The following is a 56,991-nucleotide window of genomic DNA, read 5'->3' on the forward strand; positions in this document are numbered from 1 at the left end:
TAGCTGGCATGGGCCATGCCGCTCCACAGCGCAGCGAAGCCGGGGCTGACGGCATCCGCCATCGCCACCCGCGAATCGGGCGTCCAGCTTCCGGTCGCGCGGGCCGAGCGGACATCCGGAAAACGCTCCTTCGCGTAGATCACCACCTTCGCCCCGGCGCGCTGCGCGGTGATCGCGGCGGTGAGCCCGAGCGCGCCGGCGCCGATCACCGCGATCTCCCGCGGGCTGTCCGCCATCGCCTGGGCGACGGCGAGCTGCGCCGATCCCCAGCTCAGCGACCAGCCGCTGCCGCCATGGCCGTAATTATGGACGACCAGCTTGCGGCCGACCTGCTCCGTCTCGATCCGCGGCCCGGCCGCGCGGAACGGCCGCAGGCAGACGGTGATGCGGAAGATGCGATCGGGATTGGCGCGGATCGGCGTCACCGGCCCGATCGGATCGAACAGCGGCTGCGCCGCCTGCGCCATCAGCCCGCCAGGCCCGATCAGCCCCGCCGCGCCGAGCCCGGCCGCGCCCCGCAGGAGAAAATGACGTCTGTCCATGGCGATCCCGATCATCTGGTCGAAAGGCGCCCCCTTCCCCGATCGAGCATAGTCGCGCAGCACGGGCAAGGCCCGCCGGAACAAATATCCCTATTCCGGGTTCGTAAGGATAGCAACGATCTCAAGCACAAACCGGGGAGGACCCCATGCTGATCCACATCATTATCGTTCTGATTATTGTCGGCGTCCTGCTGTGGCTGATCAACAACTACATCCCGATGGACGGCAAGATCAAAAGCATCCTCAACGTGGTCGTGGTGATCGTGGTGATCCTGTGGCTGCTCCAGGCCCTCGGCCTGCTCAGCGGCGTCGGCCTCTGACCCTTTTCCCCGGCGCTCTCTCCGGTCCCCCCTTTCCCGGAGAGAGCCTCGGGGGGGGGGAATTTCTTTCCAGTGCTACCGTCGCCCCTCAAACCACGGCGGCCTTCAGGTCCTTCACGAACAGCGCATATTCCTCCTCCGCCCGGTCGCGGTCAGGCATGCGGAGCAGGAAGCTCGGATGGACGGTCGCGAGCGCCGCCGTGCCGTCTGGCAGGGTGAGCGCCTGGCCGCGCTGCGAGCTCAGGGTCAGCGCCTTGCCCATCAGCGAATGGATCGCGGTCGTGCCCAGCATGACGATCCGCTTCGGCGCGATGATCGCCCGTTCCTGATCGATCCACCAGCGGCAGGCCTTGATCTCCCCGGCATTGGGTTTCGAATGGATGCGTCGCTTCCCGCGCGGCTCGAATTTGAAATGCTTGACCGCGTTGGTGACATAGGCGCGCGAACGGTCCAGCCCGGCCTCCTCGAAGGCGCGGTCGAGCATGCGGCCCGCCGGCCCCACGAACGGCTTCCCTGCCAGATCCTCCTGGTCGCCCGGCTGTTCGCCGACAATCATGATGTCGGCGTCGACCGGCCCCTCGCCGAACACCGTCTGCGTCGCGCAGCGATAGAGGCCGCAGCGCGTGCAATGCGCCGCCTCGTCGCGCAGCGCCTCCCAGGCCTTGATCGCATTGCCGCCGGGCACGATCCTCTCCACCATTCGCGTCTCGCGGGCCTGCGCGCCCGCCACCAGTCGGGGGATCAACGCGGTTTCGGGCATATTGGCCCAATATTTTCGCGGCATCTCCTTCAGCATCGTGCCGACCTTCAACCGGGCGGGGTTGAAGATCGACGCATAATAGCCCTTCCACAACGCCTCGACCGGATCGCCCGCCGGCGCATCGGCACGAACCGCGCCCGGCCCCTCGCGCAGGGTTTCGCCGTCCCAGTGAATCGACAGGCCGGGGGTCAGGATCGACCAGCGCATCGTCGCGAAGCGGCGCTGGAAGAAGCCCGCATTGGCCCGGACGACGTGATGATCCGGCTCGAACCAGGCGACATAGGCACCGTCCAGCTCGCGAAAGCGGACAAAGGCGCGCATCTTGTGGATGTCGCGGCGCACTTCCCCGGCAAGGCTTTCGAGCCGCCGCCGCAGCGGATCGGCCTGATCGTCGATGACGGCCGGGTCGTCGCGCAGCCGGCAAAGCATCGCATAGAGCAGCGCAAAGCGTTCCGGATCGCGATGGAGGGCGACGTGGCCGGCCAGATCGAGGAAGCGCTTCGGCACGACAAAGGGTGGCCGCGCCACCGCCGGCAGCGGATCGCTCGTGCCGCCGAACAGGTCGTCGCCTTCCCCCTCTACCGCCCAGAGGAGCGCGTCGGGCGCGACGTCGGCCAGCGCCGCCGCCCGCGCGGCATCGCGCCAGCCGTCGACATCGTCGGGACGGGAGAGGATCACGCGATGCGTCACGACCCGGCCGTCATCCGAACAGTTCGAGCTGTCCCGCCACTCGCGCCTTCAGGTCGATACGATCGACCAGCGCAGTCGGCCTCCAGTCGCTCGTCACGATGAACGGGCGGAGCTTGGCGATCGACCGCGACAGCCGCCCGACATCGGCGAGCGACAGCCGTCGCCAGCGGCGCGAGGCGAGGATCGCGTCGACCGCCTTCACCCCCAGGCCGGGCACCCGCAGCAGCAGCTCGCGCGGCGCCCGGTTGACGTCGACCGGGAAATGCTCGCGCGCCTTCAGCGCCCAGGCCAGCTTGGGGTCGATGTCGAGCGGCAGCATTCCCTGTTCGTCGGTCGCCTCGGCCACCTCAGCGGGGCGATAGCCGTAGAAGCGCATCATCCAGTCGGACTGGTAGAGCCGGTGCTCGCGCAGCAGCGGCGGACGGCGGAGCGGCAGGATCGCCGAAGCGTCGGGAATCGGGCTGAACGCCGAATAATAGACGCGGCGCAGGCCGAACCGGTCGTAGAGCCCGCTCGCCGTCGCCATGATCGCGCGGTCGTTGGCGGCATCGGCGCCGACGATCATCTGGGTCGACTGGCCAGCGGGCGCGAAGCGCGGCGCCGATCGATAGCGGCGGCGCGCGTCGGCGCCCTCCTCGATCGCGTCCCGCATCCCCGCCATCGCATCGCGGATCGTCTCATCCGACTTCTCGGGCGCGAGCCGCCGGAGCCCGGCGGCGGTCGGCAGCTCGATGTTGATCGAGATGCGGTCGGCGTGGCGGCCGGCCGCCGCGATCAGCGCCGGATCGGCATCGGGGATCGTCTTGAGATGGATATAGCCGCGGAACTGATGATCCTCGCGCAGCGAGCGCGCGACCTCGACGATCTGCTCCATCGTATAGTCGGACGAGCGGATGATCCCTGAGGAGAGGAACAGCCCCTCGATATAGTTGCGCCGGTAGAAGGCCAGCGTCAGGTCGACCACCTCCCTGGCGGTGAACCGCGCGCGGCGGACGTTCGAGCTCTTCCGGTTGATGCAATAATGGCAGTCGAAGATACAGCTGTTGGTCAACAGGATCTTGAGCAGCGAGATGCAGCGGCCGTCGGGCGCATAGGCATGGCAGATGCCCATGCCTTCGGTCGATCCGATCCCCGCCGAGGCCCCGGCCGAGTCGCGCTTCGCCGTCCCCGACGACGCGCAGGAGGCGTCATATTTGGCCGCGTCGGCAAGGATCTCGAGCTTCTCGCGGACGTCGAGCTGGGCCATATGTTCTTTATATGTTCTTTGCTCCCTTCTGTCCAGCCTGGAAGGAAGCCTTGCCGCCGCCTCGCGCGGCGGAGCCGGCGTCTGGCCCCTCCCCTTGCGGGGAGGGGGAGAAGCGGTCAGCGGGTCGCCTGGACGGCGGCGCCCGGCGCGGCGCCGGCCGGCAGCAACGGCCGCTCGCCGTCGCCGACGATCGCGAAGGCCGACCAGTAATAGGGATGCGAGGTGTTGGCATCGTCCATCAGGCCGATCTGCGCCTGCCGCATCGCGCTCGCCATCGGCGTTCCCGGCGGTGCCGTGAACAGCCCGCTGATCAGCCGCTTGGTCGCGTTGAAGTCGTCGGGCACCGGCCAGTGGCTGGCGATGACGGTGCGGGCGCCGGCGCCGACGAAGGCGCGGACGAGGCCGTCGAGCGCGAAGTTGCCGCCAGTCGTGATGCCCGCCTCACGGGTCGCCGAGATCGTCGCCATGCCCGCCGTGTCGCAGGCCGACAGGATCACCACGTCGGCGTCGAGCTTGAGGTCGAAGATCTCCTTGAACGACAGCAGCCCATCCGAGGTGCCGCCGCCGAAGCTGGTCAGCAGCGCCGGGCGCGCCGGGCATTCCGGACGGGGCGCGGTGACGAGACCATGGGTCGCGAAGTGGATGATGCGATATTCGTTGAGATCGCCCATCCCCATGATCGTCGAATCGGAGAAAGCCGCGTCGGTGATCAGCCGCGACTTGTCGGCGCCGACGATCCCGCTGGCCAGATAGAGCTCGGACGCGGAGATCGGGTTGTTCCAGTTGCCAAGCGGCCAGGCGCAGGGATCGGCCATCGCCGGCGGCGCGACGAACAGCGGGTTGAGCGCCGGCCGGGCGTTCTCGCCGAGGCCGAGATAGGCCTTGATCGCCTTCGAACCGGCGACGTCGCGGCCGTCGACGAACGAGCGCGGGCTGACCACGGTCGAGATGTCGCGGTCACGGCCCAGCCAGTTGACCCCGCGGAAATCGAAGTCGTCGGCGTTCGGCTTCTTCAGCCGGCCGAGATAGGCGTCGACGCCCGCCTGGTCGATCGGCAGCAGGTTGGCAGGAAGCTGGAGCAGCGGGCCGTCGGGCTCGAAGATCAGGTTGGAGACCTTGTGCATCTCCGCGTCGACCGGACCCATCAGGGTGACATAGAGCTTGCGGGCGAGGACGACGTCGAACGGATAGGTCGCGACCTGCCCATTCTCGATCTTCACCACCGAATCGCGGATCTGCGCGACGACGTCGGCGAGCTGCTTGGCGGTCATGTCGAGCTTCCAGGCGCGGGCAACGCCCTGGGCGACGAACATCGCATAGGCGTCGTCGCCGACCAGCGTGACCTTGTAATAGCCGTCGCCGGGCCGGAGTGCCTTCTGCAGCTCCTCGACCGACATGGTCTGCGGCGACAGGACGCGGTAGCGCGGGAACTGGGCCAGCTTCGCCTGGAGCGCGGTCTGGTCACGCGAATAGCGGGCGAGGCGCGCCTGCGCCTCGGCCAGCGCGGGACGTTCGGCGGGGTTCGGCGTGGCCGTCATCCGCGCGATCTCGCCAGTGGCGCGGGCGATGTAGCGCGACAGCGTCACCGACTGGCGGAACAGGCTGGCCGCCTCGTCGTCGCCGCCCGAAAGCTCGCGGGCGAGCAACGCCTGGGTCTGGGCGATGCCGGGACGCAGCATCACCTGGCTTGCGCCGAACATCCGCGCCACCGCGGTCGGATCGGTCGCCGCACGCTCCGCCAAAAGGCGGAAATAGGGGCGCAGCAGGGTCCGGATCGACGCCATCGCGCCGGGCAGGCTCTCCGCCTCCGACACGACCTGGCCGTACATCGTCGCCGCCCGGTCGGTCTGGCCGTGGCGGCTGAGGAAGCCCGCGAAGCGCGCACGGGCGCCCAGCGAGACTGCCGAATTCGGGTGCTGGATTTCGACGACCTGGAGCGCGTCGGCATAAAGGCGCTCGGCCTCGCCGACATTGCCTTCCGCCTCGGCGATCAGCCCAAGCTCGGACTGGATGCTCGACCGCAGCCAGCCGGTGCTGTTCATCCGGCCTTCGCGGATCGCCTGCATCGCGTTGATCGCTTCGGCGAAGGCCGCCTTGGCCTTGGGATAATTGCCGTCGATCCGATAGGCTACGCCGCGCAGCTGAAGCGCCTGCGCATCGAGGATCTGCGCCTTCTCGAACGGCTGGAGCTGTCCGTCGAGCGCGCCGAGCTGGCGCAGCGCGGCGCCCTCCCGGTTGAGGTCGGCGGCGATCTCGTCGCTGATCTCGCCCTGGCCCAGCTTGGCATCGGCGACGGCGCTGCTCTCGATCTCGACGACCGGCTTGTTCAGTTCGGCGATCGCCTGCTGCACCTTGCTCTGGTTGAGATAATGCAGCGCATAGGAGTTGCGGAGGATTCGACCGATCACCGGATCGGCGAGCGCCGACGGGGTCGCGGCGCGCGCGAACAGCGCGTCGGCGGTGGTGAAGTTGCGCTGGTTCGATTCCTGAAGCGCCTGGTTGGCGAGATATTCGGGCAGATGCGACTCCGCACCCGTGCCCGACGCGTCGCGCTCGGCCAGCGCCTCGAAGAACTCGGCCGCCTCGGCGTAGGAGCCTTCGTTGTTGCGTGCATAGGCCTCGCTTAGCGCGCTGTCGCTGTCGAGCGCGCCCGCCTGGACACGCGCGAAGGCGGCGGGATCGCCGGCCGAGGTCGTCGCGACCTGCACCTCGCCCTTGACGATCGCATCGGCGACGATCGTGCGGAGACCGAGCTGGAGGGCGCTGTCATAGCCGCCCAGGCCATCGGCGACGTAGACCGTCCGCCCCTTGGCATAGGCATAGACCTTGTAGGCGAGCTGGTTCGCGTCGACGCAGTCGCGGACCTGGACGTTGCCGAGGCCCTCGACCGCGACGCTGGTCGCCGCCTGACAGGTCACCGGCGCCTCGGCGTGGGCGATCACCCGCGCGACCGCATCGTCGCCACCCTTGCGCAGCGCGAACAGCCGGCCGACCGGCGCCGCCGCGTCGCGGCACACGACCCGATAGCCACGGTCGAACATCGTCGACAGCACAGGGCTCGCCGAGCGGACCTGTGCGGTGCAGAGCACACCGCTCGACCCGATCCGGAAGCTGTTGCGCAGCGACAGGCTGGACGGGCCCGCTGCGGGCGCCGTCGCGGGAAGCCCGAGCGTCGCCGCCGCGAGCAGGCCGAGGCCCATGGAGAGACGGTTGATCCGCATCACTGCTTCCCTCCATTCGAGGATCTGTCGTCATCGCGCGAAGGCGGTGCGCTGCCTGGCGCCGGGGTCTGGCCGCCGCCCGAAGACTGGCCCGCGCCGCCGGCGTTGCCCGATGCGGCGTTGCCGCCGTCGTCGAAGATCTGGTTGCCGATGCTGCCGAAGGACGGCGTGGCATCGCCACCGCTCGGGGTCATGCCCGGCGCACCGACCGGCATGGCGCCGGGGGAGGCGCCGCCGGCACCGGCCGGCGACGGACCGTCGCCGCCGCTACCGCCCGTGTCGGTGAGGCCGTCGGCCCCCGGCCACAGGCTGCTGTTGCCCGAGCTGAGCACCGGCGTGTCGATCTGCGTGGCGTCCGAGCCGATGTTGCTCGTGTCGATCAGCAGGTTCGGGCCGCCGACGCTGCCGCCGCCCGAGGTCGAGCTGCCGGCGTCGTCGCTGCCGTCGCCGCCCTCGTCGTCGCCATCGCCCGCCGATCCGGTCGAATCGCCGGAAGCACCGGTCGAATCCGAGCCGGGTGCCGTGGCTCCCGTCTCCTCCGTGCTCTTGATGCTGCCGCCCGCGACGCGCGTGCCGGTCAGCGACGACTGAATGCTCGACGAGATATTCGTCGTCTCGGTCGTCACCGTCTCGTTCACCGCCGGCTCCTCGATGACCGGTGGCGGCGGCGACACCGGTGGTGGTGGCGGCGGCGGTGGCGGCGACACCGGCGGAGGTGGCGGCGGGGGCGGGGGTGGCGACACCGGCGGTGGCGGCGGTGGCGACACCGGCGGAGGCGGCGGCGGTGGAGGTGGCGACACCACCGGCGGCGGAGACACCGGCCGCGCGACCGGCTGGCAGGCCCCGCCATTGAGCGTGCAGTTGGCCAGGTCAGCATCAAACTGGCCGCCCGCATCGCGATAGAAGTTGACCGGATGGGTACCCTGTGCCGCCTCGGTGCTTATCGTGAAGGAGGCGGGAGACGTGCCGAGCGTGACGGTGCCGTTACCCGCCGAGACCTCGCTCACCGTGGTCGTGTTCAGGAACACGTTCTGGTAGGAGTTGGTCGGGGCTAATTGGCCGTCGGCGTGCACGGTCCCGTTGGAGATCGTCAGGTTGCCGCCGTTCGTGGCGATCAAGAAGTTGCCCGCGGTGGTCGGCCCACTCGGTGCTTCGGGGTTGCCGAAACCCGACACGTCGGCAACGAGCGTACCGATCGAGAGCAACTGCCCCCCGACCGTGGTCTGATAGCGATAGGTCGAGAGGATCGCGAAATTGCCGCCCTTGCCGGCGCCATCGGCCCCGACGGCACCCGAGGCGGTCATGCCCGAGCCGCCGCTGCCGCCCGCACCGCCCTGCGCATGGGCGATGAGCGTGGCCGAACCGATCGTGACCGGTGCGCCGCGCGAGAGGATGGCGAGGCTGCCCGCATCGGTGCCACCGCCGCCGATCCCCTGGCCGCCCGCGCCGCCGCCGCCGCCGGTGCCCGTGCTCGACGAACCGCCGGCGCCGCCGTAGCCGCCAATGCCCGCCGCATTCATGTTGAGGCTCTGGATATCGGCCGAGCCATTGTTCTCGGCAGTCTGCCCGCCGCTGAAGACGCCCGCCTGGATATTTCCGCCGATGCCGGTGCCGCCGGCGCCACCAGTGCCGCCATCGCCCTCGCTCGGCGAGGCGCCATCGGCACCGTCGCCGCCTATGCCGGTCGCGGAGAGCAAAGCGGAGGTCAGGGAGAGATGGCCGCGGCCAGCATAGGCGCCCATGATGACGACGCCGCCCTGGCCCAAGCCGCCGGCGCTGCCGACGCCGTCCGCGCCCGGGTCACCGCCATTGCCGCCCTGCCCCACCGCCGACATCTGCACCGAAGGCGCACTGATCGTCGCCGAAGCAGTGGAGCCGCCGAGATTGGTGGCGAGCAACTCGGCATAGCCGCCCGTGCCATTACCCGCCTGGCCGACGTTGCTGCCGTCGGAATGGGAACCGCCGCCGATGCCGTCCGCGGCCAGGATCAGGCCGCCCGGAGCGTTGATCGCACCGTTGCTCGCCCGTGCATAGACGCCGTAGAAGGGATCATAATCCTGCGTATCCAGGCCCGGCGGGCGTCCGCCCAGCCCGTTGCCGCCGGTCCGGCCGTCGCCGCCCGTGCCGCCTGCATTGGCGATCGCCTGACCGTTCAAGGTGAGCGTCGCGCCAAAGGCCTCGAAGCCGGCCACACCACCGGTACCGGTGCCGCCGACGCCGGAGCCGAGACCGTCCACTTCGCTGTTGCCACCGGTGCCGCCGGCGTCGAGGGTGATGCTGGTCTGCGCGCCACCCAGGGTGATCGCACCGCCATTGGCAAATATCTCCGCGGCACCGCCGGTGCCGTTGCCCCCCGCGCTTATACCCCGCCCGCCGGTGCCGGTGGCATCGACATAGATGCTGTCCGTGCCGGTGATCGAACCGCCCTGCGCTTCGATGATGGCCTTGCCGCCGACGGCGTTGCCACCCGCTCCGCTGCTCGACTGATCGCCACCGCGGGCATAGACCTGCGCACCGAGCGAGGCGAGCTGGATCGCAGCGGAACCGCTCGACCGCATCCGGAACAAGCCGCCCGTCGCGTTGCCGCCCTGGGAGCTGCCGTCGCTACCGATCTGCGCATAGGCCTCGGCGTTCAACGCGCCGTTGAAGGTGATGCCGCCGCTTCCGCCCGATGCCAGCACGTCGACAGCACCGGCATTGGCCGTGCCGCCGTCACCGCCCCTGCCATTGGCGATCAGGGTGACGTCCACCGGTGTCTGGGCATCGCCGAAGGTGATCGAGCCGCCGTTCGTCTGCAGCGCGACATAGGATTGCGGCGGGTTGGCGCCGCCCGGCAGCACCGACAGCGCCTTGCCGGCAGTACCCGTCTGGAACACATCACCCCCGATCGAGCTCGCATCGAGCGTGACCGGGCCGCCGTCCACGGTGATGCCGCTGCCGGCGTTGGCGGTGAGAAGGATGACGCCGCCGAGGCCGTCGCCGCCATTGCCCTCATAGGTCTGGCCGCCCCGGCCGATGGCGGTCAGGGACATCCCGTTGTCGGCAATGATCCCTGCCTCCCCATTGGCGGTGAGCGTGATGGTACCGCCGAAGCCGTCGCCGCCGTCGCCGGACGAGGCCGGCATGCCGCCCCGGCCGTCCGCCGAGGCCGTCAGGCCGCCATGGAAGGATATCTCGCCGAGCGTCCCGCTCGCGGTGATGGCGATCGTGCCGCCCGTGCCGCTGAACGTTTCGAACCCATCCCCGTTCGCCAGGAGGGTGACGTCGCTGCCGAAGTCGATTCCGCCTCCCCCGGCGAGCAGCGAGATATTGCCAGCCTGCGTCGGCCCGGTGAGGTTGAACGAGGCCGACGTGTCGATCGAGACGGTGCCGGTAAAGCTGATGTCGCTACCGGCGTCGATGGTGACCGGCGCGCCGTTGGTCTCGATCTGCACGTTGCCGGCGATGTCAAGCGGGACGCCCGCCTGGATCAGGGTGCCCGCAGTGAGCGACGGCAGGCCGGATACGCTGACCGAGCCGGTGCCCGCCCCCGCCGAACGGGCGCCGCCTGCGTTGAGCGATCCGAACGCTATGTCACGGCCAGCCGACAGGACGATGCCGCGCTCGGTGGCCTCGGCGCCGCCAGCGACCTGGAAGCCGATATTGCCGCCGAGCAGCATGCTGATCGCGTCGTTCTTCGGCACCGCGACGAAATAGATCGGATGGGCGAGGCCGTCGGGCGTGCTGATCACGCCTCGGCTGGTGCCGCTATGGGCGATTCCGCCCAGCATGTCGGCGCCGACCCCGACCTCGATGTTGAACAGGCCGCTCGTGTCGTCGATCGAAAGCTTCGCCTGCTCCGCCGAGATATAGGCGATGCCGCCCTTCGATTTGACGATGCCGCCCTGGTCGATCTTCGGCGCGAGGATGCCGAAATAATTGCCGGTCGAGATGTCGGCGCCCGACTGGATCGTGACCGCCGCGCCAGCGATGCTGGTCTGGGTGTCGACCGCGGTGACGTAGCCGTCGCCGTCGAGCGTCACGTTGCCGGCGGTGATGTTCGACGTCGTCAGGAGAAGACCGCCCACGTCGAACGAGGCAGTGGAACCGACGACGATTCCGTTGGGGCTGTAGAACCAGACATTGCCCTTCGCGGTGTCGGTGGTGATCGTGCCGTTCAGCGCGATCGAACGGCCGTCGGCATTGGGCTGGGGAACGATCCGGTTGAGGATCGTATATTCGCCGTTGGCCAGGCCGCTGCCGGCGACATAGTTGACCGTGTTGCCGGAGGGCAGGAAGTTGATCGCGTCGGCGACGGAGGCGGTGCCGCCGTTGGTGTCGTTCGGGACCCAGGTGATGAGCGCGGAGGGCGCGTTGACCGTCACCGTGTCGACGCTCGTCGCGAAGGTCCGGTCGATGGTATAGCCGGTACCCGAGCAGGTCGCGGTCAGGCAGCCGTCCGGGACGCCCAGGAAACCGTAGCTATTTGCCGCGAGGCTTTCCTTGACCGGCATGGCCAGGACGGTGGCGAGCACCGCCATCGAGCTCATCGTGCGCGGCATCGACCGCTGGCGGCGCCGCTCGGCGGCGAAGATGTCGGAAACGCTGCTACGCATGGTCAATTGCCCCACGGCCAGAGCTTGGTCACCAGAGATACGAGGAAACGCGGATCATGGTTGTGGGTCTGCAGACCCGCCGCCTTGAGCGGTACCGCGATCGTGCCCTCGATCCGGAAGCGGTTGTCGAGCACAGCACGGAAGCCGCCACCCGCCGACGCCAGGAAATCGGGATTGCGCGGGAGCGAGAAGGTGAAGGCATTGTGCCTGTTCCAGACCCAGGCGAGATCGGTGAAGACGAAGGGCTGCACCGCCAGGTGGGTCTTCTCGAGCGGCTGGAAGCGCGGCAGGCGCAGCTCGAAGCCGCTGCCCAGGCCGCTGTCGCCGATGATCGTGCCGGGATCGTAGCCGCGGCCGATCGAATAGTTGCCGGCCGAGAATTCCTCGAAGCTGAACAACGGATCGAAGGCATATTGGAAGCGCGGCAGCGCCGCGAACCAGAAGCCCTTGCCGAGATTATACTCGATCGCGGCCGATCCGCGGATCAGGCTGGAAGTCGGATCACCGTCGGTGCGCGCCGGGCGGACCAGCGGCAGCGGGAAGCGCGGGCGCGGCGAGGCGTCGAACAGGTCGAGCCCCTGGCGGAATTCGAGCGAGCCCGAGGCGCGCCAGGTCGGCGCGCGGCCCTCGGGCACGTCGCCCATGTCCATGTCGAGGCGGAGGAAGCCGACGCGCAGCCGGTCGCGGGTCAGGTCCTGGCCGGCAAACCGCACTGTCTGGTTGACGAAATCCATGCCGGCCGCGCCAACCAGGCTGAAGCGCTGCGTCCGCACCAGCGGATAGCGCAGCTCGCCGGTCGCGAACAGCGTCCGCGCGGTCAGGTCGAGGCCGGGGAAGCCCGGTATCCGGACATCGGGCTTCGACCAGGCATAGGTGAAGTTGCCGCCGACCGTCAGCCCCTCGCCGCCGAGCTTGGTCTCATAGCCGAGCTGGACGACCTGCTGCTCCTTGAAGTCGGCGGTGCTCGATACCGAGGCGGTCAGCCGATCGGCGCCGAGCAACCCATAGGCCTGCGCTTGTACCGCGCCGGTCCAGCGGCCCGAGCTGCGCGCCGAGAAATTCTGGAGGCTGGCGTTGATCTCGATCGGGGTGTGGACGACGCTGACCTCGCCGACCAGCTCGCCGGGGCCAGTGCCGGCCGGCTTGAGCACGAGGCGGACCTCATAGCCCGGCATGTCGCGCGCCAGCAGCAGGTAGCGCTCGGCGACGTAGCGGTTGAACACCTTCTCCTCGGTCAGGTGCGACAGGTAGGAGGCCAGCACCGTCTCCGCATTGCCGGCCTCGCCGCGCACGCGGACCTGGACGATCCTGGCGAACAGCACCTCGAAGCGGACGACCCCGTCCTCGATCTTCTGCACCGGCACCAGCACTGCGGCGAGATAGCCCTTGCGGCGCAGCGCGGTCGCGGCGGCGTCGCGGATCGCGCAGATCGTGCTGACCGGCCGGTCGGCGCCGAGCAGCGCGGCATAGGACTGGCGAAGCTCCTCCGGACTCACGCCCTGGAGGTTGTTGAACTGGACGTCGTTGATCGTGACCTTGAGATTCGCATAGGCCGGCGAATCGAGCGCACAGGGCGCGCGTTCGATGTCGCCTTCGATCTTGAGTCGCGAGGCGGGCGGCGGTTGCTGCCGGGTCCTGTCCTGCAGCTCGTCACGGCCGGGCGCGATCTGCTGCCCGGTTTCGGGCGCTACGATCTGCGCCAGTGCGATCTGCGATGACGATGCGGCGAGCAGGGCCGTGAGCACGGCCGTCGAGAAGAGCGAGCTACGCAAATATGCCCCCTGATACCCCTTAGCGACGATCCCCATCGTCTCCGCGCCTTCATATCCGGCTTTGACACCCGTGTCATCGCCCTATTGCAGGTCCATCAATAGCTTGGCGCTTGCCCGCAGGAGCGTGCGCTCCGTCACGGGGCCTTGCGATCGCGGGGCTTCGACCCTAAAGCGCACGGCGCGACAGGTTCCCGGAAACGGGATCAAAGGGAATTCGGAAACGGGATCGTCCCGCAGGCCGAAGCTGCCCCCGCAACTGTGATCGGCGAGCGATCGTCCATCCCGCGTCACTGGATGCCCCGGCATCCGGGAAGGCCGGACGAGACGCGACGACCCGAGAGCCAGGAGACCTGCCCGTCGCGGTCGTTCCATCATGCGGGCGGGGTGCACCACATGATCGAGGCGAAAACCTCGCGTGACGACGCCGACTGGGGTCGTGCGCGGGGAGCGTTTCCGAAGCCGCGCGTCCGGCCCCGATGGATTGATCCATGGGAGGACTAGAATGCGGACTTTCACGACATCGCTGATCACGGCGCTTGCGATTTTCCCGGGCACGCTGTTGCCGGCCGCGGCCCAGGCGGAGGAGGCCGATGCCGACAGCATCGTCGTCACCGCCACCCGCACCGAGACGAAGCTGTCCGAGGTCGGCAAGTCGATCTCGGTGATCGACGCCGCGACGATCGAGCAGCGCCAGACGGTGCCGCTCGCCGATCTGCTGCGGACGCTGCCCGGCGTGACCATCCAGCGCAACGGCGGCCTCGGCACCGTCACCAGCGTGTTCATCCGCGGCGCCCAGTCGGACCAGACGGTGGCGCTGATCGACGGCGTCAAGCTCAACGATCCGTCGGCGCCGGGCGGCGGCTTCAACTTCGCCGACCTGCTGACCGACAATCTCGAACGGATCGAGGTGCTGCGCGGGCCGCAGTCGGTGCTGTGGGGCAGCCAGGCGATCGGCGGCGTGATCAACCTGATCACCCGCGAGCCGACCGACCGGTTCGAGGTGCGGGCGACCGGCGAATATGGCCGCTACGAGACAGGCCGCCTGTCGGGTGCGGTCAGCGGCAAGGTCGGACCGACCGCGATCAGCGCGGGCGCGGGCTATCTGACCACCGACGGCATCTCGGTCGCCGACAGCGGCACGGAGAAGGACGGCTACCATCTGTTCGGCGCGCATCTCAAGACGACGACCGAGCTGACCGAGCAGCTCTCGCTCGACCTGCGCGGCTTCTATACCAAGAGCAAGGTCGACCTGGATGGTTTCCCGGCCCCCAGCTTCACCCTGGGCGACACCGACGAATATCAGCGCCAGCAGCAGATCGTCGGCTATGCCGGGCTGAACGCGAACCTGTTCGACGGCCGCTTCCGCAACCGGTTCGCCGCCGCCATCACCCGGATCGATCGCGACAGCTACGACCCGGCCGCGGTCCCGGCGAAGAATTTCGACGCGCGCGGGCGCAACCTGCGCTTCGAATATCAGGGCGTGGCCGAGCTGGGCATCGTCCGGGCGACTTTCGGCGCCGAGCATCAGGAGGAGAAGCTTCGCACGATCAGCGCCTATTTCGGCCCGCCGGTGACGGCGCGCGCCAAGGCCAACATCGACAGCGCCTATCTCGACCTCCATGCCAGGCCGATCGAAGGCCTGAACCTCGGTGCGGGGGTTCGCTACGACGATCACAGCCAGTTCGGCGACGCGACGACGCTCAGTGCCGACCTCGCCTATACGCCGAACGCGGGGTCGACCATATTCCGGGCCAGCTATGGCGAAGGCTTCAAGGCGCCGTCGCTCTACCAGCTCTATGGCGACTACGGCTTCCGGGACCTGCGCCCCGAAAAGGCCAAGGGCTGGGACGCAGGCATCGCCCAGAAGCTGATCGGCGACGCGGTCGAGCTGCGCGCGACCTGGTTCCAGCGCAACACCACCAACCTGATCGACTTCGACCTGGGCACCTTCACCTACGCCAATATCGCGCGGGCGCGGGCGCGAGGCGTCGAGGCGGAGCTGCGCATCGCGCCGACCAGCGAGCTGCTGTTCGCCGCGAACTACAGCTTCACCAACGCCCGCAACCGTGAGCGGACCGACCCCAATTTCGGCCGCCAGCTCGCCCGTCGGCCGCGACAGACGGTCAACGTGACCGGCGACTATCGCTGGCCGTTCGGGCTGACCACGGGCGCCACGATCACCCATGTCTCGCGCAGCTTCGACGATCCCGCCAACAGCAAGCGGCTCGGCGACTATGTGCTGGTCGACCTGCGCGCGGCGCTGCCGCTGACCGACGCGATCGAGCTCTACGGCCGGGTCGAGAATCTGTTCAACGAACGCTACCAGACCGCGGTCGGCTACGGCCAGCTCGGCCGGGCGGGGACCGCCGGGATCCGCTTCCGTTACTGATCCGCGCCCGTCATCCCGGCCTCGGCCGGGATGACGGGCCGAATGGACGCCTCAGCCGGCGGCGGGCGGCCAGCCGGCGATCGCGGCGGTCCGGATCGCCGCGAGGATCGACGGCGCGTCGATCGCCGCCAGCGCGCGGGCCCGATGGATCTGCACCGCGCGCGGATCGAGGTCGAGCATCCGGGCGATGTCCTGGTTCGTCTCGCCTCGGACGAGCCGTGCCAGCACCTGCGCCTCGTTCCGCGTGAGCCGGGCGAGCCGCGCCTTCGCCTCGGCCACCAGCGCGGGCGGCTCACTGCCCTGTTCGAGCAGGTGGAAAGCCCGGTCGATCGCGTCGAGCAGCGCCCGCATCTCATAGGGCTTGTGGAGGAAGTCGACCGCACCCCAGCGAAACGCCTCGATCGCGGCGGCGAGGTCGCTGAAACCGGTGACGACGATCATCCGGAACCGGTCCTTCCGCTCCGCCAGGGCACGGATCAGCTTCGACCCGCCGACCTCGTCGAGCTGAAGGTCGAGCACCACGCACCCCGGCTCGATCCTATCGATCGCGGCGAGACACGTCTCCCCATCCGCATATTCGCGGCATTCGAACGGGCCATGCGCCTGCACGAGACTGACGATCGAGGCGCGCACGATCGCCTCGTCATCGACGATATGGATGATCCGCCGTGCGGTCATCGCATGTCCGCGCCCCCGCGCACCATATTGCCTATCCCAAAAGCCCTGCGTTTATAGATACTTACCCTAAGAGAACGATCGATCAACAAAAAACCCGCATAAATTTGTTTCGTTTCCGTAATTTTATACGACTTTCGTCGCAACAAAGCACCGCTTCAACAGACCTTGCGAAGTGGTGTGGGCTCGGGATGTCGTATATGGCGGCAACCGAAGCCCCCCTGCGGACATTCATCCGGGTCATCCGGGGCTTTTCGACTGATTATTGTTATAATCGATAAGCGTATCGACAGTTCACGTAATTTTTTTACAAGAGCTAACATGGATCAGTGTATAGGAGATTTGATCGATACCACCAGGATAGCAGCCATTACTGTCCCGCGCGTCGCTGCGGACCGCGGACGGAAGCGGCGGCGCCATGGCTATAATCCATCGCCAGGGGCCGCTTCCCCGGTTTTTTACCTAAGGCCCGATCGCCGGGACGGCACCCTGCCGCTACGGCAATCGCGCCTGTCGGCGACGGATCATCCTTTCGTCGAAGCAGGCCGGGCGCAACAGGCTGTTAACGGCTTTCCGCTACCAGATGGGCACGGGGCGCGACGTCCCGAACGACGGGAAGACGGGCGTGCCCAAGACGATCCTCACCGTGGATGATTCATCTTTCATCCGCAAATTGCTGCGCATGGCCCTGTCGGGGCAGGGCTTCCTCGTGGCCGAGGCGGAGGACGGCGTCGCCGCGCTCGAATGGCTCGACGCCCACGACCGGCCCGACGTGATGATCACCGACATCAACATGCCGCGCCTCGACGGTTTCGGCCTGGTCGCGGCGGTACGTGCCCAGGATCGTCACCACGGCATGCCGATCCTCGTCCTGTCGACCGAAAGCTCCGCCGACAAGCAGGATCGCGCCCGCACCGCCGGCGCCGACGGCTGGCTCGTCAAACCCTTCGATCCGGCACAGCTCGCCAGTGCGATCGAAAGCGTCTCGCCGTGAGGAAGCTGCCGGCATGATTCCCGCCCGTACCAAGGCCCGCGTCCTCGTCGTCGATGATTCCCTCACCATGCGGGCCTTCTTCGGCTCGATCTTCGACCGTGCGCCGGGTGTCGAGGTGGTCGGCACCGCCGCCAGCGCCGAGGAAGCGCGACGGATGATCGTCCAGCTCCGCCCCAACGTCATGACCCTCGATATCGAGATGCCGGGAACGAACGGCCTCGACTATCTGGAGGAGGTGATGCGCGATCGGCCGATGCCGGTGATCATGCTGTCCTCGCTCACCCAGAAGGGAGCCGAAGCCTCGTTCCAGGCGCTGGAGCGGGGCGCGCTCGACTGTTTCCCCAAGCCGACGTCGGAGAATCGCGAAGAATTCACGCGGCGGCTGAGCGCGCTGGTCGTCGCCGCAGCGAACGGCTCGGCGCGATCGGCGCGTTACGCCAAGGACCATCCCGCGCGCGCCGGGGGATCGCACCATCACCACCAGCACCCGCCGGCCTTCGACTGGAACGGCAGGATCGCGGTGATGAGCGCCTCGACCGGCGGGGTCGACGCGCTGCTCCAACTGCTGCCCGGCCTGCCCGCCGACGGCCCGCCCATCGTCATCTCGCTGCGGATCGAGCCCGAATTGGTCGCGCCGCTGATGCAGCGGCTCAAGGCGCATTGCCACGCCCGGGTGGTGCTCGCCGAGGACGGTCGGCCGCTGCGCCAAGGCGAGGTCCAGATCGCCTGCGATCCCGGCACCCATGCGGTGATCGACCGCTGGCCCGATCCCGCGATCAAGCTGCTGCGGACCGATCCCGTCAACGGCGCGCGTCCCTCGGCCAGCCTGTTGTTCGCGACCGCCGCCCGCACCGCCGGGGCGAATGCGATCGGCGCGATCCTCACCGGGATCGGTACCGACGGCGTCGCCGGCATGAAGGTCCTCCACGCCAGCGGTGCGCTCACCATCTCGCAGGACTCGCCGAGCTGCCTCGTCGATCAGGCGCCCGCCGCCGCCCGCGCGGCGGGGGCGATCGCGCTCGACCTGCCGATCGAGGCTATCGTCCCCGCGATCCTCGACGGCTGCCGCGCCGCCGACGGCGTCCTGGCCTGAACGCGGGCAGCGCCGATGACCCCGGTCAGCCGATCCGACCTGCTGGCTCTGCTCGCCGACGAGCTCGATGCGGCGCATGCGCAGCTGGAGGCGCTCGGCCTGGCCCTGACCGACGACGTCGCGCTCGCGCATCGGCATCTCGTCGAGCTCCAGGCACTCGACCATGCCGGCCAACGCTGTGCCTCGGTCGCCACCATCCTGCGCGCCGAGGACCTCCATGCCGCGGCCCGCGACGCATCGCTCGACAGCATTGCCGGCCGGGCCGGCGGGGTCTAATCCTCCGCGGCGAACAGCGCGATCAGCTCGGGCGCGATCCGGTCGATGTCGTGGCGGGCGGCGACGCGCTTGCGGGCCTCGCGTCCCATCCGCGCCAGTACCGTCCGGCCGGCGTCCATCGCGGCGGCGATCGCCGCCGCGAGGCCGGCGCCGTCCCCCGGCTCGACCAGCCAGCCGCAGCGCTCGTCGACCAGTTCGGGGATGCCGGCGATGCGGGTTGCGATCACCGGCCGGCCAAGCGCGAACGCCTCCATGATCACGATCGGCAGCCCCTCGGCATGGCTCGGAAGCAGCAACGCGCGGGTCTCCCCGATCCGGCGGCGGACCTCGGCATTGCTGCGCCAGCCGAGCAGCTTGACCCGCCCGCCGGTGCCGGTCCTCCTGATCTCCTGCTCAATAGCGGCCCGGCTCTCGCCATCGCCGATCAGCGCCACCGACAGTTCGGGATGATCGGCGGCAGCGGCGGCGATGGCCGCCGGAATCTCGACCTGCGCCTTTTGCGGGCAGAGCCGGCCGACCGACAGCAGCCGCGCACTCATGGAAGGCGGCGGCGGCGCGGCCGGATAGGCGCGCAGGTCGACGCCGCACGGGATCACCCGGATCCGGCCCCACAGGCTTTCGGGCAGGTGCGCGCGCAGCCGATCGCGGCAATAGTCGCTGATCGCGACCACCGCCTGTGCATGGAGCGCCTTCTCGGTGAGGCTGTTCACGGCGAACCGGTCCAGCTCGTCAGGCCCGTGGACGGTGAAGCTGTAGCGAGGCCCGCCCAGCCGCCGGCACAGCATCGCAACCGCCGCCGCATTGGTCGAGAAATGGGCATGGACATGGGTGATGCCGAGCGCGTCGCAGCGCCGCTTCAGCCGGATCGCCTGGGCCAGATAGGCGGCATGGCGGATCGTTCCCCCGCCGGCAGCGCGTCGCAGCGCGGCCGCCGCCTCCAGCATCTCCGCGAAGCGGCGCGGATGACGGAGCGCCTGCACCGCGAGCCCCCCGGCCAGCCGGCCGGCCTGGCCGGTCAGCAGATATTCGGTCCGCCCGCGCTCCGCCATGTCCTGCGGATCGACCAGCCGTTCCGACCAGTGTCGCACCGCGAAGCGCTTGACCGGCACTCCGGCCCGCTCGATCGCGGCGATCTCGCGCCGGATGAAGGTGGTGCTGGTCATCGGATAGCTGTTGAGCAGATAGGCGAGCTTCATAGGCGGCGTGCCTGCTCGACGAGGCGGGCCACCTCGACCGTCCGCGCATGGCTGATCACCGGGCTCTCGATCGCCCCGGCGCGGTGGAGCGCGACGAAATGCTCGATCTCATGGGCATAGGGGCTGGCGCCGAACGGATGCCAGCGCGCCGAACCCCGGCTACCGAGATCGCCCAGCCGCCGCACCAGCGGGTTCTGCCGGGCATGGCGCCACAGCGGCGAAGGTGCCGCCCGGCCGGGGCCGGTGAAGCGCAGCCGCTGCGCGGTCAGCAGCGGCGGCTGCACCTCGACCGCACCCCCGTCGCCGACAATCCGCAGGCTGTTGTCGAGCCGCTCGACGAAGGAGACGGCAAGGTCGGAGACTCCGCCGCCCGCATGGTCGAGCGTCAGGCGCGCGGCGACATCGATCCCGGCGGCGTCGCGATCGACCGAGCAACGCATCCCCCGCACGGGGCCGAGGGCGATCAGTGCAAGCATCAGCGGATATACCGCCCGGTCGGCGAGCACCCCCCCGTCCGCCTCGAACAGCCGGGGGTGATCGGCGCGGCGGACGCGATAGCCGAAGCTCGCCTCGACGCGGGCGGGCGCACCGATCCGGCCCGACCGCACCGCGGCCAGCGCCGCCGCCACCGCGGGCAGGAACGGCGTGGCGACCGCCTCCATGTAGAGCAACCCGGTCCGGCGCGATTCCGCCACCACCGCCTCCGCCTCGGCGACGCCCATCGTCGCGGGCTTCTCGCACAGCACCGCCTTGCCGTCGGCGAGCGCGGCGAGCGAGCGGGCGGCATGGTCGCGATTGCGCCCGGCGATATAGACAGCGTCGGCCTTATCCTCGCCGACATCGCCAACCAGCGCGCGCATCGTCGCCGCCATCCGGCCGCGTCCGATCACGGCGAAGCGCAGCGACGGCATCACTCGTCCCAGTCCATCGGCGCGATCGGGGCGAAGGCCGTGCGCGGACGATGGTCGCCGCCCGCCTGCATCGCCAGCGCGACCTCCGTCAGGTGGAGCGCGAAATCGCCGGCCAGGCGCGGTTCGCGCCCCTCGGCGACCGCCCGCGCCATCTCGGCGACACCGAGCGCGAAATTCATCGCGGCCGTGCCGCGCCGTCCGGCCATCGGGTGACGGCCGCCGCGGGGCCGGGCCGTCGTCGCGAAGGGGCTGTCGATCAGCCGACGGCGGAGGACGTGGCGGCGCCGGATGCGCACCCGGGCGTCGTTCGCCCAGGCCTCGTCGATCTCGAGCACGCCGTCGTCGCCGAACACGCGCAGCCGGTGATCGTGGCGCGCGATGATCGAGCAGGTGAGCCGCGCCGTCATCGCGTCGAAGGAGAGCGTCGCCGAGGCATAGTCGGGGGCGGCGTGATCGGCACCGGTCTGCCCGGGGTCGAGCAACCGCGCCGCCCCGCCCACGACCCGTCGCACCGGCCCGAACATCGCCATCAGCCAGGACAGATAATAACCGGCATGTTCGAGCGTGCAGCCGGTGCGGAACTCGTCGCTCGCCGGCCAGGGCGCGCCGCTGGCCGATCGCCAGCGCGCGTGCGGCGCGGCCGGCAGGAAGCCGTCGTCGAGCTCCGCATAAACCAGCCGCGGTGTGCCGATCCGTCCCTCGCGCAGCGCTGCCCAGGCGGTCTGCGCAGCGCGCCCCAGCAGGCTGCACGGCGCCGAGGCGAGGTGGAGTCCCTTCTCGCGCGCCAGCGCGGCGAGCGCCTCGGCCTCGCCGAAGTCGAGCGCGAGCGGCTTTTCGCTCCAGACATGGCAGCCGGATTCGAGCGCCGCGCGGGTGACGTCGGCATGGGCATGGGGATTGGTGAGGTTCAGGACGATCGCGGGCCGTCGAGCGACCAGGTCGGCGAAGCCGGCCGCCGGATCGACCGCCCAATGCCGCGCGAAGGCGGCGAGGCGGACGGGATCGACGTCCCAGACGCCAACGATCTCGAGCCCGGGGAAGGTGCGCAGCGAAGGCATGTAGAGATCGGCGACATAGCCCGCCCCCACGATCGCGATTCGGCTCGCCGGCCGATGGTCCCCCGCCGCCATGGCGCGAGCCTAGGAGCCAAAACCGATCATCGCAACGCTCAGCGGCGGGGTATCGAAGCTCGTTCGCATATCAATGGCCTATCAATGCCCAGGTCATGTCACCGGGGGTGTCACGGTTGCTTCATCGGCCGCGATCATGCTCGCGCTTGTGTCGGATTTTACACAGTCGAGGATTGGCGATATGATCGGCGCCATGGAATCGGATCGCATAGAGAAGCTCACCGAAGCGCAGCGCGTGTGCCTGCGCATGGTTCTCATGCATCTTTCCTCCAAGGACATCGCCCGCGAACTGGGGATCTCGCCCCACACCGTCGACCAGCGGTTGCGCATGGCGATCCAGGCGCTGGGCGTCGCGAACCGCTTCGAAGCGGCGCGAATCCTGGCGAAATACGAGACCCCGAACGCATATCAATCAGCCGTATATCAATCGTCGCATGTTGCTCCACAGCCCGTCCATGCCACTGTCGGGTTGTCCGACATTCATGGGGTTCGGCAGGAGGACAGCGGCTATCACGGCAGTGCGGTTCGGGAAGAGCAGATCGCGTTCCGGACTCCCGCATTCGCTACAGGCGGCTTCGTCAACCTGCCCATCCCCACGCCGGGGAGGGAGCGTAATGACCTAAGCATCGTGCAGCGTCTGGGGTGGATCGTCTCGATCGCCATTGCCTCGGCGCTCGCATTCGGCGGACTTCTCGCCGGCCTCGACGCGCTGAAGCGCCTTTTCCAGGCCTAAGCGCACCCGAACACCGTTCATCGTCGAAACAGGGACGTGCGGCCTGCGGACAGGCCGTGCGAAGGGAGCAGCACATGTTCAATCGCCAGACCATTCTCAAGCGCCGCGAAGTTGCGCAGGGCGTCGCCGACCGGCTGATGGCCGCCGAGCATGCGATCGATCTCGCCATCGCGAAGACCGCCGAGCTCACCGGCTTCATCCCGGCCGCCCGCGCCGAGGCCGACCTGGCCTGCGAAGTCGCCCAGGAAGCGCTGGAATATGCGGCGGAGAGCTTCTCCACGCTGGTCAAGGCGCGCGCCAAGATCATCGCCAGCCACCGCGAACTGGCCGCCACCAAGGACGAGATCGGCCTCAAGACCTATGGCCTGGGCGGCCTGGTCGGCAAGCCGTTCAACTCGGAAGTCCGCCACCTCACCGAGGTTGCAGCCGCCTGAGGCTCGCCCCGCTGGAAGCGGGGCGTCGCAACCATGCTTGACCGGGGAATGTCCTTATGATTCGGTCGCCGCATGCTGCTCGCCCTGCTCTTCCAGCTCTTCTACCTGTTCGCGCTCGTCGCCGTCACCTCCTATGCGGGATGGCGCGGCGGCTGGCCCGAAAGGGTCGGAGCGGCGATCATGGTCGTCGGCTCGATCCTCACCGTCGTGGCCGCCAACTCCTTCTATCCGGGGTGGCGCTCGCCCGAAGCGGGGATCATCATCGTCGACCTGCTCGTGCTCGCGGCCTTCGGCAATCTTGCCCTCTCCAGTGATCGATATTGGCCGATATGGGTAACATCCTTCCATTTGATCGCGGTGACCATTCACCTGGCCAGTCTCGCCGATCGCTCGGTGGCGGCCTTGGCCTACGCGAACGCGCAGGAATTCTGGGCCTATCCCATGCTGGCGGGCATAGCGGTCGGAACGTGGAACTTCCGCCGGAGGCAGGCCTCGATCCCCAGGGCGAATGTCGCGAGATACTAGAGTCGCTGCTCCAGCCGCTCGCCCTCGCCCATAGCGGCGCGATCATCGACGAGCTGCTCGACGAATTCGGCAGCCTGCCCGCGATCCTCGCGGCCGAGCCCACCCTGCTTCACGACTGCCTGCCCGAGGACGGCCAGGTCGTCGACTTCCTGGTCGCGATGCGGGTGGCGATGCTCCATTCGCTGCGCACCCGGCTCGGCCAGAGCCCGATCCTGTCCAGCTCCGAGGCGCTGACCAACTATCTGTTCGCCGCAATGGCGTACAACACGGTCGAGCATCTCCGGGTGCTGTTCCTCAATTCGACCAACCGGCTGCTGCGCGACGAGGTGATGGCGCGCGGCACGGTGAACCAGGCGCCGCTCTATCCGCGCGAGATATTGAAGCGGGCGCTGGAGGTCGGCGCGACCGCGCTGATCGTGGTCCACAACCATCCGTCGGGAGATCCGACCCCCTGCCAGGCCGACGTGAAGGCAACCGCGCATCTCGTCGCGGCAGCCCGCACGCTGGACATCGCGGTGCACGACCATCTGATCGTGGCGCGTACCGGGTGGCGCAGCCTTCGGGCCGAGGGGTTGATCTAGGGCATGTCCCAGCCGTTGGAGAAGAAGAGTAGTAGCGTCATGGAGACCAGTATGATCCGGGACTTCGCGCGAAGGGTGATCGACGATTTCGGCGATCAGACCGACAGCTATGTCGCCAGCCGCATCGGCGTGCTGATCCGCGACGGGGACAGCTACGGCGTCGGCCTGTGGAAGGCGGTCGCCACCGAGATCGAACGGATCCGGCTGCCCGAAGCGAACGTACCGCGCAGCCGCCACTGACCAGGATTCGGCGCAAGCCGAGCACAGGTGCCCGGCCGGCTGTCCTCCCCCCGATCCGGCCGGCCGGGGACACACAGGGAGGACTTCCAGCCCCCACAGGGCGGCGGACCGGCAAGGGGCTTGCGGTCCGCCGCCCGACTTTTTTAGGGGCGATGCGGGGCATATCAACGATTGATATGCCCTCGTCTCCGCCGTTATTTCCGGGACAGCAGGGCCGGGGCGGCTCTGTTCGCCGCGAGCGGCTCAGCTCTCGTCGCCCATCCGCAGCGCGGCGATGAAGGCTTCCTGCGGGATGTTGACGTTGCCGTATTCGCGCATCCGCTTCTTGCCCTCCTTCTGCTTCTCGAGGAGCTTGCGTTTGCGGGTGGCGTCGCCGCCATAGCATTTGGCGGTCACGTCCTTGCGCATCGCGGCGATCGTCTCGCGCGCGATCACCTTGCCGCCGATCGCGGCCTGCACCGGGATCTTGAACAGGTGGCGGGGGATCAGGTCCTTGAGCCGCTCGCACATGTGCCGGCCGCGCGCTTCGGCGGCGCCGCGGTGGACGATCATGCTGAGCGCGTCGACCGGCTCGCCGTTGACCATGATGCTCATCTTGACGAGGTCGCCCTCGCGATAGCCGATCTGGTGATAGTCGAAACTGGCATAGCCCCGGCTGATAGACTTGAGCCGGTCGTAGAAGTCGAACACCACCTCGTTGAGCGGCAGCTCATAGGTGATCTGCGCGCGGCCGCCGACATAGGTCAGATTCTTCTGGATACCGCGCCGGTCCTGGCACAGCTTGAGCAGCGAGCCGAGATATTCGTCGGGGACGTAGATGGTCGCCTCGATCCACGGCTCCTCGATCATGTCGATCCGGTTGGGATCGGGCATGTCGGCCGGGTTGTGCAGCTCGATGACCTTGGCGTCCTCGGTCTTCGAATGGCTGAGGTGGAGGCGATAGACCACCGACGGCGCGGTGGTGATCAGGTCGAGGTCATATTCGCGGGTCAGCCGCTCCTGGATGATCTCGAGGTGGAGCAGGCCCAGGAAGCCGCAGCGGAAGCCGAAGCCCAGCGCCGCCGAGGACTCGGCTTCGAAGCTGAACGAGGCGTCGTTGAGGCGCAGCTTGTAGAGGCTTTCGCGCAGCTTCTCGAAATCGGCGGCGTCGACGGGGAACAGGCCGCAGAACACCACCGGCTGGACTTCCTTGAAGCCCGGCAGCGGCGCGGCGGTCGGCTTCTTGGCATCGGTGATGGTGTCGCCGACGGCGGTCTGGCTGACCTCCTTGATCTGCGCGGTGATGAAGCCGATCTCGCCGGGCCCCATCTCACCGAGCTGCTCGATCTTCGGCCGGAAGCAGCCGACCCGGTCGACCAGGTGGACCGTGTCCGCCTGCATGAACTTGATCTGCTGGCCCTTGCGGATCGTGCCTTCGACGACCCGGATCAAGATGACGACGCCGAGATAGGGATCGTACCAGCTATCGACGAGCATCGCCTTGAGCGGCGCGGCCGGATCGCCCTTGGGCGCCGGGATGCGGGCGACGATCGCTTCCAATATCTCGTCGATGCCGATGCCGGCCTTGGCACTGGCGAGGACGGCATCGTCGGCGGGCAAGCCGATGATGTCCTCGATCTCCGCCTTGACCTTGTCGGGCTCGGCGGCGGGCAGGTCGATCTTGTTGATGACGGGCACGATCTCATGGTCGTGTTCGATCGACTGGTAGACATTGGCCAGGGTCTGCGCCTCGACCCCCTGCGCCGCGTCGACGACGAGCAGCGCGCCCTCGCACGCCGCGAGGCTGCGCGACACCTCATAGGCGAAGTCGACATGGCCCGGCGTGTCCATCAGGTTGAGGACATAGTCCTTGCCGTCCTTGGCCTTGTAATCGAGGCGCACGGTCTGCGCCTTGATGGTGATGCCGCGCTCCTTCTCGATGTCCATGTTGTCGAGCACCTGCGCCGACATCTCACGGTCGGTCAGGCCGCCGGTGCGCTGGATCAGGCGATCGGCGAGGGTCGACTTGCCATGGTCGATATGGGCGATGATCGAAAAGTTGCGGATGCGGTCGAGCGGAACGGTCACGAAAATCTCGCATAAGGCGGAGCGGTTGGCGGGCGCCATAGCAATGCGCGCGCCCGGAAGCAAAAGCGCGATGGATCATCGGCCCTTTGCCGTGGCGTTCATCCCCGAATTCAGGAATCGTAAGGGCGGGCCGGACCGTTGAGTCGCGTATTGGGGGCGACGTGGTTTCGGCCCGGAGAGAGAACGGGGGTTCATCGTCATGCAATACGTCCTTCCGGCGGCGCTTCTTGCTGCCCTGCTTTCGGCGCAACCGGCCTTCGCGGCCGACGCGCCCGTCACCCTGTCCAAGTGCGACAAGCCGATCGGCAGCATCGCCGTCGTCGACGGCGAGACGCAGGGCTGGACCAAATATGGCCTCAGCAGCCCGCGCGACCTGATCGCTGCGATGGCGGTGCAGAGCAATTGCTTCACCCTCCAGAACAGCACGGGCGGGCAGCCGGTCGACTTCCTGGTCAACGCCATCGCCGGCGACAAGGAAGAGGTCGACCAGGGCACCAGCCTGGCGCAGACCGCGCTGACCGAGGGGCTGGTCCGTTCGGGCATGGCCGGCAAGATGGCAGGCAGCATCCCGTTCGGTGGCCAGGCGCTCAGCATGTTCGGCGGCTTCGGCGGCAAGAAGAAGACCGTCGCCGCGGGCCTGCGGGTGATCAGCCCGGCCAACGGCCAGACCATCGTCACCGGCAGCGGCACCCAGACCAAGACCCAGGTCTCGATCGGCGGGCTCGGCGGCATCGGCGGCAACCCCTGGGCCGACGCGGCCCGCGCCCAGATGACGTCGATGGGCTATGGCGACTATGCCAATGGCGGCTATTCGACGTCGAAGGACGGCCAGATGCTGACCAGCGCCTTCGTCATCGCGTTCAACAACGTCGTTGCGCAGCAGGCGGCGCTCGCCGCGGTCAGGCCCGCCGCCGTCGCGGCTGCCACCCCGGCCGCGACCAAGCCCGGCTTCACCACCGCGGTCGACACTAAGCTGTTCGCCCAGCCGGCCGCCGGCGAGGCGGTCCGCGCGCTGCGCGCCGGCACCGCGCTCACCCCGACCGGTGTGCGCGAGGGCCTCTTCGTCGAGGTCAGCGACGCCTATGGCACCAAGGGCTGGGTGTCGGTCGAAGACCTGAAATAACTGGGGGAGCGCCGCCGGGCTCGCCAAGGCCCGGCGGCGCGGCCGCGCACCACGCGGCATCGTTGCGCGGCCCATCCGGAGCATTGAGCTTTTTATCCGCCCCGCTCATCCTGAGTAGGGACTGAACGACGGTGAAGGCCCGTCTTGAAAGTGATCGGAACCGGTTGCGGCAGATCAAACGCTCGATGCTCTAGAAATATGTATTTCTGTTGCATCTTTATCCGCGCAAGGATAGATGCATAGCAGATACATGGTTTTGGAGTCGCGTCATGCCGGGGTTGCGGATCGACGATCACGGGCTCGGCCGTCTGGTCGATGCCTTCTATGCCCGCATCCGCGCCGATGACGAGCTCGGCCCGATCTTCAACGACGCGGTCGAGGACTGGGCCGAGCATCTCGCCAAGCTGACCGACTTCTGGTCGTCGGTGATGCTGACCAGCGGCCGCTACAAGGGGCAGCCCGTCCCCGCCCATGCCCGCCATCGCAGCCGGATCACGCCGGCGCTGTTCGACCGCTGGCTGGCGATCTGGACCCGGACCACCGACGAGCTGATGGAGCCGGAGGCCGCCGCCGCGCTCCAGGACAGGGCCCGGCGCATCGCCGAGAGCCTGCAGCTCGCCCTGTTCTTCCGCCTCGGTCCGCCGCAGCAGCAGCCGCAAAGGCCCAGCCCCGGCATCGCCGGCGGAGCCGCGCAATGACCGCGCCGGCGCCCTATCGCTCGACCCCGACGTTCGACAACGCCACGCTGCCGATGGCGCTGCAGCGCCGCCATTCGACCAAGGCGGGCGTGTGGGGCGCCGTCCGGGTGATCGAGGGCCGGCTGCTCCTGACTTACCTCGACCCCGAATCGGAGGTCGTCCTCGACAGCGGGCACGCCGCCGTGCTGCGGCCCGAGCAGCCCCATTTCGTCACGCCGCAGGGCCACATGAGGATGCAGGTCGACTTCTACGACCAACCGCCGGGCTAGGGGCGCCCCTCTTTCCGTTCGACCACAAGGAGACGTTGATGTCCAAGACACTCAGCGAGCGCACCATCGCGCTCGTCAAAGCCACCGTGCCGGCACTCGAGGCCCATGGGCTCGATATCGTGCGCGAAATGTATGCGCGCATGTTCCGGAACCCCGAGATCCGCGACCTGTTCAACCAGTCGCACCATGGTGACGGCGGGTCGCAGCCGCGCGCGCTGACCGGCGCGATCCTCGCTTATGCCAGCAACATCGAGAATCTGGCCGCGCTCGCCCCGGCGGTCGAACGCATCGCCCAGAAACATGTCGGCCTGCAGATCCTGCCCGACCATTATCCACACGTCGCCGACGCCTTGCTCGGCGCGATCAAGGCGGTGCTCGGCGACGCGGCGACCGACGAGATTCTCGCCGCCTGGGGTGAGGCCTATTGGTTCCTCGCCGACATCCTGATCGCCCGCGAGCAGCGCGTCTATGGCGAGCAGAGGGCGGCGGACGGCGGCTGGAACGGCTGGCGCGACTTCCGGATCGAGCAGGTCGTCCGGGAGAGCAGCGTGATCAACTCCTTCGTGCTGCGGCCGGTCGACGGCCAGGCGGTGATGGCCCACAAGCCCGGCCAGTATCTGACCTTCTGGCTGGAGATTCCCGGCCATCCGCCGGTCAAGCGTAACTATTCCATCTCGGGCGCCGCCAACGGGGAGACCTATCGCATCTCGGTCAAGCGCGAGCCGCAGGGCCTCGCCTCGGGCTGGCTGCACGACCATGCCCAGGCCGGCACCATCCTCAAGGTCGCCCCGCCGGCCGGCGAGTTCTTCCTTCCCGACCATCCCGAGCGGCCGGTGGTGCTGCTGTCGGGCGGGGTCGGGCTGACACCGATGGTCGCGATGCTGGAGACGATCGCGGCGCGGCACCCGGCGCTTCCCACGCAGTATATCCACGGCACCCACGACCGCGAGACCCATGCGATGCGCAGCCATGTCCGCGCGCTGGCGGCACAGGGCAGCGCAATCCGCGTCGTCGACTTCCACCAGACGCCGCTGCCCGGCGAGACGGCGGGCGTCGACTACGATCATGCCGGGATCATCACCGACGACTGGCTGATCGCCAACACCCCGACGGGGGAGGCCGATTATTATATTTGCGGCCCGCGCCCGTTCCTGCGCGCGGCGGTGTCGGCGCTGTCGCTCGCGGGCGTCGCATCGGACCGCATCCACTATGAGTTCTTCGGCCCAGCCGACGAACTCCTGGCCGCCTGAGGCGCGGACGATGGACGGCATCGTCGCCCGCGTCGTGCACGTCGTCGCGGTCCTGTTCTGGATCGGCGGGGTGGCGTTCGTGACGCTAGTGGCGATGCCGTCGGTCCGCAGCCGCCACGCCCCGGCCGAGCGGCTGGCGGCCTTCCATGTGCTGGAGGACCGCTTCGCCGCGCAGGCCCGCCTATGGGTCCTGCTCGCCGGGGCGAGCGGGCTGTGGATGGTCTGGCGCGGCGCGATGTGGGACCGGTTCCGCGATCCGCACTTCTGGTGGATGCACGCGATGGTCGCGCTGTGGGCGCTGTTCGCAGCAATGCTGTTTGTCATCGAGCCGCTGGTCCTCCAGCGGCGGCTGGCGGCGTCGGCCGATCCGGCCCGCGACTTCACCCGGATGGAGCGGATGCACCGGCTGCTGCTGGCGGCGGCGGTGGCGACCGTGGCCGGCGCCGTGGCGGGGAGCCACGGATTCTACTGACGGTCGCCACGCCCGTCCGGCGGCAAAACTTTTGCTATCAGCAACCAAAAACATTCGTTTGCCGCTCCGCCCCAAATATCACAGCCTTCTCCGTGCAGGCCAGACGACCGCGGCCTGCCCCTGGGACCTTCTCGCCTGGGGCGGAGGGGCACCGTGCTTCCGCCGATGCACGGGACCCCCTCCATAAGGTCGAGCTGGGAGAGGATGCCTCATGAGGAGGCTGTCGCCGGAAGCACCGTCGCCGCACGTCCCATTCGCATGGCACCGTGCGTTGACCACGGTGTTGTTCGCCGCGGCCGCCCTCGCCTTCTACTGTCTCAGCGAGCATCGGATCCTGAGCGAGGAGCAGTTGATGCTGCTGCTGTTCATCGCGCTTCCGGTCGGCGCCTTCACGTTGTCCGGCATGGGTCAGGACAGTTCCGACACGGCGATCGACGGCCGGAGGGGGGACGCCGCCAACCGCGGCTGACGCTCCACCGACTCGTCTCCGCCGACGGCGGGCCCTTCGCGCCAAGGGCGAATTATTTCAGTGCAAAATTCTTGCGCTTCACCATCAATATTTTGATCTTCGGTTCGGCCGCCGCCCTCGCCTATGAGCGCGCCCCAGCCAAGGGAGGCAAGGGCGACGACCACCGCCGGTCGTGACGATCCCTCCCTTGTCATGGTTGCCGGATATGACGTCGATGCCTGTGGGCCGGATACGCCCACGATTTCCCTCGCTGCTGCTTCCGGACCTCCAGATCGATTCCCAGAAGCTGCTCTTCTCGCTGAGCAGCTTCATCGCCGCGGCGATCACCCTCGCCATCGCCTTCTCGGCCAGCCTGCCGCGCCCCTGGTGGGCGCTTCTCACCGTCTACGTCACCGCCCAGCCGATGGCGGGCGCCTTCCGCCCCAAGGCGCTCTACCGGCTCGGCGGGATCGCGACCGGCGCGGCGGTCACCATCCTGCTCGTCCCCAATTTGCAGAATTCGCCCGAGCTGCTGGTGCTGTGCCTCGCCGCCTGGACCGGCTTCTGCATCTACCTCGCGGTGCTCGACCGCACCCCGCGCGCCTTCCTGTTCCAGATGGCGGCGTTCAGCACGGCGGTGATCAGCTTCCCCTATCTCGACGATCCGGCCAACATCTTCGAGACCACCATCGCGCGGGTGCAGGAGATGACGGTCGCGATCCTGTGCGTCACCGCGGTCCACGCGCTGCTCCAGCCGTGGAGCGCTACGCCGGTGATCCGCGCGCGGGTCCGCTCCTTCCTCGCCCATGCGCGCCGCTGGACGGCCGAGGCGCTCGGCAGCCACCACACCCGGCTCGAGAACGAGCATCGCCGCATGCTGGCGGCCGACGTCACCGAGCTGGGGATGATCGCGATCCACCTGCCGTTCGACCAGCGCTGGGCGCCCGCGACCAAGCGGCGGGTGACCGCGCTCCAGCAGCAGCTCGCCAACATCCTGCCGCTGGCGTCGGCCGCGGCGAACCGGCTCGACCGGCTGCGCGACGGCGGCGGGCTGCCCGCCGATCTGGAGGCGCTGCTCGACGACGTCTCCGACTGGCTGGTCGACGAGGACAGTCCGCTCCATCAGGTCGGCGCGCTCGTCCGGCGTTGCGAGGCGATGGCCGAGGCCGCCGAGGCTCACGCCGACTGGACCTCGCTGCTGACCGCGAGCGCCTGCGTCCGCATCGCCGAATTCCTTGCCGCGCTCGCCGCGAGCCGGCGGCTGGCGACGCGGATAGGATCGCCCGGCCGCCCCAACCTCAAGCCGTCGTCGGCCGAGCCGTTCGCGCTGGCGCGCGACCATGGCGTAGCCGCGCTGGCGGGGCTGGCGACGGCGACCGCGATCGCGCTCTACTGCGCGGTCTGGATCCTGCTGGCCTGGCCCAACGGATCGGCGACCGCCGCCTTCGCCGCGCTGATCACCTGCTCCTTCGCGGCGCAGGACGATCCGGCGCCGGTGATCGGCCGCTACCTGCTCGCGACGCTCAAGACCTTCCCGCTCGCCGCGCTCTACCTGTTCATCATCCTGCCGCGCGTCGACGGCTATGAGATGCTCGTCATCACCCTCGCGCCGACGCTGCTGTGGATGGGCTATGTCCAGGCCGATCCGGCGCGATCGCCGCAGGCGCTGCCGATGTTCTCCTGCTTCATCGTCGCGATGGGTTTCCTCGCCCGCTTCCAGGCCGACTTCGCGCTGTTCATCAACACCGGGCTCGCCCAGCTCGGCGGGATCGTCGCGACGCTGACCGTCACCAAGCTGTTCCGGTCGGCGAACGTGCTGTGGACCGCGCGGCGCATCCTGCGGTCGAACTGGGCCGAGCTCGCCCAGCTCGCCGACATCCGCCGCCCCTTCCTCGCCGATCGCTGGACGGCGCGGGCGATCGACCGGCTCGGGCAGGTCGCCGCGCGCATGGCGGTGGCCGCCCCCGGCGCCGCGCTGCACGCCGCCGACGGGCTGGCCGACCTTCGCGTCGGGCGCAACATCATCCCGATCCGCCGCTCGCTACCCCATGTCCCCCATGACGTGCGCCACCGGCTGGGCGCGGTGCTGTCCGGGCTGGCCGTCTTCTACGACGCGCGCTGGCGGCGCGGCCATGCCCATCCTCCCTCGGCCGCGCTGCTCGAACCGATCGACCAGGCGCTGCGCTCGCTGCTCGCCCTGCCGCTCGACGAGCCGCGCCGCCGCGCGCTGCGCGCGCTGGTCGGCATGCGCTGCAACCTCTTCCCGGCCGCCCCGCCGCCGCCGTCGCCACTGTCGCCGGACGCCACGCGATGATCGAGGAGATCAACCTGCTCGGCGTCTACCTGCCGGCCGCGCTCGCCTGGGGCGTGCTCGCCGCGGTGCTCGTCTACCTGCTGCGCGGCTGGCTGCAGCGCCTGCCCGCCTATCGGCTGCTCTGGCATCCGAGCCTGCTCGAACTCGCGCTCTTCGTCCTGCTGTGGTGGGGCCTTAGCGCGTTGGCCGACGGCTTCCTCTATCGGTGGTTCACGACCTGACATGCTTCATCGACACAATCTCGTCCGCTCGCTCGCAACGCTGCTGGTCATCCTCGTCATCCTCGCGGGGATCTACGCGCTGTGGCTGCGCTACCAGGTCGAGCCGGTCACCCGCGACGGCAAGGTGCGCGCCGACATGGTGCCAGTCGCCGCCGACGTCGCCGGCCTCGTCACCGAGGTCCGCGTCGCCGACAACCAGCCGGTGCGCAAGGGCGACGTCCTGTTCGTCATCGACCGGCCGCGCTACCGCCTCGCGCTCGAACAGGCCGAGGCCGACCTTGCCAGCCGGCGGGTCGCGCTGGCGCAGGCGATCCGCGAGGACCGGCGCAACCGCGCGATGCCCGAGGTGATCGCCGCCGAGACGATCGAGCAGGGCCGCGCGCGGGTCGAGGAGCTGCGGTCGGCAGCGGGCCAGGCGGCGGCGGCGCGCGACCTCGCCCGCTTCAACCTCGGCCGGACGCTGGTGCGCGCGCCGGTCGACGGCGTGATCTCGAACGTCTCGCTCCAGCCCGGCGTCTATCTGATGGCGGGGCGGCCCGCGCTCGCGCTGGTCTACAATCGGTCGATGCGGGTCGAAGGCTATTTCGAGGAGACCAAATTGCCGGCGATCCGGGTCGGCGACCCGGCGAGCATCTACCTGATGGGCGTCGCCGACGAAATCCGGGGCCATGTCCAGAGCATCGCCGGCGGCGTCGAGGATCGCGAGCGGGTGGGCAGCGACGGCCAGCTCGCCAATGTGAACCCGACCTTCACCTGGGTCCGGCTGGCCCAGCGCATCCCGGTGCGGATCGCGATCGACCGTATCCCCGCCAATGTCCGGATGATCCCCGGCCAGACCGCCACGGTCGTCGTCCATCCGCGCGACGACGGGCGCAGCGTCCACCGGAGCCTGCCATGGTGAGGCGCATCGCGACACTGTTCGCCGCCGCGCTGCTCGCCGGCTGCGCGGCGGTCGGCCCGAACTATCGCCTGCCCGAGGCCGCCGCGGTGCGCGCGCCCGAGGCGCAGGGCGCCTTCCTATCGGGCGGCACGGCGGCGACGGCCGAGCCGCTCCCCGACCATTGGTGGACGCTCTACGACGATCCGGTGCTCGACGGGCTGGTCGAACGGGCGCTGGCCGCCAACACCGACCTGCGCGTCGCCGAGGCCAATCTCGACCGCAGCCTCGCCCTGCTCGACCAGCGCGAGGCCGGGCGCGAGATCCAGGGCAGCGCCAATGCCGAGACGAGCTGGGCGCAGCGATCGGCCGAAGCCGAGCTGCAGCACGTCAAACCGCCGGCCCGGCAGATCTACAATGCCGGGCTGGGGGTGAGCTACGACCTCGACCTGTTCGGCCGGCTGCGGCGCGGGATCGAGGCGGCGAGCGCCGACGCCGATGCGGCGGTCGCGGCGCGCGACCTGGTGCGGGTCAACGTCGCCGCAGAGACCGCGCGCGCCTATGCCGACATCTGCAATGCCGGCTACCAGATCGACGTGCTCGGCCGCACGATCGCGCTCCAGGAGCGGGGCGTCGGGCTGACGCGGACCCTGATCGACCATGGCCGCGCCGCGCCCTATGAGCTCGACCGCCGCCGGAGCCTGCTGGAGACCAGCCGCGCCCGCCTGCCCCGGCTGGTGGCGCGACAGCGCAACGCGCTGCTGCGCGTCACCGCGCTGACGGGGGCGATGCCGGCCCAGGCCGACGCCGGGCTGCTGCAATGCCGCCGGCCGCTCGCGCTGGCGCGCGCGGTCCCGGTCGGCGACGGCGAGGCGCTGCTCCGCCGCCGGCCCGACATCCGCATGGCCGAGCGGCGGCTGGCCGCCACCACCGCCCGGATCGGCGTCGCGACGGCGGACCTCTATCCGTCGATCCGGCTCGGCGCGTCGATCGGATCGACCGGCGCCGCCGCCGACGCCCTCTCGCCGCTTACCAACCGCTTCGGCATCGGCCCACTGATCGACTGGACGCTCAACCGCCATGCCGCCCGCGCCCGGATCGCCGCGACCGAGGCGCAGAGCCGCGCAGACCTCGCCGCGTTCGACGGCGTCGTCCTCGCCGCACTGCGCGAGGTGGAGACGGCGCTGGTCGGCTATGCCGCCGGGCTCGACCGGCAGGCGAGCCTCGACCGCGCCCGCGACGATGCGGCACGCGTCGCCGCACAAACCGCGCAGCTTCGGCGCGGCGGTCGGATCGCCGAACTACCCGCTCTCGAAGCCGAACGCGACCAGGTCGCCGCCGAACAGGCCGCCGCCGAGGGCCGGGCGATGCTCAACGAGGAGCAGATCGCGCTGTTCCTCGCGCTGGGCGGCGGGTGGGCAATGGAGGCGGCAGCGAATCCCTAAACCGCCAGGCGGGTCTCGGACAGGTCGAGCTCGCGGACGAGCTTGCGCGCCGCCTCGCTGCCGAGCTCGCGGTCGCGGACGCGGCGGAATATCTCGCCGCGCTCGGCCTTGAGCGCGGCGAGCCGGAGCTCGCGCTCAATCCCCTGGTCGCGCCGCAGCAGCGCCATCTGCTCGGGCTCGGTCGTCTGCTGGTCGATCCGCTCGCGATAGACGTCCATCAACCGCGCGGCGACGGCGACATAGGCGTCGGCGTCCTTGCGGCCTTCCGCCAGCCGGTGCTGGGTGCGCTCGATCTCGGCGATCGCGGCTTCGGCCGCGGCGATCCGCGCCGCGTCGATCTCGGCCTCGCCCGACGGCTCGGCCGGCATCTCCAGCCCGCGCATCATCAGCGGCAGGCCGATCGAGGCTGCGATCAGCGACAGGATGATCACCCCCATCGCCAGGAAGATGGCGAGGTCGCGCGCCGGGAAGGGCGCGCCGTCCTTCATCGCCAGCGGCAGGGTGAGCACGCCCGCCAGGGTGATCGCGCCGCGCACCCCGGCGAAGGACATCGCGCCGATGATCCGCCAGTTGGGGCGGGCGCGGCTCTCCGGGCGCCGCAGCAGGGTCAGCCGGAACGACAGCCAAACCCAGGCGAAGCGGAGCCCGGCGAGGCCGACATTGATCGCGACGACGTAGATCGCCAGCCACCAGGGCTCGTGATGGCCGGTGACGCGCACCGTGTCGGCGGCGCCGGCGAGGATCGTCGGAAGCTGCTCGCCCAGCAGCACGAAGATCGTGCCGTTGGCGGTGAACTGGATCATGTCCCACACGGTCGTCCGCCGGATCCGCGTCGCCGCGAGCGCGTTGCCGCGCGCCTCCACGAACCCCATGGTCAGGCCCGCCGCGACCGCCGCGAGGATGCCCGAGCAATGGAGATGCTCGGCGACGAGATAGGCGCCGAACGGGATGAGCAGGCTGATCAGGATCTGCGACCCGCTCTCCTCGCCCAGCCGCCGCGTCAGCGCGGCCTTGCTCCACCCGACCAGCCAGGTCAGCCCCGCGCCGACCGCGATCCCGCCGATCGCCACCCACAGGAAGTTGAGCGCGGCGTCGCCCAGCGAGAAGGCCCCGGTCAGCGCCGCCGCGACCGCGAAACGCAGGCAGACCAGGCCCGACGCGTCGTTGAGCAGCGATTCGCCCTCCAATATGTGCATCATCCGCTTGGGGATCGGCGTGCGCTGCGCGATCGCGGAGACAGCGATTGGGTCGGTCGGCGACACCACCGCCGCCAGCGCGAAGGCGACCGCGAGCGGCATGGCCGGAATCATCCAGTGGATGAAGAAGCCCATGCCGAGCACGGTGAACACCACCAGCCCGAGCGCGAGCTCGAGGATCGTCGAACCATCCTTGAACAGGTCCTCGCGCGGGATGCGCCAGCCGTCCAGGAACAACAGCGGTGGCAGGAAGAGCAGGAAGAAGATGTCGGGATCGAGCGTCACGCGCCAGTCCGCGACCAGCCCGACCGCCGCCCCCAGCGCGATCTGGACGAGCGGGCGAGGCACGGGAAAGGGCAGCATCCGGGCGATCAGGCCACTCGCCACCACGGCGACGAGCAGGGTCAGGACGAGCGTGATGGTTTCCAAGGGCGTCCTCTGTCAGCTTTGCGGATGCCCCTCCTTAACCATGTCGACCGCGCGCGCCACCCCTGTACGGACAGCCGCCCAAACCCGTCATCCTAGCGGAAGCTAGGATCTCCCTTTTCTCCGCCTTCCTCTGTCAGAGGCATGGAAAGGCAGTGAGATCCCGGCTTTCGCCGGGATGACGGCCTCTTTCCTCTCAAGCCGACGTCCCCACCGCATCGTGCACCGGGCCGGCCTCTTCGCTGCGGCTGGCGCGGTCGTCGACGAGGATCGCGAATTTCGGGCCGGGATAATGGACGTCCGGCCGGTGCCAGGCGCGCGTCACGACGAGGAACACCCCGTCGATCTCGATCTGCTCGCCGGGCCGGGGCGACCGGGCGAAATGGAAGCTTCCCCGTGCGGTGGCCGAACGGCGGTCGCGCCCGGCGAAGACATCGATGAGCATGACGTGCTCTCCTTCAGGCGGCCCTGGGGGCGGGATAGCGCCAGGGCTCGCCATGGCCGAGCGCCGCGCCATATTGCCGGTCGGCGAAATGCCAGTTGGCCAGCATGCTCCACCAGATGGTGAGCCAGCCGGCGCGGTCCTGGCGATGGTCGATATAATAGGCGTGCTCCCAGATGTCGCAGCTGAGCAGCGGCGTCACGCCCTCCTCGACGATCGGGGAACCCGCGTCGTGGGTCGAGATCACGTCGAGCGCGTCGCCGCGCGCGACCAGCCAGACCCAGCCCGAGCCGAAATGGCCGGTCCCCTCGGCGATGAAGCGCCGGCCAAGTGCGTCCACGTCACCGAAGGCCGAGGCGATCGCCCCGGCGAGGAGGCCCCCTGGCCGCGAGGTCTTCGACCGCATGCTTTCCCAGAAGAAGGCGTGGTTCCACGCCTGGGCGGCATTGTTGAACAGCCCACGCTCGCCGTCCGCCTGCGCGGCCCGGACCACCGCTTCCAGCGTGCGCGGCGCGTCGGGCCGGTCCGACAGCAGGTGGTTGAGCGTCTCGACATAGCGCGCATGGTGCTTGCCGTGGTGGATCTGGAGGGTCTCGGCGGACAGGACGGGCTTCAGGTCGCCCGCCCCATAGGGCAGCGGCGGCAAGCCGAACACGGGCCCGGCGGCGGCGAGAGGGGGAAGCGTAGCGCTCAGGCTCTGGTCGGCCATGGCGGATCTCCTGGGAAAAGAGGGAGGGAAGGTCGAAATTTCGATGGGTACGGACCGGTGTGCGGTCAGGGCGGCCCCGCCAGTCGCGCTCGCAGCGCGGCGATGCACAGCGCGATCGCCTCGACCGCATGCGTGCCGCTCCATTCGCCCTCGGCGCCCGCGACGACGACCTCCGATCCTTCCGTGTCGATCCAGCAGCCCGGCGGGACGAGCGTGGCGGCGGCGATCCGCGAGCCGGTGTAGCGCAGCGCGCGGACCCGGCTGCCGTCCTCCCCCTGCCAGACTCCCGGCTCGACCGGCGGCAGTGCGGCGAGCGCCGGGAAAACCGCCCGCGCGATCCGCGCGTCGAGATCGCGGCTGGGCGCGTCGGCCGCGCGGCAGGCGGCGATCGCCGCCGCGGTCTCGGCAAGGCCGTCGCGGCGATCGCGGATCGAAGGAGCAGCCGGCGCGGTCATTGCCCCGACGCGGACAGATCGACAATCCGCAGATAGGGCTTCAGCGTCTTGTAGCCCTGCGGGAACTGGCGCGAGGCCTCCTCGTCGGACAATTTGGGGGAGATCACGACCGGTTCGCCCGGCTCCCAGTTGACCGGGGTGGCGATGCTGCGCGCGTCGGTGAGCTGGAGGCTGTCGATCGCACGCAATATCTCGGCGAAGTTGCGTCCGGTCGACGGCGGATAGGTGAGGATCAGGCGGACCTTGCGGGACGGGTCGATCACGAACACCGACCGCACCGTCACGGTCGGATCGCTCTCCGGATGGATCATGCCGTAGAGCGACGAGACCCGCGCGTCGGGATCGGCGATCATCGGGAAATCGAGCCTGGCGCCCTGGGTCTCCGCGATGTCGACCGCCCATTTGTGGTGCGCGTCGACCGGGTCGACCGACAGGCCGATCGGCTTGACATTGCGCCGGTTCCATTCGGGACGCAGCTTCGCCACCTCGCCGAGCTCGGTGGTGCAGACCGGCGTGAAGTTGCGGGGGTGACTGAACAGCACGCCCCAGCTCGACCCGAGCCAGTCGTGGAAGCGCAGGCGGCCGTGGGTGCTGTCCTGTTCGAAATCGGGGGCGATCTGCCCGAGCTGGATGGTCATGGAAGCTCCCTCAGGCTGCACCCGCCGCGCGGGCGGGCAGTCAGTGCAAGAAGATGACGGGTGGAACCGGTGCTTGCTGCGGCCGGCGCTCACGGCTTCCTCTGCCCGAGCCGCGATCCCTCGCCGCCGGTTTCCCCGTCCGGGCGACGCCCCTTCGGGCGGCCAGACGCGGTGGATGTCGAAGGGCGGGGGTACCTCGTTGCTTCGCGCCCGGGCATCGCGGCGCGCCTGCTGCTCGATGTCGACCGCGACGATGATGCCGGCCGGCACGGCGATGACGAACGCCATCGCCGCGACGTAGAGCTCATCGCCGATCCGGCCGCCGTCGTGCAGACAATAGAGGCCGAGAGCGATGCCGACCGCCATCGTCACCAGCGGAACGATGACCGACAGCAGATCGAATTCCGGCGGACGGGGTTCCGGGCGGAAGGGTCCTGGATGTTTCATGGCAGGTCGGGCCAGCGCGCTCGTGCTGGCCGCGTCCCGGACGATGGCTCGACCATGGCGGTCTCTCCTTGTGGAGCCATCATCGACCCGTTAATATCCATCAAGCAAATGAATATTATTGTGCGTTGAGCATAAGGAATTTGCTGAATGGACATCAGCGTCGCCCGGACCTTCCTGGAGGTCGTGAAGACCGGCAGTTTCGTCAGCGCCGCGGCCAACCTCAACCTCACCCAGACCGCGGTCAGCGCGCGAATCCGCGTGCTTGAGGATCAGCTCGACCGGCCGGTGTTCATCCGCAACAAGGCGGGGGCGAAGCTGACCCCGGCGGGCGAACAGTTCCTGCGCTTCGCGACGACGCTGGTGCAGGTGTGGGCGCGGGCGCAGCGCGCCGTCGCGCTGCCGCCGGGGCGCGAGACGGTGGTGACCGTCGGTGCCGAGCTGAGCCTGTGGAGCCCGCTGCTGCGCCATTGGCTGCTGTGGATGCGGCGCGAATGCCCCGAGATCGCGGTGAGCACCCAGATCGACGCGTCCGAACGGCTGATGGAGCAGGTTCAGGAGGGGTCGCTCGACGTCGCGGTGCTCTATGCCGCTCCCAGCCGGCCCGGCGTCATCGCCGAGCTGCTGTTCGAGGAGAAGCTGGTCCTGGTCCGCACCACGCCGACCAGCGCGCCGCTCGCGCCCGAAGACCATGTCCAGATCGACTGGGGCGAGGAGTTCGCCGCCAGCTATCAGGCCGCCTTTCCCGACCAGCCCAATGCGGTGGTGTCGATCAGCTATGGGCCCCTCGCGCTCGACTATATCCTGGCGACCGGCGGCAGCGGCTATTTCCGCAAGGGCTTCGTCCGCTCCTATCTGGAGGAGGGGCGGCTCGCGCTCGTCCCCGGCAGCCCGGAATTCTCCTATTCGGCCTATGTCGTCCATTCGACCAAGGCCGATCCCGGCGTGATGGACCGCATCCGCGCCGGCTTGCGGGCCGCGGCGATGATCGCGGCATGAGCAACGAGCCCGCCTCCCCCGTCTGCTACGCCGCCGACGGCGGTGACGCCTATATGGGTTATGCCGCGCACGACGAGATCGTCGCCGCGCTGAACGAGTTGCTGGAGGCCGAGCGCGCCGGAGCGCGGGTCGCGCTTGCCAGCGCGAAGACGGCTGACGATCCCCGCCAAAGCGCGCTGATGACGATGATCCGCGCCGACGAGGCCCGGTGGTGCGCGATGCTGTCGCGCCAGCTCAAGCGGCTCGACGCGACGCCGTCGCGCAGGACCGGCGCCTTCCACGGCAAGGCGATGGCGATCGCACGCCCCCTCGAACGCCTCGCCTTCCTCAACCGGGGGCAGGCCTGGGTGGTGCGCAAGCTGGAGGCGCTGCTGCCCCGGCTGCGCGACGAGGCCCTTCACCGCGACCTCAGGACGATGCTCGACAGCCACCGCGCCAACATCGCCAAGGCGGAGGACCTGCTGGCCGCGTCGGGTTACGCATCGTAGGATATTTCCCGGCTTCGCGGGATTCGTGTCACCCCCTCCTTACGTCGTTCCCGCGAAAGCGTGAATCCACGGATACGGCGCATTTCGCCTCCCGCGGGCCGCGTCCATGGCGGCCCGCGGGAGGCGGGAATGATGAAGCAATCGAAGGATATTTCGAGCCTCGAACGCCCCTTCGAGACAGCATTTCGACCAGGCTCGATGCTTCCTCAGGTGAGCAGCGGATGGGATTTCCCAGCAAGATCATTGCGCTGAACCACCAATAATAGTCATTTGCCTTATGAAAGCCAGGTGCGCACAATCGCTGCCTGAGCGACAGACACTCCATGACAACGGTGCCCGGAGAGGATCCTGATCGTCAGGCCGGAGCGCGGGAAGGGAACGGGCGCCGTCGTCGGCCGCCTTGTCGTGCGAATGCGCTCCGGGAAGCCTCCCGGCTTCCCACCATCCGCGCGCCGTGACCGAAGGATGTTTCTTCAATGACCGATCGCGAGGAAGGCGCACCCCGTCCGCAGACGGTCTCCGCCGCGCACGGCGTGGCGACCGACGCCGGCTTCGGCGCGGTCGCGCCGCCGCTGTACCTGTCGAGCAGCTATGAGTTCGCGGGCTATGACCAGCCGCGCCGCTACGATTACGGCCGCGCCGGCAACCCGACGCGCGACCTGCTCGCCGAAGCGTTGGCGAAGCTGGAGGGCGGCGCGGGTGCGGTGATCACGTCAAGCGGCATGGCCGCGCTCGACCTGCTGGTCGGCCGGCTGCGCCCCGACGACCTCGTCCTCGCCCCGCACGATTGCTACGGCGGTACGATGCGCCTGCTCAAGGCCCGTGCCGAGCGCGGCCATTGCTCGCTGCGCTTCGTCGACCAGACTGACATGCGGGCCTTCACCGGCGCGCTGGACGAGGTACCCGCGCTGGTATTGATCGAGACGCCGAGCAACCCGCTGATGCGGGTCGTCGATATCGCCGCGCTCAGCGCGCGGGCGCGCGCGGCGGGAGCCGAGGTCGCGGTCGACAATACCTTCCTGTCGCCGGCGATCCAGCGGCCGATCGCGCTCGGCGCCGACTATGCGATCCATTCGACCACCAAATATCTCAACGGGCATTCCGACGTGATCGGCGGCGCCGTGGTGGCCGCCGATCCCGCCCGGGTCGAGGCGCTGCGCCACTGGGCCAACGTCGTCGGCAGCACCGGCGCGCCGTTTGATTCCTGGCTGACGCTGCGCGGACTGCGCACGCTGTTCCCGCGGCTGGAACAGCAGCAGAGCAGCGCGATGGCGATCGCCAATCATCTCGAACGCCATCCCGCCGTCGCCCGGGTCCATTATCCGGGGCTCGCTTCGCATCCCGGCCACGTCATCGCCTCACGCCAGCAGCGCGGCTTCGGGGCGATGCTGAGCTTCGAGCTGGCCGGAGGAATCGCGGCGGTGCGCCGTTTCATCAACGCCGTGCGTTTCTTCACCCTCGCCGAATCGCTGGGCGGGGTCGAAAGCCTGGTGGCGCACCCGGCGACGATGACCCACGCCGACATGGGCGAGGACGCACGCGCGGCAGCGGGAATCAGCGACAGCCTGCTGCGGTTGTCGGTCGGCCTCGAAGCCGAGCGCGACCTGATCGCCGGGCTCGACGCGGGACTGGCGGCGTGCCGCGCCTGACCAACCATGAGGAGAAACCCCATGCCGGGCTATGTGATCGTCATCGACCTGTTCGGGATCGCCCTGGCCGTCATCGGCTTCAACATGGCGTTCCGCCAGGCCGCCGTCCGGCGCCTGCTCGGCCGCACGGCCGCGCCATCCTCGGCCGCGCACGAAGAGGACGATCCGCTGACCTACGTCCTGCGCATCGCAGGGGTGATGGTCATGATCTTCGGGATCGTCCTCGGCGGCATGATGACCTTGTTCCACATGACCTAGGAGGGCTGGGAGCATGGCCGGCAGCGTCGGCATCAAACGGATCTACGAGCCGCCCGCCAAGGCCGACGGGCGGCGGGTTCTGGTAGACCGCCTCTGGCCGCGCGGCGTCCCGCGCGAGGCGGCGGCGCTCGACCTCTGGCTGAAGGCGATCGCGCCCAGCCCCGCACTGCGCACCTGGTTCGGCCATGAGCCGGCGCGCTTCGCCGCGTTCCGGGATCGCTATCGCCAGGAACTCGATGCCAACCCCGATGTGGTCGCCGAGCTTTGCGGCCTGATCGACCATGGCGACGTCACCCTGCTCTACGCCGCGCGCGACGAGCGGGCCAATCATGCGGTGGTGCTGGCCGGCTATCTCGGCGATCGAGGCTATGCCGTGCGGCGGTGATCCCGCTTCCACCCCAAGCGATCAAGCTTTAGGGAAGGAGCATGACCCCGAACGACATCGACGATTTCGACGACGCCCTCTCGCTCGACCCCGGTTTCGCCGACCGCTTCGAGCGGGATGAGGCGCGGCCGCCGTGCAAGCTCTACCTGATCTCGCCGCCGGCGATCGATGCCGGTTTCGCCGAGGCGCTCGCCGCCGCGATCGACGCAGCGCCGATCGTCGCCGCCTTCCAGCTCCGCCTCAAGGGGATCGACGAGCATCGCATCGCCGAGCTGGCGCGACCGCTCCAGGCGGTCTGCGCCTCGCGTGAGGTGGCGTTCATCGTCAACGATTCGATCGGCCTCGCCAAGCGGCTCGACGCCGACGGCGTCCATCTCGGTCAGGAGGACGGCGATCCGCGCGAGGCGCGGCAGGTGCTGGGCCCCAAGGCGCAGATCGGCGTCACATGCCACGACAGCCGTCATCTCGCGATGGAGGCCGGTGAGGCGGGCGCCGACTATGTCGCGTTCGGCGCCTTCTATGAAACCGGCACCAAGCCGACCAAGCATCGGCCGGAGCCGTCGATCCTTGGCTGGTGGTCGACCCTGTTCGAACTGCCATCGGTCGCGATCGGCGGCATCACCCCCGCCAACGCCGCGCCGCTGATCGCGGCGGGCGCCGACTTCCTGGCGGTATCGGGTGCGGTGTGGAACCACGCCGGCGGGCCGGCGGCGGCGGTGCGCGAATTCGCTGCGCTCAAGGGGATGGGGTGAACGGATGCTCCCCTCCCTTGGGGGGGGGTATTTACCCCAGCTTGCCGAATTCCTTCTCGAAGCCGGCGATGTCGTCCTGCTCCAGATAGCGGGCCTGCTCGATCCAGCGATCGCGGAAGATGCGGCCCTTGAAGGCACCCAGCCGCGCGTCAAGCTCGGCCGCCTGGGCGGGGTCGAGCGCCGCGAGCTGGTCGAAGCGGTGGACGCCAAGGCCGGCGAGCACCGTCCGTGCCTTCGGGCCGAGCCCCTTGATCCGGGTCAGGTCGTCGGACGGCAGGTCGGGATGGGCATCGACACCGAGCACCGATCCCGACACGTCGAGGACGGCGGCGGCGGCGCTGTCGGTGATGCCATGGCCTTCCTTGGCGGCCGGCTTCGGCGCGGGAGCCGGCGCCGGCGCAGGGGCCGGTGCGGGCTTCGCCGCCGGCGCGGGCGGCGCGGCGTCGCTCAGCGAGACCCGCTGGGTCGGCTTGCGCAGCAGCAGGAACAGGCCGACGACCGCGAGGATCGCGATGATGGCGGCAACGATGAGGGTGGTGTTCGACATGCCCCGTCCTTTGTCTTTGCTCTACCTTATCTAGACCTTGTCTAGTCCAATGCGGCAGCGGCGGATACGTTCCGCTGCCGTGCCAATTCACGCCACCCTATGTCACGGCGGCAGAAACCGCTCGCGAAATCGAGCGCGTCGACCGCGGCATAGGCGCTGTCGCGCGCTTCGCCGATATCCCGGCCGATCGCGGTGACGTTGAGCACCCGGCCGCCATTGGCGACGAGGCCCCCCGGCCCCTCCGCGGTGCCCGCATGAAAGACCTTGGCGCCCTTCGCCTCGGCCTCGACGATGTTACGGATCGCGCCGCCCTTGGCGGGCGTGCCCGGATAGCCCTTCGCTGCCATCACTACCGTCAGCGCCGTGTTGGGCGACAGGCTCGGCCGTGCCAGTTCGGCAAGCCGCCCCTCCGCAACCGCAAGCATCAGCGTGACGAGATCGTCCTCCAGCCGCAGCATCAGCACCTGGCATTCGGGATCGCCGAAGCGGGCGTTGTACTCGATCAGCTTGGGCCCTTCGGCGGTCAGCATCAGCCCCGCGTAGAGCACGCCCGAATAGGGGATGCCCGCCGCCGCCATCGCCCGCACGGTCGGCTCGACGATCTCCCGCATCGTCCGCGCCTCGAGTTCGGGGGTCAGCACCGGCGCGGGGCTGTAGGCGCCCATGCCGCCGGTGTTCGGCCCGGTGTCGCCGTCGCCGACCCGCTTGTGGTCCTGCGCCGATCCGAACGGGACCACGGTCGTGCCGTCGGTCAGCGCGAAGAAGCTCGCCTCCTCGCCGGTCAGGAACTCCTCGATCACCACTTCGGCGCCGGCGCTGCCGAAGGTGCCGCCGAACATGTCGTCGATCGCATTCTCGGCCTGGGCCCGACTCTCGGCGATCACCACGCCCTTGCCCGCGGCAAGGCCGTCGGCCTTGATCACCACCGGCACGCCGAAGCTGTCGAGCGCCGCCTTGGCCGAGCCGGCGTCGCGGAAGCGGCCATAGGCGGCGGTCGGGATGTTCTCGCGCTGGCAGAGGTCCTTGGTGAACCCCTTCGATCCTTCGAGCTGGGCCGCCGCCCGGTTGGGCCCGAAGGTGAGGATGCCGTTTTCGCGCAGCCGATCGGCGAGGCCGGCGACCAGCGGCGCCTCGGGCCCGATCACGACCAGCCCGACATTCTCCTCGCGTGCGAAGGCGACGACCGACTCGACATGGGTCGGATCGAGATCGACGCATTCGGCGTGCTGCGCTATGCCGGGATTGCCGGGCGCGGCGAAGAGCTTGGTAAGCCGTTCAGATTGCGACAGCTTCCAGGCCAGCGCATGTTCACGCCCCCCCGAACCGAGCAGCAGGATGATCATGGACGAGTTTCTCCCCGATGGGCCTCACGGTGACAGGCCCCGCCTGTTAGCCGAGGAGCAGCCGGGCGACAACGCGCCCGCGCTCTCCGTGTCGGAATTGTCGGGCGCGCTGAAGCGCCAGGTCGAGGAGGCGTTCGGCCATGTCCGCGTGCGCGGCGAGATTTCGGGATTCAAGCGGCACAGCTCGGGCCATTGCTACCTGACCCTCAAGGACGACCGCGCCTGCATCGACGGGGTGATCTGGAAGGGGCAGGCGGCGGCGATGCGCTTCCGGCCCGAGGACGGGATCGAGGTGATCGCGACCGGCAAGCTCACCACCTATCCCGGCCGCTCCAAATATCAGATCGTGATCGAGCGGATGGAGCTGGCCGGCCAGGGCGCGCTGATGGCGCTGCTCGACCAGCGCCGCCGCATGTTCGCCGCCGAGGGGCTGTTCGACGAGGAGCGCAAGCGGCCGCTGCCGTTCATGCCGCGCATCATCGGCGTCGTCACCTCGCCGACCGGCGCGGTGATCCGCGATATCCTCCATCGGCTCGAGGATCGCTGCCCGACCCATGTCGTGCTGTGGCCGGTCGCGGTGCAGGGCGAGGGCGCCGCCCAGCAGGTCGCGCGCGCCGTGCGCGGCTTCGGCGCGATGGCGCCCGACGGGCCGGTTCCCCGCCCCGACCTGCTGATCGTCGGACGCGGCGGCGGGTCGATCGAGGACCTCTGGGCGTTCAACGAGGAGGAGGTGGTCCGCGCGATCGCCGAATCGCCGATCCCGGTGATCTCCGCCGTGGGGCACGAGACCGACACCACGCTGGCCGACTTCGCCGCCGACCGGCGCGCGCCGACCCCGACCGCGGCGGCCGAGATGGCGGTGCCGGTGCGCGCCGACCTCGCCCATCATGTCCGCGAGCTGGGCGCCCGCGCCGAGCGGCTGGCGCGCCGCTATCGCGAGCGGGCGGGCGAGCGGTTCGAGGCCGTGGCCGAGCGCTTCCCCGCGCTCGACAGCCTGTTCGCCGGGCAGCAGCAGCGGCTCGACGACGTCGCCGACCGGCTGCCCCGCGCGCTCGGCCAGCGGATCGCCGAAGCGCGCGGCGACCTCGCCCATGCGGCGGGCGCGCTGCGGCCCTCGCTGCTCGACCGCAAGCTCGACCGGGCGCGCGACCGGCTCGAGGCGATCCGGCTGACCGACCGGCCGATCCGGGCGCGGATCGCCGACGGCCAGGTCGCGCTCGAACGGTTGTGGCGGATCGCCGAGCAGCTCCATCCCGACAAGCCGCTGCAGCGCGGCTATGTCCGCGTCGAGAAGCGCGGTGGCGGGGTGCTGACCGATGCCGCGACGGCGCGCGCGGCGGGGCTGCTGACGCTGCATTTCGCCGACGGTGCGCTCGATGCGCGGGTCGAGAATGGCGGAAAGGCGCCGGCCGCAAAGCCCCGGAGCGACGGCGAGGACGCCCCGCGCCAGCAAAATCTCTTTTAGTCGGCCGCCCGAAGGCCCATATTCGCGGGCGGAGGAGATCGTCATGCTGATGAATGCGGGCCGCCGGGCCCGACTCAACTATCTTGCCAACGGCTTCCGCGTGCTGGTGTCGGGCGATCACGTCGTCTGCGCGGTATCCGGGGCGGCGATCCCGCTCGACGAGCTGCGCTACTGGAGCGTCGCGCGGCAGGAAGCCTATCTCAGCGCGGTCGAGGCGACGAAGGCGGAGCAGCAGGGTTGAGATCGGCCGGGGGCGGCCGCCGGGGCCGCTGGCGCGCCGCGTTGCTGGCGCTGCCGCTCGCGGGTTGCACCCCTGCGCTGATCCCGCCCGCGGCGCCCGTCCCGCCCCCCGTTCCGGCGCCGCGCATCGTCGACGGTGCCGATTTCCACCTGTCGGGCGCGATCGAGCAGGGAGGCCTCGCCATGGGCATCGCCCCGGCCGGAACCGCCGCGCTGCTGTTCGACGGCGCGCCGATCGGCCTTGCCGCCGACGGCCGCTTCATCGTCGCCTTCGACCGGGACGCTCCGCCGGTCGCCCGGATCGAGGCGCAACTGGCCGACGGCACGATCCTGCGCCGCTCGCTGGCGGTCGCACCGCATGGCTGGAAGCTCGAATCGCTGCCGACCCTGCCGCGCGGCACCACGCCGACCCCGGAATTCCTCGCCCGCCGCAAGGTCGAGCTCGACCAGATCGCCGCCGCCCGCGCGCTCGACACCGGCAGCAGCGGCTGGCGCCAGCGCTTCATCTGGCCGGTCACGGGACGGATCAGCGGGGTGTTCGGGTCCCAGCGCATCTATGCCGGCGAGCCCGGGGCCTATCATTCGGGGGTCGACGTCGCCCGGCCGACCGGAACGCCGATCGTCGCCCCGGCCGACGGCGTCGTCATCCTCGCCGCCGCCGCGCCTTTCACGCTGGAGGGCAATCTGCTGATGATCGACCATGGCATGGGCCTCAACTCGGCTTTCCTCCACCTCTCGCGGATCGACGTGAAGGTCGGCCAGGCGGTCAGACAGGGCGAGGTGCTGGGCGCGATCGGCATGACCGGCCGCGCCACTGGCCCGCACATGCACTGGGCGATCAAATGGCGCGATGCACGGATCGATCCGGCGCCATTGGCGGGGCCAATGGAACGGTAGTTTGTTTGGCCCGCTTTCGCGGGCGGCCCTCAGGCGCCGGGCGCCGGGCCTCCGCCCGGCTTGGCTTTCCTCGCATAAGCTCGGGCGGCCGCCACGGCTCGCTTTGCGAGCCGATCTCCGCCTACGGACTGCCCCCGGCAGTCCGCGGACCGGCTTCGATCCTTGCGGGACGCTGGCGCGTCCCGACGCAGAGCTGATCGTCGGAGCCTGCCGAGGCTCCGCAAGCGCGAACGCGCGCCCGAGCTTATGCGAGGATAGCCAAGGTCGCGGATGCGACCGCCGGCGCCTGAGGCCAAACAAAAACCTAACCTTTATTCCACCCGGCGGAAACGCACGCCGCGGTTGATCCCGACCTGGCCCAGATAGCTGCCCAGGCTCGCCTTCTTGATGCGCACCTTGTCGCCGGAACGCGGCGCGTCGTTGAGCGCGCTCATCGTTTCCCAGGTGCCGCCGTCGACCAGGCTCAGCGACCAGTTGCCGCCGCCGATCATGCGGGCCGCCTGTACGCTGCTCTGCAGTTCGGTGATCGCGTCCTTGTCGTCGCCCTCCTCCTTGTCGCCGCCGCCGAACAGGCCGATCTTGGGCAGGGTGAAGCCGAACAGCGACTTCCGCGTCTCGCGGATTTCCTTGCGGTCGACGACCACCAGGTCCTTCTTCGCCTCTGCCTGTTCGAGCGCGCTGGCCGACTGGTCGTAGCAGGCGAGCCGGGCCGCATTGTCGGTGATGGCGCGGCAGTTCAGGAGGTTGCGGAACAGTTCGGGCCGCTCATGCGTCTTTTCCGCCGATGCGGGCGCCGTAACGGCAAGGGCCGCCGCGAGAATGACCATGTGCCTGAGCGCCCCAACCATCGCTATTCTCCTGATCTTGAAACATTATAACCATCGTCAGCGGTAACAAAGCAACGAGATTTCGCGACTGTTGCATAAATACGACAACACCGCCGCAACGTGTCCCGCGGATGAACCTGCGCTTTACAGCCTGATCGCATTTCTTGCACATCTGCACCATGCCTTCATGGGCGGATGATGGTGTGCCAGCGCCCTCATCCCTCCAGGAAGGTTGAGCGTGGGACGCGACATCGGCCCCGCTCACTCCAGAAAAGGGACTGGAAAGTGATCAATAATTTCAACAAGGTCAGCCGCTTCGGGCTGGGCTGCAGCGCTGTCGCGCTCAGCATCGCTGCCTTCGCGAGCGCGCCCGCGTTCGCGCAGGGAGCCCCCGCCGCCGAGGAAGAGGGCCAGGTCATCATCGTCACCGGTTCGCGCATTCCGCAGCCGAACCTGACCAGCGCCGCGCCCGTCACCGTCGTCGGCAGCCAGGAGATCAAGCTGCAGGGCACGACCCGCACCGAGGATCTCCTCAACAGCCTGCCGCAGGTGTTCGGCGACCAGGGCGGTAACCTCGCCAACGGCGCGACCGGCACCGCCACCGTCAACCTGCGCAACCTCGGGCCGGAGCGCACGCTCGTCCTGATCAACGGCCGCCGCCTGATGCCGGGCGACCCGACCTCGTCGGCCGCCGACCTCAACTTCATCCCGGCCGCGCTCGTCAAGAACGTCGAAGTGCTGACCGGTGGCGCCTCGTCGACCTATGGTTCGGACGCGGTCGCCGGCGTCGTCAACTTCATCATGGACACCGACTTCGAAGGGTTCAAGATCGACGGCCAGTACAGCCTCTACCAGCACAACAACAGCAACGACACGCTGAAGGACGCGCATGCGCGTCGCGGCTTCCCCTTCCCGTCGGGCAACACCGTCAACGGCGGCACCATCGACGTCACGGTCGCCTTCGGCGGCAAGTTCGGCGACGACGACCAGGGCCACTTCATGGCCTATGCCGGCTACCGCAAGCTGAAGGCGGTCACCCAGAACAAGTATGACTATTCGTCGTGCGCCTCGCAGGTGACTGCGGCGGGCGCGATCAACTGCGGCGGCTCGGCCACCTCGCCGAACGGCACTTTCTTCGACTGGGCGTCGAACACCTACCAGATCGGTGCGAACCGCACCTTCCAGCCGGGCTTCACGCCGTACAACTTCGCGCCGCTGAACTATTTCCAGCGTCCGGACGAGCGCTACACCGCCGGCGTCTTCGCCGACTACGAGATCAGCCCGGCCTTCCATCCGTACATGGAAGCGATGTTCATGGACGACCGCACGGTCGCCCAGATCGCGGAATCGGGCAACTTCGGCAACACGCTGAGCGTCAACTGCGACAACCCGCTGCTTTCGTCGCAGCAGCTCGCGATCGCCTGCGCTCCCGAGAACCTGGTGACCCGCCTGACCGAGACCGGCTTCCCGCTGGTCGACGAAGGCGCGCCGCCGCTGACCTTCTATGATCCGGTCACCGGCACGCCGTACAACCGCGGCTTCCTCCAGGCGCTGCGCCGCAACGTCGAGGGCGGTCCGCGCCAGGACGACCTGCAGCACACCAGCTTCCGCATCGTCGGCGGCATGCGCGGCGAGATCAGCCCGGCCTGGTCGTACGACACCTCCTATGTGTTCGGCCGCACCAACTTCTCCGAGACCTATCTGAACGAGTTCTCGGCATCGCGCCTGAACAACGCCATCGACGTCATCATCGATCCGCGCACCGGCCTGCCGGCCTGCCGCGTGTTCGTCTCGGGCGTCGACACCAACTGCCGTCCGTACGACATGTTCTCGCTCGGCGGCGTGACCCAGGACGCGCTGGGCTATGTCCAGACCCCGGGCTTCCAGCGCGGCAACACGCAGGAGCGGGTGTTCAACGCCAACCTCACCGGCACGCTCGGCGAATATGGCATCAAGACCCCGTGGGCGGAGCAGGGCCTCGGCATCAACGTCGGCGTCGAGTACCGCAAGGAATCGCTCGAGCTGAAGACCGACGTGGCGTTCCAGACCGGCGATCTCACCGGCCAGGGCGCGGCGACGCTCCCGGTCAAGGGCTCGTTCGACGTCAAGGAAGTGTTCGGCGAGTTCCAGCTGCCGATCGTCCAGGACGGCTTCATCAAGGAACTGTCGGTCGAAGGCGGCTACCGCTATTCGCACTACAACACCGGCGTGAACACCGACACCTACAAGCTCGCGCTGAGCTTCCAGCCGGTTTCGGACCTGAAGTTCCGCGCCAGCTATAACCGTGCGGTCCGCGCGCCGAACGTCCAGGACCTGTTCGCACCGGTTCGCGTCGCCCTCAACGGCAACAGCGATCCCTGCGCCGACGGTTCGGCCACGGCCGCCCAGTGCGCCCTTACCGGTCTCAACCCGGCCAACTATCCGGTCGCGGGCAACCCGGCCGGCCAGTTCAACGGTCTGATCGGCGGCAACCCGAACCTGAAGCCGGAGAAGTCGACCACGAAGACGATCGGCCTGGTCTTCCAGCCGAGCTTCTTCCGAGGCTTCAGCGCCACGATCGACGGCTACGACATCAAGGTGACGAACAACATCAGCACCTATGGCCAGGACGTGACGATCCAGCAGTGCATCAACACTGGCGATCCGACCTTCTGCTCGCTGATCCATCGCGACGCCACCGGCTCGCTGTGGCGTTCGGCCAACGGCTATATCGAGGACCTCAACCGGAACATCGGCAGCGTCAAGACGCGCGGTGTCGACGTCGGCGTCAACTACTCGACCCGCCTGGGCGCGAACTCGCTGTCGTTCAACCTGCAGGGTACCTATCTTGACAAGTTCAAGACCGACACCGGCATCCCGGGCGTCGCGGCTTATGACTGCGCCGGCTACTACGGCCTGGTCTGCGGCACGCCGGCTCCCAAGTGGCGCCACAAGGCCCGCGTGACCTACAACATGGAGAACGGCTTCGGCCTGTCGCTCGCATGGCGTTACTTCGGCGACGTCAAGCTCGACCGGTCCAGCTCGAACACCACGCTGAACGGGGCCTTCTCGCCGTTCAACCGGAAGATCAAGGCCGAGAGCTATTTCGATCTCGCCGCGACCTTCAACCTGAACGACTCCTACACCTTCCGTCTGGGCGTCCAGAACCTGCTCGACAACGATCCGCCGATCATCGGCGCGAACGGCACGTCGTCGGTCATCAACGCCTGCACCGCGGTGTTCTGTTCGGGCAACACCTTCCCGAACGTGTACGACTCGATGGGTCGCTACATCTACGCCGGCATCACGCTCAACTTCTGATCGTTGGGCTGACGCCAGAGGAGGCGGTGGGGGCGACCCCGCCGCCTCTTTCTTTTGGCGGTCGGCGACCTAAGGTATTCGCCATGGCTTCCTCCTCCCCGTCCGCCGAACTGCAGCGGTCCGCCGACGCCGCCGCTGCGCGGGGCGCGCTGGGCGAGGCGCTGGCGCTGCTCGACCGGGCCGCCGCGATCGAGCCGGGCAGCTTCGACCTGCACCTCAAGCGGGCGGCGCTCCACCGCGCGGCGCGCAACCCTGCCGCAGCGCTCGACGCGGTCGGCGCGGCGCTCGCCGTCTCGCCGCTCGACTTCATGGCGCTGATGCTCCGCGCCGGCCTCAAGGAACAGCTCGGCCAGGACGATGCCGGCGAGGCCTATGGCCAGGCGCTGGCGCAGAAGCCCGCGTCGATCGCCAACCCCCAGCTCGCCGCCGCCGTACAGCGTGGCGAGGAAGTCCGCGATCGCTGGATCGCGGCGCGGGATGCCCGGCTCGTCGCCGCCATGGCCGCCGCCGAAGCGCAGGCCGACGGCGAGGAAGCGGCGCGTATCGCCCGCTTCCGCAGCAATGCGCTGCGCCGCACCCGCGTCTGGCACGCCGAGCCGACCCATTTCCATTTCCCCGGTCTCGTCGAACGCGAGTTCCACGACCGCAGCCTGTTCCCCTGGCTCGCCGAGCTGGAAGCCGCGACCGACGTCGTCCAGGCGGAGTTCGAGGCGGTTGCCGCCGCCGAGCGGGCCGAACTGGTCCCCTATATCCAATATCCCGACGGCGCCCCGCTCGCGCAGTGGAAGGCGCTCAACCACAACCGCGACTGGACCGCCATCCACCTCTGGCAATATGGCCGCCGGATCGAGGCGAACGCGCGCCATTGCCCGCGGACGATGGCGCTGATCGCCGGCTTCCCCCAACCACGGATCGGCGGCTGCTCGCCCAATGCGATGTTCTCGCTGCTGGCGCCGGGAACCAGCATCCCGCCGCACCACGGCGTCGCCAACACCAGGCTGGTCTGCCATCTGCCGCTGATCGTCCCCGACGGTTGCCGTTTCCGCGTCGGTGCGGAAACGCGGCCGTGGAAGCGCGGCGAGGCATGGGTGTTCGACGACACGATCGAGCATGAGGCGACGAACCCGAGCGATGCGTTGCGCGTGATCCTGATCATCGACGTCTGGCATCCCGGATTGAGCGCGGCCGAGCAGGCGGCGGTGACGGCCCTGCTCGAGGCCGAGAGCGGCGTGGTGGCGCAGGGGCTGTGACGATGATCGACGATCTGGTGGCGCGGCTGAAGCTGCGCCCGTCCGACACGGCGGCGGCCGAGCAACTTGCCTCGATCGCGCTCGACGCCGGGGCGGAGGAGACGGCGCTCCCGCTCGTCATCGCCGCCGCCGAGCGGCACCGCGACAATGGCCGGCTGTGGCAATGGACCGGGCTGCTCCACCGCGCGCTCGGCGAGCATGACAAGGCGCTTCCAGCGTTCAACGCGGCCGCGAAGGCGGCGCCCTCCGACGCCAGCATCGCCCAGGGCCGCGCCCAGGTCGCGCTCGAGGCGGGGATCGACGCGGTCGACCTGTTCGACGCGGCGATCGCGCTGGCGCCCGCCAATGGCGATCTGCTGCTGGGCCGCGCCGCCGCCCGGGTCGCCGCCGGCGACGCGGCCCGCGCGATGGCCGAGATCGAGGCGCTGATCGCGCAGCATCCCGGCTGGTATCCCGGCCATGACCGGCTGATCCAGCTCCGCTGGATGATGGGCGATCGCGATCGTGCGACCGAGCTGGTCGAGCGCACCGTCGCCGCCCATCCGGGCGACCTCACCCTGTGGCGCATCCTGCTCGCCGCGCTGGTCAACGCCGGGCGCTACGACGCGGTGCTGGACGCGGTCCGGCGCGGCCGCGCGACGCTCGGCGAACAGCTCACCTTCACAGCGAACGAGGCGATCGCGCTGTCTGAGACCGGCGCCGTCGCCGAGGCCGACCGGCTGTTCGCGCTGCTGACTCGCGCCGACGACCTGTCGGTCGCGGTCCGCCACGTCCGCCATCTGCTGCGCACCCAGCGGATCGACGCGGCGTTGCCGATCATCGAGCGCTGGGCGAGCCCGCAGGGCGACCGGCGCGGCCTGTGGCCCTATGCCGCGATCGCCTGGCGGCTGACAGGCGATCCACGCGCCGCCTGGCTGGAGGACGACCCCGCCTTCGTCCGGGTGATCGACCTCGCCGACCGCCTTCCCGATCTCGACCGTCTCGCCGCCGTGCTGCGCGGGCTGCACCGCGCCAAGGGCGAGCATCTCGACCAGTCGGTGCGCGGCGGCACCCAGACCGACGGCCCCTTGTTCAGCCGGATCGAGCCCGAGATTCGCGCGCTGCGGGCCGTGATCCTCGACGCGGTGGCGGCCCATATCGCCCAGCTCCCCGATCCCGATCCGGATCATCCGCTGCGGGCCTATGGCCGCCCGGCGCGCCCGCGCTTCGCGGGCTCCTGGTCGGTGCGGCTGACCGGGGAGGGGCATCACGCCAACCACGTCCACCCCGCCGGGCTGATCAGCTCGGCCTTCTACCTGACGGTGCCCGACGCGGTGCGCGACGGTGGAACCGAAGGCTGGCTGACCCTCGGCAGCCCGCAGGCCGAGCTTGGTCTTCCGATCGAGCCCTATAGGGTGGTCGAGCCGCGCCCCGGCCGCCTCGTCCTCTTCCCCTCGACCATGTGGCACGGCACCCGGCCGTTTCGCGACGGCGAACGCCTGACCGTCGCATTCGACATCGCCCTTCCCCTCTGCTGAGAGAGCCAATGACCCTGCCGCCCCCGCATCTTTCGCCGATTTTCGCCCGCATCAAGATCGGCGACCTGCCCGGCGCCCGCACCGCGGCCGAGCAGATCTTGCGCTCGCTGCCCACCGATCAGCCGCTGCTGGCGCTGGCGGGGATGCTCGCCTGCCGCACCGGCGACCTGGCCGGCGGCATCACCCGGCTGCGCGAGGCGCTGAAGCTCGCGCCGGGCGACCAGTCGACCCGCAACAACCTCGTCCGCGCCCTGATCGAGACCGGATCGCTCGACGAGGCGGCCGAGGCCTGCGCGGGCGGCGAGCGCGATCCGAAGATGCTGCGCCTGTCGGCCTATATCGAGCATCAGCGCGGCCATCTCGATCGCGCGGTGGCCGACTATGAGGCGGTGGTCGCGGCGCTTCCCGACGATTTCGAGAGCTGGAACAACCTCGGCAATCTCTACGCCGCGACCGGCCATGGCGAGCGGGCCGAGGCACCGTTGCGCCGGGCGATCGCGCTCCGGCCCGACGTCGCATTGCCCTACCTCAACCTCGCCAAGCTGCTCGGCGGGCTGCTGCGGCCCGAGGACGCCGCCGAGCTGCTCCGCACCGCCGCTGCCGCGATCCCCGACAATGCCGAGATCCGTGCCGAGCTAGGCCTCGCCGAAGCCGTGCTCGGCCATTTCGACGCAGCCGAGCGGGCCTATCGTGCGGCGATCGACCTGTCCCCCGGCTTCACCCCGGCGTGGCTCGACCTCGCCGTGCAGCTCGACAGCCTCAACAAGGTCGACGCATTGGCGGCACTGGCGGACGAGGCGCGAGCGAAGGGCATCGGCGATGCCGAGGGGATCGGTTTCATCGAGGCCGCGGCGCTGCGCCGCCGGGGAGCGCATGCCGACGCGCTGGTGATCGCCCGGCGCATCCCGGAGACGATCAACCCGGTCCGGCGCCACCAGCTCGTCGGCGAACTGGCCGACCGGACGGGCGACGCCGATCTCGCCTTCGAGGCCTTTGCCGCGATGAATGCGGCGGCCCGCGCCCAGGCTCATCCCGAAGCGCTCGGCCCCGCCTTCATCGACGAGATCATCGGTAACGGCGAACGGTTGACGCCGGCCCGCGTCGCGGCGTGGAGCAAGGTCGAAATCGATCCCGCGCCGCCCGCGCCGATCTTCCTGGTCGGCTTCCCGCGCTCGGGGACCACGCTGCTCGACACGCTGCTGATGAACATCCCCTCGCTCCATGTGCTGGAGGAGCTGCCCGTCGTCCGCGCGGTGC

At 69.2% G+C, this 56,991-nt stretch carries 52 protein-coding genes and 1 riboswitch (2 of these 53 running past the window's edge); of the genes, 33 read left to right on the plus strand and 19 right to left on the minus strand.

The window, feature by feature from the left end; translation table 11 throughout:
- Positions 1-542, minus strand: the beginning of a protein-coding gene (locus tag B5X82_RS12180) for an FAD-dependent oxidoreductase (RefSeq protein ID WP_079648753.1). It extends 631 nt beyond the left edge of the window; only the first 542 of its 1,173 coding nucleotides appear in the window; its start codon is at positions 540-542; its stop codon lies off the left edge, out of view.
- Between the two features lie 146 nt (positions 543-688).
- On the opposite strand from B5X82_RS12180, the gene B5X82_RS26790 reads away from it, so the two are divergent.
- Entirely contained in the window at positions 689-862 is a 174-nt protein-coding gene (locus B5X82_RS26790) for a Thivi_2564 family membrane protein (RefSeq protein ID WP_176152548.1), read from the plus strand.
- Between the two features lie 88 nt (positions 863-950).
- On the opposite strand, the gene B5X82_RS12185 is transcribed toward B5X82_RS26790, so the two are convergent.
- The 5 genes from B5X82_RS12185 to B5X82_RS12205 form a co-directional block, all read right to left on the minus strand.
- The gene (locus B5X82_RS12185; RefSeq protein ID WP_235862680.1) at positions 951-2,312 is read right to left on the minus strand and encodes a UdgX family uracil-DNA binding protein; all 1,362 of its coding nucleotides are present in this window, start codon (positions 2,310-2,312) and stop codon (positions 951-953) included.
- 10 nt (positions 2,313-2,322) lie between these two features.
- Positions 2,323-3,558, minus strand: a complete 1,236-nt coding sequence (locus tag B5X82_RS12190) for a putative DNA modification/repair radical SAM protein (RefSeq protein ID WP_079648446.1) — start codon at positions 3,556-3,558, stop codon at positions 2,323-2,325.
- 116 nt (positions 3,559-3,674) lie between these two features.
- Positions 3,675-6,779, minus strand: a complete 3,105-nt coding sequence (locus B5X82_RS12195; protein WP_235862681.1) for a CHAT domain-containing protein — start codon at positions 6,777-6,779, stop codon at positions 3,675-3,677.
- Positions 6,779-11,374, minus strand: a complete 4,596-nt coding sequence (locus tag B5X82_RS27235; RefSeq protein WP_079648447.1) for a beta strand repeat-containing protein — start codon at positions 11,372-11,374, stop codon at positions 6,779-6,781. The genes B5X82_RS12195 and B5X82_RS27235 overlap by 1 nt, the downstream gene beginning before the upstream one ends.
- Before the next feature lie 2 nt (positions 11,375-11,376).
- Positions 11,377-13,146 carry a ShlB/FhaC/HecB family hemolysin secretion/activation protein gene (locus tag B5X82_RS12205; RefSeq protein WP_079648756.1) on the minus strand — a complete coding sequence of 590 codons (1,770 nt, stop codon included), beginning with the start codon at positions 13,144-13,146 and terminating at the stop codon, positions 11,377-11,379.
- A gap of 168 nt (positions 13,147-13,314) precedes the next feature.
- Positions 13,315-13,518: riboswitch (cobalamin riboswitch) on the plus strand.
- Positions 13,519-13,648: 130 nt separating this feature from the next.
- Here B5X82_RS12205 and B5X82_RS12210 point away from each other — a divergent pair.
- Entirely contained in the window at positions 13,649-15,535 is a 1,887-nt protein-coding gene (locus B5X82_RS12210; protein WP_079648448.1) for a TonB-dependent receptor plug domain-containing protein, read from the plus strand.
- Between the two features lie 51 nt (positions 15,536-15,586).
- On the opposite strand, the gene B5X82_RS12215 is transcribed toward B5X82_RS12210, so the two are convergent.
- Complete coding sequence (locus tag B5X82_RS12215) at positions 15,587-16,213, minus strand: response regulator transcription factor (RefSeq protein ID WP_079648449.1); 627 nt, start codon at positions 16,211-16,213, stop codon at positions 15,587-15,589.
- 580 nt (positions 16,214-16,793) lie between these two features.
- Here B5X82_RS12215 and B5X82_RS12220 point away from each other — a divergent pair.
- The 3 genes from B5X82_RS12220 to B5X82_RS12230 are packed head-to-tail and all read left to right on the plus strand — an operon-like array spanning position 16,794 to position 18,573.
- The gene (locus B5X82_RS12220) at positions 16,794-17,204 is read left to right on the plus strand and encodes a response regulator (protein WP_079648450.1); all 411 of its coding nucleotides are present in this window, start codon (positions 16,794-16,796) and stop codon (positions 17,202-17,204) included.
- Between the two features lie 13 nt (positions 17,205-17,217).
- Entirely contained in the window at positions 17,218-18,297 is a 1,080-nt protein-coding gene (locus B5X82_RS12225) for a chemotaxis protein CheB (protein WP_079648451.1), read from the plus strand.
- Positions 18,298-18,312: 15 nt separating this feature from the next.
- Positions 18,313-18,573 (plus strand): hypothetical protein, encoded by a 261-nt coding sequence (locus tag B5X82_RS12230; RefSeq protein ID WP_079648452.1) that lies wholly within the window; start codon positions 18,313-18,315, stop codon positions 18,571-18,573.
- On the opposite strand, the gene B5X82_RS12235 is transcribed toward B5X82_RS12230, so the two are convergent.
- The 3 genes from B5X82_RS12235 to B5X82_RS12245 are packed head-to-tail and all read right to left on the minus strand — an operon-like array spanning position 18,570 to position 21,810.
- Complete coding sequence (locus tag B5X82_RS12235; RefSeq protein WP_079648453.1) at positions 18,570-19,769, minus strand: glycosyltransferase family 4 protein; 1,200 nt, start codon at positions 19,767-19,769, stop codon at positions 18,570-18,572. The two genes, B5X82_RS12230 and B5X82_RS12235, sit on opposite strands and share 4 nt — an antisense overlap.
- A complete protein-coding gene (locus tag B5X82_RS12240) occupies positions 19,766-20,680 on the minus strand; it encodes a Gfo/Idh/MocA family protein (RefSeq protein ID WP_235862682.1) in 915 nt (304 codons plus the stop codon). The genes B5X82_RS12235 and B5X82_RS12240 overlap by 4 nt, the downstream gene beginning before the upstream one ends.
- Complete coding sequence (locus tag B5X82_RS12245) at positions 20,680-21,810, minus strand: Gfo/Idh/MocA family protein (RefSeq protein WP_079648455.1); 1,131 nt, start codon at positions 21,808-21,810, stop codon at positions 20,680-20,682. The genes B5X82_RS12240 and B5X82_RS12245 overlap by 1 nt, the downstream gene beginning before the upstream one ends.
- A 181-nt stretch (positions 21,811-21,991) precedes the next feature.
- On the opposite strand from B5X82_RS12245, the gene B5X82_RS12250 reads away from it, so the two are divergent.
- From B5X82_RS12250 to B5X82_RS12270, 5 genes are all read left to right on the plus strand, one after another.
- On the plus strand, positions 21,992-22,543 hold the full coding sequence (locus B5X82_RS12250; protein ID WP_223811100.1) for a helix-turn-helix domain-containing protein: 552 nt from the start codon (positions 21,992-21,994) through the stop codon (positions 22,541-22,543).
- A gap of 74 nt (positions 22,544-22,617) precedes the next feature.
- Positions 22,618-22,977, plus strand: coding sequence for a hypothetical protein (locus B5X82_RS12255; protein ID WP_012049372.1), 360 nt, complete (start codon positions 22,618-22,620; stop codon positions 22,975-22,977).
- A 72-nt stretch (positions 22,978-23,049) separates the two neighbouring features.
- Entirely contained in the window at positions 23,050-23,502 is a 453-nt protein-coding gene (locus B5X82_RS12260) for a hypothetical protein (RefSeq protein ID WP_079648757.1), read from the plus strand.
- Positions 23,445-24,083 (plus strand): JAB domain-containing protein, encoded by a 639-nt coding sequence (locus tag B5X82_RS12265; RefSeq protein ID WP_209047085.1) that lies wholly within the window; start codon positions 23,445-23,447, stop codon positions 24,081-24,083. The genes B5X82_RS12260 and B5X82_RS12265 overlap by 58 nt, the downstream gene beginning before the upstream one ends.
- A 51-nt stretch (positions 24,084-24,134) precedes the next feature.
- Complete coding sequence (locus B5X82_RS12270) at positions 24,135-24,323, plus strand: DUF6961 family protein (RefSeq protein WP_079648458.1); 189 nt, start codon at positions 24,135-24,137, stop codon at positions 24,321-24,323.
- A gap of 243 nt (positions 24,324-24,566) precedes the next feature.
- On the opposite strand, the gene lepA is transcribed toward B5X82_RS12270, so the two are convergent.
- Positions 24,567-26,390: a translation elongation factor 4 gene (lepA, locus tag B5X82_RS12275; protein ID WP_176152549.1), complete on the minus strand. Its 1,824-nt coding sequence runs from the start codon at positions 26,388-26,390 to the stop codon at positions 24,567-24,569.
- Positions 26,391-26,589: 199 nt separating this feature from the next.
- Here lepA and B5X82_RS12280 point away from each other — a divergent pair, with 199 nt between their 5' ends.
- The 10 genes from B5X82_RS12280 to B5X82_RS12325 all read left to right on the plus strand — a co-directional run bounded on the left by B5X82_RS12280 (position 26,590) and on the right by B5X82_RS12325 (position 35,507).
- On the plus strand, positions 26,590-27,513 hold the full coding sequence (locus tag B5X82_RS12280; protein WP_079648460.1) for an SH3 domain-containing protein: 924 nt from the start codon (positions 26,590-26,592) through the stop codon (positions 27,511-27,513).
- 269 nt (positions 27,514-27,782) lie between these two features.
- A complete protein-coding gene (locus tag B5X82_RS12285; protein ID WP_079648461.1) occupies positions 27,783-28,211 on the plus strand; it encodes a group III truncated hemoglobin in 429 nt (142 codons plus the stop codon).
- The gene (locus tag B5X82_RS12290) at positions 28,208-28,480 is read left to right on the plus strand and encodes a DUF1971 domain-containing protein (protein ID WP_079648462.1); all 273 of its coding nucleotides are present in this window, start codon (positions 28,208-28,210) and stop codon (positions 28,478-28,480) included. Before B5X82_RS12285 ends, B5X82_RS12290 begins: the two co-directional genes overlap by 4 nt.
- Before the next feature lie 38 nt (positions 28,481-28,518).
- Entirely contained in the window at positions 28,519-29,730 is a 1,212-nt protein-coding gene (hmpA, locus tag B5X82_RS12295) for an NO-inducible flavohemoprotein (RefSeq protein ID WP_079648463.1), read from the plus strand.
- 10 nt (positions 29,731-29,740) lie between these two features.
- Positions 29,741-30,202, plus strand: a complete 462-nt coding sequence (locus B5X82_RS12300) for a hypothetical protein (protein ID WP_079648464.1) — start codon at positions 29,741-29,743, stop codon at positions 30,200-30,202.
- Between the two features lie 280 nt (positions 30,203-30,482).
- Complete coding sequence (locus B5X82_RS12305) at positions 30,483-30,671, plus strand: hypothetical protein (RefSeq protein ID WP_235862692.1); 189 nt, start codon at positions 30,483-30,485, stop codon at positions 30,669-30,671.
- A gap of 214 nt (positions 30,672-30,885) precedes the next feature.
- Positions 30,886-32,964 carry an FUSC family protein gene (locus tag B5X82_RS12310; RefSeq protein WP_079648759.1) on the plus strand — a complete coding sequence of 693 codons (2,079 nt, stop codon included), beginning with the start codon at positions 30,886-30,888 and terminating at the stop codon, positions 32,962-32,964.
- Positions 32,961-33,185, plus strand: coding sequence for a DUF1656 domain-containing protein (locus B5X82_RS12315; protein WP_079648465.1), 225 nt, complete (start codon positions 32,961-32,963; stop codon positions 33,183-33,185). The genes B5X82_RS12310 and B5X82_RS12315 overlap by 4 nt, the downstream gene beginning before the upstream one ends.
- 1 nt (position 33,186) lies before the next feature.
- On the plus strand, positions 33,187-34,086 hold the full coding sequence (locus tag B5X82_RS12320) for an efflux RND transporter periplasmic adaptor subunit (protein WP_079648466.1): 900 nt from the start codon (positions 33,187-33,189) through the stop codon (positions 34,084-34,086).
- A complete protein-coding gene (locus B5X82_RS12325) occupies positions 34,080-35,507 on the plus strand; it encodes an efflux transporter outer membrane subunit (RefSeq protein WP_079648467.1) in 1,428 nt (475 codons plus the stop codon). Before B5X82_RS12320 ends, B5X82_RS12325 begins: the two co-directional genes overlap by 7 nt.
- Here B5X82_RS12325 and B5X82_RS12330 read toward each other — a convergent pair.
- The 5 genes from B5X82_RS12330 to B5X82_RS12350 all read right to left on the minus strand — a co-directional run bounded on the left by B5X82_RS12330 (position 35,504) and on the right by B5X82_RS12350 (position 39,373).
- Positions 35,504-37,132, minus strand: a complete 1,629-nt coding sequence (locus tag B5X82_RS12330) for a Na+/H+ antiporter (RefSeq protein WP_079648468.1) — start codon at positions 37,130-37,132, stop codon at positions 35,504-35,506. The genes B5X82_RS12325 and B5X82_RS12330 overlap by 4 nt on opposite strands.
- A gap of 193 nt (positions 37,133-37,325) precedes the next feature.
- Positions 37,326-37,574, minus strand: a complete 249-nt coding sequence (locus tag B5X82_RS12335) for a hypothetical protein (RefSeq protein WP_079648469.1) — start codon at positions 37,572-37,574, stop codon at positions 37,326-37,328.
- A 13-nt stretch (positions 37,575-37,587) separates the two neighbouring features.
- Positions 37,588-38,280: a superoxide dismutase gene (locus B5X82_RS12340; RefSeq protein WP_079648470.1), complete on the minus strand. Its 693-nt coding sequence runs from the start codon at positions 38,278-38,280 to the stop codon at positions 37,588-37,590.
- A gap of 65 nt (positions 38,281-38,345) precedes the next feature.
- A complete protein-coding gene (locus B5X82_RS12345) occupies positions 38,346-38,735 on the minus strand; it encodes a hypothetical protein (RefSeq protein WP_079648471.1) in 390 nt (129 codons plus the stop codon).
- Positions 38,732-39,373 carry a peroxiredoxin gene (locus B5X82_RS12350; RefSeq protein WP_079648760.1) on the minus strand — a complete coding sequence of 214 codons (642 nt, stop codon included), beginning with the start codon at positions 39,371-39,373 and terminating at the stop codon, positions 38,732-38,734. The genes B5X82_RS12345 and B5X82_RS12350 overlap by 4 nt, the downstream gene beginning before the upstream one ends.
- Positions 39,374-39,967: 594 nt before the next feature.
- Here B5X82_RS12350 and B5X82_RS12355 point away from each other — a divergent pair.
- The 6 genes from B5X82_RS12355 to thiE all read left to right on the plus strand — a co-directional run bounded on the left by B5X82_RS12355 (position 39,968) and on the right by thiE (position 44,348).
- Complete coding sequence (locus B5X82_RS12355) at positions 39,968-40,816, plus strand: LysR family transcriptional regulator (protein ID WP_079648472.1); 849 nt, start codon at positions 39,968-39,970, stop codon at positions 40,814-40,816.
- Positions 40,813-41,304: a DUF6306 domain-containing protein gene (locus B5X82_RS12360; RefSeq protein ID WP_079648473.1), complete on the plus strand. Its 492-nt coding sequence runs from the start codon at positions 40,813-40,815 to the stop codon at positions 41,302-41,304. The genes B5X82_RS12355 and B5X82_RS12360 overlap by 4 nt, the downstream gene beginning before the upstream one ends.
- Before the next feature lie 476 nt (positions 41,305-41,780).
- Positions 41,781-42,953, plus strand: a complete 1,173-nt coding sequence (metB, locus tag B5X82_RS12365; RefSeq protein ID WP_079648474.1) for a cystathionine gamma-synthase — start codon at positions 41,781-41,783, stop codon at positions 42,951-42,953.
- A gap of 21 nt (positions 42,954-42,974) precedes the next feature.
- On the plus strand, positions 42,975-43,211 hold the full coding sequence (locus B5X82_RS12370; protein WP_079648475.1) for a hypothetical protein: 237 nt from the start codon (positions 42,975-42,977) through the stop codon (positions 43,209-43,211).
- Between the two features lie 13 nt (positions 43,212-43,224).
- On the plus strand, positions 43,225-43,596 hold the full coding sequence (locus B5X82_RS12375) for a DUF488 domain-containing protein (RefSeq protein WP_079648476.1): 372 nt from the start codon (positions 43,225-43,227) through the stop codon (positions 43,594-43,596).
- 41 nt (positions 43,597-43,637) lie between these two features.
- Positions 43,638-44,348 carry a thiamine phosphate synthase gene (gene thiE / locus B5X82_RS12380; protein ID WP_079648477.1) on the plus strand — a complete coding sequence of 237 codons (711 nt, stop codon included), beginning with the start codon at positions 43,638-43,640 and terminating at the stop codon, positions 44,346-44,348.
- 31 nt (positions 44,349-44,379) lie between these two features.
- Here thiE and B5X82_RS12385 read toward each other — a convergent pair whose 3' ends face one another.
- Together B5X82_RS12385 and purD are read right to left on the minus strand one after the other, a co-directional pair.
- The gene (locus tag B5X82_RS12385) at positions 44,380-44,895 is read right to left on the minus strand and encodes a hypothetical protein (protein WP_079648478.1); all 516 of its coding nucleotides are present in this window, start codon (positions 44,893-44,895) and stop codon (positions 44,380-44,382) included.
- 41 nt (positions 44,896-44,936) lie between these two features.
- Complete coding sequence (purD, locus tag B5X82_RS12390; protein ID WP_079648479.1) at positions 44,937-46,238, minus strand: phosphoribosylamine--glycine ligase; 1,302 nt, start codon at positions 46,236-46,238, stop codon at positions 44,937-44,939.
- Between purD and xseA the strand changes: the two genes are divergently transcribed.
- Genes xseA through B5X82_RS12405 form a run of 3 tightly spaced genes read left to right on the plus strand, consistent with a single transcriptional unit; the run spans position 46,237 to position 48,840 of the window.
- Positions 46,237-47,703 (plus strand): exodeoxyribonuclease VII large subunit, encoded by a 1,467-nt coding sequence (xseA, locus tag B5X82_RS12395; protein WP_079648480.1) that lies wholly within the window; start codon positions 46,237-46,239, stop codon positions 47,701-47,703. The genes purD and xseA overlap by 2 nt on opposite strands.
- 43 nt (positions 47,704-47,746) lie before the next feature.
- Positions 47,747-47,944, plus strand: a complete 198-nt coding sequence (locus B5X82_RS12400; RefSeq protein ID WP_047166748.1) for a DUF2093 domain-containing protein — start codon at positions 47,747-47,749, stop codon at positions 47,942-47,944.
- A complete protein-coding gene (locus tag B5X82_RS12405; protein WP_079648481.1) occupies positions 47,941-48,840 on the plus strand; it encodes a M23 family metallopeptidase in 900 nt (299 codons plus the stop codon). The genes B5X82_RS12400 and B5X82_RS12405 overlap by 4 nt, the downstream gene beginning before the upstream one ends.
- Positions 48,841-49,151: 311 nt before the next feature.
- On the opposite strand, the gene B5X82_RS12410 is transcribed toward B5X82_RS12405, so the two are convergent.
- Positions 49,152-49,688: a hypothetical protein gene (locus B5X82_RS12410; protein ID WP_079648482.1), complete on the minus strand. Its 537-nt coding sequence runs from the start codon at positions 49,686-49,688 to the stop codon at positions 49,152-49,154.
- A gap of 264 nt (positions 49,689-49,952) precedes the next feature.
- Here B5X82_RS12410 and B5X82_RS12415 point away from each other — a divergent pair, with 264 nt between their 5' ends.
- From B5X82_RS12415 to B5X82_RS12430, 4 genes are all read left to right on the plus strand, one after another.
- Positions 49,953-52,967, plus strand: a complete 3,015-nt coding sequence (locus B5X82_RS12415) for a TonB-dependent receptor domain-containing protein (RefSeq protein WP_079648483.1) — start codon at positions 49,953-49,955, stop codon at positions 52,965-52,967.
- Positions 52,968-53,050: 83 nt separating this feature from the next.
- Positions 53,051-54,217, plus strand: coding sequence for an aspartyl/asparaginyl beta-hydroxylase domain-containing protein (locus tag B5X82_RS12420; RefSeq protein ID WP_079648484.1), 1,167 nt, complete (start codon positions 53,051-53,053; stop codon positions 54,215-54,217).
- A 2-nt stretch (positions 54,218-54,219) separates the two neighbouring features.
- Positions 54,220-55,734, plus strand: coding sequence for a 2OG-Fe(II) oxygenase family protein (locus tag B5X82_RS12425; RefSeq protein WP_079648485.1), 1,515 nt, complete (start codon positions 54,220-54,222; stop codon positions 55,732-55,734).
- Positions 55,735-55,742: 8 nt separating this feature from the next.
- Positions 55,743-56,991 carry the 5' portion of a tetratricopeptide repeat-containing sulfotransferase family protein gene (locus tag B5X82_RS12430; protein WP_079648486.1) on the plus strand. The gene runs 629 nt beyond the window's last position, so the window shows 1,249 of its 1,878 coding nt (coding positions 1-1,249); the start codon lies at positions 55,743-55,745; its stop codon lies beyond the right edge, outside the window.

This window comes from Rhizorhabdus histidinilytica (genome assembly GCF_900167915.1).
GTDB lineage: Bacteria > Pseudomonadota > Alphaproteobacteria > Sphingomonadales > Sphingomonadaceae > Rhizorhabdus > Rhizorhabdus histidinilytica.

Bases quoted from the DNA above. Each gene is read 5' to 3' on its own strand.
- B5X82_RS12325 (WP_079648467.1), top strand. From the start codon at position 34,080: ATGGTGAGGCGCATCGCGACACTGTTCGCCGCCGCGCTGCTCGCCGGC.
- B5X82_RS12375 (WP_079648476.1), top strand. From the start codon at position 43,225: ATGGCCGGCAGCGTCGGCATCAAACGGATCTACGAGCCGCCCGCCAAG.
- B5X82_RS12410 (WP_079648482.1), bottom strand. From the start codon at position 49,688: ATGGTTGGGGCGCTCAGGCACATGGTCATTCTCGCGGCGGCCCTTGCC.
- B5X82_RS12245 (WP_079648455.1), bottom strand. From the start codon at position 21,810: ATGGCGGCGGGGGACCATCGGCCGGCGAGCCGAATCGCGATCGTGGGG.
- B5X82_RS12285 (WP_079648461.1), top strand. From the start codon at position 27,783: ATGCCGGGGTTGCGGATCGACGATCACGGGCTCGGCCGTCTGGTCGAT.
- B5X82_RS12425 (WP_079648485.1), top strand. From the start codon at position 54,220: ATGATCGACGATCTGGTGGCGCGGCTGAAGCTGCGCCCGTCCGACACG.
- B5X82_RS12310 (WP_079648759.1), top strand. From the start codon at position 30,886: ATGCCTGTGGGCCGGATACGCCCACGATTTCCCTCGCTGCTGCTTCCG.
- B5X82_RS12190 (WP_079648446.1), bottom strand. From the start codon at position 3,558: ATGGCCCAGCTCGACGTCCGCGAGAAGCTCGAGATCCTTGCCGACGCG.
- B5X82_RS12370 (WP_079648475.1), top strand. From the start codon at position 42,975: ATGCCGGGCTATGTGATCGTCATCGACCTGTTCGGGATCGCCCTGGCC.
- B5X82_RS12195 (WP_235862681.1), bottom strand. From the start codon at position 6,779: ATGCGGATCAACCGTCTCTCCATGGGCCTCGGCCTGCTCGCGGCGGCG.
- purD (WP_079648479.1), bottom strand. From the start codon at position 46,238: ATGATCATCCTGCTGCTCGGTTCGGGGGGGCGTGAACATGCGCTGGCC.
- B5X82_RS12220 (WP_079648450.1), top strand. From the start codon at position 16,794: ATGGGCACGGGGCGCGACGTCCCGAACGACGGGAAGACGGGCGTGCCC.
- B5X82_RS26790 (WP_176152548.1), top strand. From the start codon at position 689: ATGCTGATCCACATCATTATCGTTCTGATTATTGTCGGCGTCCTGCTG.
- thiE (WP_079648477.1), top strand. From the start codon at position 43,638: ATGACCCCGAACGACATCGACGATTTCGACGACGCCCTCTCGCTCGAC.
- B5X82_RS12250 (WP_223811100.1), top strand. From the start codon at position 21,992: ATGATCGGCGCCATGGAATCGGATCGCATAGAGAAGCTCACCGAAGCG.
- B5X82_RS12210 (WP_079648448.1), top strand. From the start codon at position 13,649: ATGCGGACTTTCACGACATCGCTGATCACGGCGCTTGCGATTTTCCCG.
- B5X82_RS27235 (WP_079648447.1), bottom strand. From the start codon at position 11,374: ATGCGTAGCAGCGTTTCCGACATCTTCGCCGCCGAGCGGCGCCGCCAG.
- B5X82_RS12360 (WP_079648473.1), top strand. From the start codon at position 40,813: ATGAGCAACGAGCCCGCCTCCCCCGTCTGCTACGCCGCCGACGGCGGT.
- B5X82_RS12215 (WP_079648449.1), bottom strand. From the start codon at position 16,213: ATGACCGCACGGCGGATCATCCATATCGTCGATGACGAGGCGATCGTG.
- B5X82_RS12230 (WP_079648452.1), top strand. From the start codon at position 18,313: ATGACCCCGGTCAGCCGATCCGACCTGCTGGCTCTGCTCGCCGACGAG.
- B5X82_RS12335 (WP_079648469.1), bottom strand. From the start codon at position 37,574: ATGCTCATCGATGTCTTCGCCGGGCGCGACCGCCGTTCGGCCACCGCA.
- B5X82_RS12225 (WP_079648451.1), top strand. From the start codon at position 17,218: ATGATTCCCGCCCGTACCAAGGCCCGCGTCCTCGTCGTCGATGATTCC.
- B5X82_RS12345 (WP_079648471.1), bottom strand. From the start codon at position 38,735: ATGACCGCGCCGGCTGCTCCTTCGATCCGCGATCGCCGCGACGGCCTT.
- metB (WP_079648474.1), top strand. From the start codon at position 41,781: ATGACCGATCGCGAGGAAGGCGCACCCCGTCCGCAGACGGTCTCCGCC.
- B5X82_RS12400 (WP_047166748.1), top strand. From the start codon at position 47,747: ATGCTGATGAATGCGGGCCGCCGGGCCCGACTCAACTATCTTGCCAAC.
- B5X82_RS12240 (WP_235862682.1), bottom strand. From the start codon at position 20,680: ATGCCGTCGCTGCGCTTCGCCGTGATCGGACGCGGCCGGATGGCGGCG.
- B5X82_RS12355 (WP_079648472.1), top strand. From the start codon at position 39,968: ATGGACATCAGCGTCGCCCGGACCTTCCTGGAGGTCGTGAAGACCGGC.
- B5X82_RS12300 (WP_079648464.1), top strand. From the start codon at position 29,741: ATGGACGGCATCGTCGCCCGCGTCGTGCACGTCGTCGCGGTCCTGTTC.
- B5X82_RS12280 (WP_079648460.1), top strand. From the start codon at position 26,590: ATGCAATACGTCCTTCCGGCGGCGCTTCTTGCTGCCCTGCTTTCGGCG.
- B5X82_RS12350 (WP_079648760.1), bottom strand. From the start codon at position 39,373: ATGACCATCCAGCTCGGGCAGATCGCCCCCGATTTCGAACAGGACAGC.
- B5X82_RS12420 (WP_079648484.1), top strand. From the start codon at position 53,051: ATGGCTTCCTCCTCCCCGTCCGCCGAACTGCAGCGGTCCGCCGACGCC.
- B5X82_RS12315 (WP_079648465.1), top strand. From the start codon at position 32,961: ATGATCGAGGAGATCAACCTGCTCGGCGTCTACCTGCCGGCCGCGCTC.
- B5X82_RS12320 (WP_079648466.1), top strand. From the start codon at position 33,187: ATGCTTCATCGACACAATCTCGTCCGCTCGCTCGCAACGCTGCTGGTC.
- hmpA (WP_079648463.1), top strand. From the start codon at position 28,519: ATGTCCAAGACACTCAGCGAGCGCACCATCGCGCTCGTCAAAGCCACC.
- B5X82_RS12260 (WP_079648757.1), top strand. From the start codon at position 23,050: ATGCTGCTCGCCCTGCTCTTCCAGCTCTTCTACCTGTTCGCGCTCGTC.
- B5X82_RS12290 (WP_079648462.1), top strand. From the start codon at position 28,208: ATGACCGCGCCGGCGCCCTATCGCTCGACCCCGACGTTCGACAACGCC.
- B5X82_RS12270 (WP_079648458.1), top strand. From the start codon at position 24,135: ATGATCCGGGACTTCGCGCGAAGGGTGATCGACGATTTCGGCGATCAG.
- B5X82_RS12235 (WP_079648453.1), bottom strand. From the start codon at position 19,769: ATGAAGCTCGCCTATCTGCTCAACAGCTATCCGATGACCAGCACCACC.
- B5X82_RS12385 (WP_079648478.1), bottom strand. From the start codon at position 44,895: ATGTCGAACACCACCCTCATCGTTGCCGCCATCATCGCGATCCTCGCG.
- xseA (WP_079648480.1), top strand. From the start codon at position 46,237: ATGGACGAGTTTCTCCCCGATGGGCCTCACGGTGACAGGCCCCGCCTG.
- B5X82_RS12340 (WP_079648470.1), bottom strand. From the start codon at position 38,280: ATGGCCGACCAGAGCCTGAGCGCTACGCTTCCCCCTCTCGCCGCCGCC.
- B5X82_RS12255 (WP_012049372.1), top strand. From the start codon at position 22,618: ATGTTCAATCGCCAGACCATTCTCAAGCGCCGCGAAGTTGCGCAGGGC.